54 protein-coding genes and 1 riboswitch (1 of these 55 running past the window's edge) are annotated in these 55873 nt (G+C 60.3%); of the genes, 28 read left to right on the forward strand and 26 right to left on the reverse strand.

The features are described from left to right. Positions 1-11: 11 nt before the first annotated feature. From metK to miaB, 7 genes are all read right to left on the reverse strand, one after another. The gene (metK, locus tag ACR0KJ_RS12770; protein WP_480626847.1) at positions 12-1193 is read right to left on the reverse strand and encodes a methionine adenosyltransferase; all 1182 of its coding nucleotides are present in this window, start codon (positions 1191-1193) and stop codon (positions 12-14) included. A 5-nt stretch (positions 1194-1198) separates the two neighbouring features. Continuing rightward, positions 1199-1247: riboswitch (SAM-SAH riboswitch) on the reverse strand. Between the two features lie 21 nt (positions 1248-1268). Continuing rightward, positions 1269-2792, reverse strand: a complete 1524-nt coding sequence (gene lnt / locus ACR0KJ_RS12775; RefSeq protein WP_480626848.1) for an apolipoprotein N-acyltransferase — start codon at positions 2790-2792, stop codon at positions 1269-1271. Beyond that, positions 2789-3676, reverse strand: coding sequence for a hemolysin family protein (locus ACR0KJ_RS12780; RefSeq protein WP_170454429.1), 888 nt, complete (start codon positions 3674-3676; stop codon positions 2789-2791). The genes lnt and ACR0KJ_RS12780 overlap by 4 nt, the downstream gene beginning before the upstream one ends. A 36-nt stretch (positions 3677-3712) precedes the next feature. Next, complete coding sequence (ybeY, locus tag ACR0KJ_RS12785; RefSeq protein WP_480626849.1) at positions 3713-4207, reverse strand: rRNA maturation RNase YbeY; 495 nt, start codon at positions 4205-4207, stop codon at positions 3713-3715. Between the two features lie 35 nt (positions 4208-4242). Next, positions 4243-5265, reverse strand: a complete 1023-nt coding sequence (locus ACR0KJ_RS12790) for a PhoH family protein (protein ID WP_170520443.1) — start codon at positions 5263-5265, stop codon at positions 4243-4245. 136 nt (positions 5266-5401) lie between these two features. Beyond that, the gene (locus tag ACR0KJ_RS12795; protein ID WP_480626850.1) at positions 5402-6166 is read right to left on the reverse strand and encodes an outer membrane protein; all 765 of its coding nucleotides are present in this window, start codon (positions 6164-6166) and stop codon (positions 5402-5404) included. 184 nt (positions 6167-6350) lie between these two features. Continuing rightward, a complete protein-coding gene (gene miaB / locus ACR0KJ_RS12800) occupies positions 6351-7670 on the reverse strand; it encodes a tRNA (N6-isopentenyl adenosine(37)-C2)-methylthiotransferase MiaB (protein ID WP_170454444.1) in 1320 nt (439 codons plus the stop codon). A gap of 122 nt (positions 7671-7792) precedes the next feature. Between miaB and ACR0KJ_RS12805 the strand changes: the two genes are divergently transcribed. Continuing rightward, positions 7793-8656, forward strand: coding sequence for a glycosyltransferase family 2 protein (locus ACR0KJ_RS12805; RefSeq protein WP_170454446.1), 864 nt, complete (start codon positions 7793-7795; stop codon positions 8654-8656). 70 nt (positions 8657-8726) lie between these two features. Here the strand turns inward: ACR0KJ_RS12805 and ACR0KJ_RS12810 are convergent, their stop codons facing one another. Next, positions 8727-9524 (reverse strand): phytanoyl-CoA dioxygenase family protein, encoded by a 798-nt coding sequence (locus tag ACR0KJ_RS12810; protein ID WP_170454454.1) that lies wholly within the window; start codon positions 9522-9524, stop codon positions 8727-8729. An 84-nt stretch (positions 9525-9608) separates the two neighbouring features. On the opposite strand from ACR0KJ_RS12810, the gene ACR0KJ_RS12815 reads away from it, so the two are divergent. Further along, entirely contained in the window at positions 9609-10505 is an 897-nt protein-coding gene (locus ACR0KJ_RS12815) for a LysR family transcriptional regulator (protein WP_480626851.1), read from the forward strand. A gap of 1 nt (position 10506) precedes the next feature. On the opposite strand, the gene irrA is transcribed toward ACR0KJ_RS12815, so the two are convergent. Beyond that, entirely contained in the window at positions 10507-10926 is a 420-nt protein-coding gene (gene irrA / locus ACR0KJ_RS12820; protein ID WP_170454458.1) for an iron response transcriptional regulator IrrA, read from the reverse strand. 211 nt (positions 10927-11137) lie between these two features. Here irrA and fabA point away from each other — a divergent pair, with 211 nt between their 5' ends. The 4 genes from fabA to ACR0KJ_RS12840 are packed head-to-tail and all read left to right on the forward strand — an operon-like array spanning position 11138 to position 13939. After that, the gene (gene fabA / locus ACR0KJ_RS12825) at positions 11138-11647 is read left to right on the forward strand and encodes a bifunctional 3-hydroxydecanoyl-ACP dehydratase/trans-2-decenoyl-ACP isomerase (RefSeq protein WP_480626852.1); all 510 of its coding nucleotides are present in this window, start codon (positions 11138-11140) and stop codon (positions 11645-11647) included. 32 nt (positions 11648-11679) lie between these two features. Continuing rightward, positions 11680-12909 (forward strand): beta-ketoacyl-ACP synthase I, encoded by a 1230-nt coding sequence (gene fabB / locus ACR0KJ_RS12830; RefSeq protein ID WP_170454460.1) that lies wholly within the window; start codon positions 11680-11682, stop codon positions 12907-12909. Positions 12910-12914: 5 nt separating this feature from the next. Beyond that, positions 12915-13706 carry an enoyl-ACP reductase FabI gene (locus tag ACR0KJ_RS12835; protein WP_170454462.1) on the forward strand — a complete coding sequence of 264 codons (792 nt, stop codon included), beginning with the start codon at positions 12915-12917 and terminating at the stop codon, positions 13704-13706. A 59-nt stretch (positions 13707-13765) separates the two neighbouring features. Beyond that, complete coding sequence (locus ACR0KJ_RS12840) at positions 13766-13939, forward strand: hypothetical protein (protein ID WP_170454464.1); 174 nt, start codon at positions 13766-13768, stop codon at positions 13937-13939. A gap of 8 nt (positions 13940-13947) precedes the next feature. Here ACR0KJ_RS12840 and ACR0KJ_RS12845 read toward each other — a convergent pair whose 3' ends face one another. After that, positions 13948-14376, reverse strand: coding sequence for an FKBP-type peptidyl-prolyl cis-trans isomerase (locus tag ACR0KJ_RS12845; protein ID WP_170623842.1), 429 nt, complete (start codon positions 14374-14376; stop codon positions 13948-13950). Positions 14377-14502: 126 nt separating this feature from the next. Here ACR0KJ_RS12845 and ACR0KJ_RS12850 point away from each other — a divergent pair, with 126 nt between their 5' ends. The 8 genes from ACR0KJ_RS12850 to ACR0KJ_RS12885 all read left to right on the forward strand — a co-directional run bounded on the left by ACR0KJ_RS12850 (position 14503) and on the right by ACR0KJ_RS12885 (position 21594). Next, a complete protein-coding gene (locus ACR0KJ_RS12850) occupies positions 14503-15189 on the forward strand; it encodes a haloacid dehalogenase type II (protein ID WP_170454468.1) in 687 nt (228 codons plus the stop codon). After that, entirely contained in the window at positions 15189-16016 is an 828-nt protein-coding gene (locus ACR0KJ_RS12855; protein ID WP_170454470.1) for an alpha/beta fold hydrolase, read from the forward strand. Before ACR0KJ_RS12850 ends, ACR0KJ_RS12855 begins: the two co-directional genes overlap by 1 nt. After that, positions 16013-16987, forward strand: a complete 975-nt coding sequence (locus ACR0KJ_RS12860; protein WP_170454472.1) for a threonine/serine dehydratase family protein — start codon at positions 16013-16015, stop codon at positions 16985-16987. The genes ACR0KJ_RS12855 and ACR0KJ_RS12860 overlap by 4 nt, the downstream gene beginning before the upstream one ends. A gap of 52 nt (positions 16988-17039) precedes the next feature. Continuing rightward, entirely contained in the window at positions 17040-17828 is a 789-nt protein-coding gene (gene pcaD, locus ACR0KJ_RS12865; protein WP_170454473.1) for a 3-oxoadipate enol-lactonase, read from the forward strand. Positions 17829-17840: 12 nt separating this feature from the next. Next, on the forward strand, positions 17841-18569 hold the full coding sequence (locus ACR0KJ_RS12870) for an alpha/beta fold hydrolase (RefSeq protein ID WP_170632772.1): 729 nt from the start codon (positions 17841-17843) through the stop codon (positions 18567-18569). Between the two features lie 75 nt (positions 18570-18644). Continuing rightward, positions 18645-19862, forward strand: a complete 1218-nt coding sequence (locus ACR0KJ_RS12875; protein ID WP_170454478.1) for a TCR/Tet family MFS transporter — start codon at positions 18645-18647, stop codon at positions 19860-19862. 105 nt (positions 19863-19967) lie between these two features. Beyond that, positions 19968-21200, forward strand: coding sequence for a mandelate racemase/muconate lactonizing enzyme family protein (locus ACR0KJ_RS12880; RefSeq protein WP_480626853.1), 1233 nt, complete (start codon positions 19968-19970; stop codon positions 21198-21200). Between the two features lie 106 nt (positions 21201-21306). Next, a complete protein-coding gene (locus ACR0KJ_RS12885; protein WP_170623909.1) occupies positions 21307-21594 on the forward strand; it encodes a metalloregulator ArsR/SmtB family transcription factor in 288 nt (95 codons plus the stop codon). Between the two features lie 3 nt (positions 21595-21597). Here the strand turns inward: ACR0KJ_RS12885 and ACR0KJ_RS12890 are convergent, their stop codons facing one another. Continuing rightward, on the reverse strand, positions 21598-24594 hold the full coding sequence (locus ACR0KJ_RS12890; RefSeq protein ID WP_480626873.1) for an ABC transporter transmembrane domain-containing protein: 2997 nt from the start codon (positions 24592-24594) through the stop codon (positions 21598-21600). Positions 24595-24838: 244 nt separating this feature from the next. Here ACR0KJ_RS12890 and ACR0KJ_RS12895 point away from each other — a divergent pair, with 244 nt between their 5' ends. Continuing rightward, positions 24839-25198, forward strand: a complete 360-nt coding sequence (locus tag ACR0KJ_RS12895) for a DUF3307 domain-containing protein (RefSeq protein WP_170520733.1) — start codon at positions 24839-24841, stop codon at positions 25196-25198. 107 nt (positions 25199-25305) lie between these two features. On the opposite strand, the gene ACR0KJ_RS12900 is transcribed toward ACR0KJ_RS12895, so the two are convergent. The 6 genes from ACR0KJ_RS12900 to ACR0KJ_RS12925 form a co-directional block, all read right to left on the reverse strand. Continuing rightward, complete coding sequence (locus tag ACR0KJ_RS12900; RefSeq protein WP_480626854.1) at positions 25306-26610, reverse strand: NAD(P)/FAD-dependent oxidoreductase; 1305 nt, start codon at positions 26608-26610, stop codon at positions 25306-25308. Next, entirely contained in the window at positions 26607-27281 is a 675-nt protein-coding gene (locus ACR0KJ_RS12905) for a TetR/AcrR family transcriptional regulator (RefSeq protein WP_170454484.1), read from the reverse strand. Before ACR0KJ_RS12905 ends, ACR0KJ_RS12900 begins: the two co-directional genes overlap by 4 nt. After that, positions 27282-28832, reverse strand: coding sequence for a trimethylamine methyltransferase family protein (locus ACR0KJ_RS12910; protein ID WP_170454486.1), 1551 nt, complete (start codon positions 28830-28832; stop codon positions 27282-27284). Positions 28833-28834: 2 nt separating this feature from the next. Beyond that, positions 28835-31237 (reverse strand): GcvT family protein, encoded by a 2403-nt coding sequence (locus ACR0KJ_RS12915; protein ID WP_480626855.1) that lies wholly within the window; start codon positions 31235-31237, stop codon positions 28835-28837. Positions 31238-31350: 113 nt separating this feature from the next. Then, positions 31351-31980, reverse strand: a complete 630-nt coding sequence (locus ACR0KJ_RS12920; protein WP_170623861.1) for a glutathione S-transferase — start codon at positions 31978-31980, stop codon at positions 31351-31353. A gap of 19 nt (positions 31981-31999) precedes the next feature. Continuing rightward, on the reverse strand, positions 32000-32497 hold the full coding sequence (locus ACR0KJ_RS12925; protein ID WP_170623863.1) for a class I SAM-dependent methyltransferase: 498 nt from the start codon (positions 32495-32497) through the stop codon (positions 32000-32002). A gap of 233 nt (positions 32498-32730) precedes the next feature. Between ACR0KJ_RS12925 and ACR0KJ_RS12930 the strand changes: the two genes are divergently transcribed. Genes ACR0KJ_RS12930 through ACR0KJ_RS12950 form a run of 5 tightly spaced genes read left to right on the forward strand, consistent with a single transcriptional unit; the run spans position 32731 to position 39951 of the window. Beyond that, the gene (locus ACR0KJ_RS12930) at positions 32731-34503 is read left to right on the forward strand and encodes an ABC transporter ATP-binding protein (RefSeq protein WP_480626856.1); all 1773 of its coding nucleotides are present in this window, start codon (positions 32731-32733) and stop codon (positions 34501-34503) included. After that, on the forward strand, positions 34496-36406 hold the full coding sequence (locus tag ACR0KJ_RS12935) for an ABC transporter substrate-binding protein (protein ID WP_480626857.1): 1911 nt from the start codon (positions 34496-34498) through the stop codon (positions 36404-36406). The genes ACR0KJ_RS12930 and ACR0KJ_RS12935 overlap by 8 nt, the downstream gene beginning before the upstream one ends. A 13-nt stretch (positions 36407-36419) precedes the next feature. Further along, the gene (locus tag ACR0KJ_RS12940; protein WP_170454498.1) at positions 36420-37448 is read left to right on the forward strand and encodes an ABC transporter permease; all 1029 of its coding nucleotides are present in this window, start codon (positions 36420-36422) and stop codon (positions 37446-37448) included. Further along, the gene (locus ACR0KJ_RS12945) at positions 37445-38599 is read left to right on the forward strand and encodes an ABC transporter permease (protein ID WP_170454501.1); all 1155 of its coding nucleotides are present in this window, start codon (positions 37445-37447) and stop codon (positions 38597-38599) included. Before ACR0KJ_RS12940 ends, ACR0KJ_RS12945 begins: the two co-directional genes overlap by 4 nt. Further along, positions 38596-39951 carry a CoA transferase gene (locus ACR0KJ_RS12950; RefSeq protein WP_480626858.1) on the forward strand — a complete coding sequence of 452 codons (1356 nt, stop codon included), beginning with the start codon at positions 38596-38598 and terminating at the stop codon, positions 39949-39951. The genes ACR0KJ_RS12945 and ACR0KJ_RS12950 overlap by 4 nt, the downstream gene beginning before the upstream one ends. Before the next feature lie 87 nt (positions 39952-40038). Here the strand turns inward: ACR0KJ_RS12950 and ACR0KJ_RS12955 are convergent, their stop codons facing one another. Continuing rightward, positions 40039-42411, reverse strand: coding sequence for a mechanosensitive ion channel domain-containing protein (locus ACR0KJ_RS12955; RefSeq protein ID WP_170454505.1), 2373 nt, complete (start codon positions 42409-42411; stop codon positions 40039-40041). Positions 42412-42801: 390 nt separating this feature from the next. Here ACR0KJ_RS12955 and ACR0KJ_RS12960 point away from each other — a divergent pair, with 390 nt between their 5' ends. Genes ACR0KJ_RS12960 through ACR0KJ_RS12990 form a run of 7 tightly spaced genes read left to right on the forward strand, consistent with a single transcriptional unit; the run spans position 42802 to position 49299 of the window. Beyond that, positions 42802-44016 (forward strand): glycosyltransferase, encoded by a 1215-nt coding sequence (locus ACR0KJ_RS12960; RefSeq protein WP_170520394.1) that lies wholly within the window; start codon positions 42802-42804, stop codon positions 44014-44016. Beyond that, complete coding sequence (locus tag ACR0KJ_RS12965; RefSeq protein WP_480626859.1) at positions 44013-45260, forward strand: glycosyltransferase family 4 protein; 1248 nt, start codon at positions 44013-44015, stop codon at positions 45258-45260. Before ACR0KJ_RS12960 ends, ACR0KJ_RS12965 begins: the two co-directional genes overlap by 4 nt. After that, entirely contained in the window at positions 45260-46336 is a 1077-nt protein-coding gene (locus ACR0KJ_RS12970; protein WP_480626860.1) for a glycosyltransferase family 4 protein, read from the forward strand. Before ACR0KJ_RS12965 ends, ACR0KJ_RS12970 begins: the two co-directional genes overlap by 1 nt. After that, positions 46333-46917 carry a histidine phosphatase family protein gene (locus tag ACR0KJ_RS12975; protein WP_170454515.1) on the forward strand — a complete coding sequence of 195 codons (585 nt, stop codon included), beginning with the start codon at positions 46333-46335 and terminating at the stop codon, positions 46915-46917. Before ACR0KJ_RS12970 ends, ACR0KJ_RS12975 begins: the two co-directional genes overlap by 4 nt. Next, on the forward strand, positions 46914-48056 hold the full coding sequence (locus ACR0KJ_RS12980) for a glycosyltransferase family protein (RefSeq protein WP_480626861.1): 1143 nt from the start codon (positions 46914-46916) through the stop codon (positions 48054-48056). The genes ACR0KJ_RS12975 and ACR0KJ_RS12980 overlap by 4 nt, the downstream gene beginning before the upstream one ends. Then, positions 48053-48805 (forward strand): polysaccharide deacetylase family protein, encoded by a 753-nt coding sequence (locus ACR0KJ_RS12985; protein WP_480626862.1) that lies wholly within the window; start codon positions 48053-48055, stop codon positions 48803-48805. Before ACR0KJ_RS12980 ends, ACR0KJ_RS12985 begins: the two co-directional genes overlap by 4 nt. 17 nt (positions 48806-48822) lie before the next feature. After that, a complete protein-coding gene (locus ACR0KJ_RS12990; protein WP_170623880.1) occupies positions 48823-49299 on the forward strand; it encodes a class I SAM-dependent methyltransferase in 477 nt (158 codons plus the stop codon). On the opposite strand, the gene ACR0KJ_RS12995 is transcribed toward ACR0KJ_RS12990, so the two are convergent. Next, positions 49300-50442 carry an alpha-D-ribose 1-methylphosphonate 5-triphosphate diphosphatase gene (locus tag ACR0KJ_RS12995; RefSeq protein ID WP_170454523.1) on the reverse strand — a complete coding sequence of 381 codons (1143 nt, stop codon included), beginning with the start codon at positions 50440-50442 and terminating at the stop codon, positions 49300-49302. A 53-nt stretch (positions 50443-50495) separates the two neighbouring features. On the opposite strand from ACR0KJ_RS12995, the gene ACR0KJ_RS13000 reads away from it, so the two are divergent. After that, the gene (locus tag ACR0KJ_RS13000) at positions 50496-51179 is read left to right on the forward strand and encodes a DUF1045 domain-containing protein (protein ID WP_170454525.1); all 684 of its coding nucleotides are present in this window, start codon (positions 50496-50498) and stop codon (positions 51177-51179) included. On the opposite strand, the gene ACR0KJ_RS13005 is transcribed toward ACR0KJ_RS13000, so the two are convergent. The 7 genes in view from ACR0KJ_RS13005 to ACR0KJ_RS13035 are tightly spaced (at most 22 nt apart) and all read right to left on the reverse strand, a layout consistent with a single transcriptional unit that may run on beyond the window. Beyond that, positions 51161-51709 (reverse strand): AAA family ATPase, encoded by a 549-nt coding sequence (locus tag ACR0KJ_RS13005; RefSeq protein WP_170454527.1) that lies wholly within the window; start codon positions 51707-51709, stop codon positions 51161-51163. The two genes, ACR0KJ_RS13000 and ACR0KJ_RS13005, sit on opposite strands and share 19 nt — an antisense overlap. Then, positions 51706-52389: a phosphonate C-P lyase system protein PhnL gene (gene phnL, locus ACR0KJ_RS13010; protein WP_170454529.1), complete on the reverse strand. Its 684-nt coding sequence runs from the start codon at positions 52387-52389 to the stop codon at positions 51706-51708. Before phnL ends, ACR0KJ_RS13005 begins: the two co-directional genes overlap by 4 nt. Positions 52390-52411: 22 nt before the next feature. Then, positions 52412-53191, reverse strand: coding sequence for a phosphonate C-P lyase system protein PhnK (phnK, locus tag ACR0KJ_RS13015; RefSeq protein WP_480626874.1), 780 nt, complete (start codon positions 53189-53191; stop codon positions 52412-52414). Next, a complete protein-coding gene (locus ACR0KJ_RS13020; protein ID WP_480626863.1) occupies positions 53191-53589 on the reverse strand; it encodes a VOC family protein in 399 nt (132 codons plus the stop codon). The genes phnK and ACR0KJ_RS13020 overlap by 1 nt, the downstream gene beginning before the upstream one ends. Continuing rightward, complete coding sequence (locus ACR0KJ_RS13025) at positions 53586-54464, reverse strand: alpha-D-ribose 1-methylphosphonate 5-phosphate C-P-lyase PhnJ (protein WP_170623882.1); 879 nt, start codon at positions 54462-54464, stop codon at positions 53586-53588. Before ACR0KJ_RS13025 ends, ACR0KJ_RS13020 begins: the two co-directional genes overlap by 4 nt. Further along, positions 54461-55057 carry an HAD family hydrolase gene (locus tag ACR0KJ_RS13030; protein WP_480626864.1) on the reverse strand — a complete coding sequence of 199 codons (597 nt, stop codon included), beginning with the start codon at positions 55055-55057 and terminating at the stop codon, positions 54461-54463. Before ACR0KJ_RS13030 ends, ACR0KJ_RS13025 begins: the two co-directional genes overlap by 4 nt. Continuing rightward, positions 55054-55873 carry the 3' portion of a carbon-phosphorus lyase complex subunit PhnI gene (locus tag ACR0KJ_RS13035; RefSeq protein WP_170623884.1) on the reverse strand. It continues 272 nt past the right edge of the window, so only the last 820 of its 1092 coding nucleotides appear in the window; its start codon lies beyond the right edge, outside the window; the stop codon is at positions 55054-55056. The genes ACR0KJ_RS13030 and ACR0KJ_RS13035 overlap by 4 nt, the downstream gene beginning before the upstream one ends.

A 55873-nucleotide genomic window follows, 5' to 3' on the forward strand; every position in this document is an offset into this window, starting at 1 on the left:
TCGCAGGACGGTCAGACCGCCGCTTTCAGCGCATCCGTCAGGTCGGTCCGTTCCCAGCTGAAACCACCATCAGCATCAGGTGTGCGCCCGAAATGGCCATAGGCTGCGGTGCGCTGGTAGATCGGCTTGTTCAGTTGCAGATGCTGGCGAATACCGCGTGGGGTCAGGTCCATGACCTGCCCGACGGCCTGCTCAATCTCGGCATCCGAGATTTCCCCTGTACCATGCGTGTCCGCGTAGATCGACAACGGCTTGGAAACGCCAATCGCATAGCTGAGCTGAATGGTGCAGCGTTCGGCCATACCCGCGGCAACTACGTTCTTCGCCAGATAACGGGCCGCATATGCAGCCGAGCGGTCCACTTTGGTCGGGTCTTTGCCCGAGAACGCGCCGCCGCCATGCGGGGCCGCGCCGCCATAGGTGTCCACGATGATCTTGCGCCCGGTCAAACCGGCATCGCCATCGGGGCCGCCGATCACGAACTTACCCGTGGGGTTCACGTGCCATTCGGTTTCGTTGGTCAACCAGCCTTCGGGCAGAGTTTCGCGAATGTAAGGCTCAACAATAGCGCGGATGTCGGCAGAACTTAGCGCCTCGTCCAGATGCTGTGTCGACAGCACGATCGAGCTGACGCCAACCGGTTTACCGTCGCGATACACAACCGACAGCTGCGATTTGGCGTCGGGGCCCAGCGCAGGCTCGGACCCGTTCTTGCGCACCTCGGCCAGACGCCGCAGGATCGCGTGCGAATACTGGATCGGCGCGGGCATCAGCGCGGGCGTTTCGGTGGTTGCGTAACCGAACATGATGCCCTGATCACCGGCACCTTCGTCCTTATCGCCCGAGGCATCCACGCCCTGCGCGATATGGGCCGATTGTTCGTGCAGCAGGTTCGTCACCTCGACCGTCTCGTGGTGGAATTTGTCCTGCTCGTAGCCGATATCCTTGATACAGGCGCGCGCGATCTCGTCGATACGGCCCATATAGTCGTGCAGCTTTTCCTGATCAGACAGACCTACTTCGCCACCAATCACGACACGATCCGTGGTCGCAAAGGTTTCGCACGCCACTCGTGCTTCGGGTTCTTCATTCAGAAATGCGTCAAGGACGGCATCCGAGATCCGGTCGCAAACCTTATCCGGGTGCCCTTCGGAAACCGATTCCGAAGTAAATGTATAGTTCTGTCTGGACATAAAAGTGCTCCATTAAGATTTCTCTGTCACGCCAGGAAGCCGTTGTGACAGGCTTTTGCGGGGATACGCGCCTTGTTAAACCGGGTCAATCGGTAATTCAGATCGCCCCCTTCGGGCAAAGGCCAAGACACCGGCGAAAAGCAACAATAGCGCGACAAAGACAGCTTTATCCCCGATTTGGGAATAAATGGTCCGAGCCTGCGGTTGTGGCAAAACGGCATCGACATAGCCCGCCTCACCCAAGGGCAAGGACGCGGTAACCCGACCCAGCGGATCGATCATCGCCGACACTCCGGTATTGGCGGCGCGCATCAGGGGCAGGCCTTGTTCAATGGCGCGCATACGGGCCTGCACCAAATGCTGGTAGGGGCCGGACCGGGTGCCGAACCACGCATCATTTGTGATCTGCAACAGGAAATCCGCCCGCCCCGGCGCGCCGCTGACGTCCTGCGGGAACACGGCCTCGTAACAGATCAGCGGCACGGCACGGCCCAAGGCGCCAATGTCCAACAGCTCTGGCCCCGGACCGGCGCTGAAGCCGTGGCCCGTCGTTGCAGCCAGACCGTGAATGCCGAACTGGCCGAGCAGATCGCCAAACGGGATGTATTCCCCAAACGGGGCAAGATGGTGCTTGTCATAGAGCCCTGTCCGCGCGCCAACCTCATCCAGATAGATCATCGAGTTATAGATCCGCGGGCCGTCTCCGCGCTGAATGCCCAGCACAACGGGCGTGCCCTGCGCCGCATCGGCAATGGCTTCGAGATATGGATCGGCGCTGCTGAGCCATGCGGGAACCGCGGTTTCCGGCCAAACGATCAGATCGGGCCGCGGCTCGGCCGCGGTGAACTCGATCTGCCGCATGAAGAACAAGGGCGCATAGGCCGGGTCCCATTTCTGGTGCTGAGGCGCGTTTGGCTGGACCAGCCGCACTGTGTTTTCGGTGTTCAGAACAGATGGCCTTGAACCGGCATAGCCCAGTGTCAACGCAACGCTTGCCACAACAAAAACGGCGGGTACAAGAAACCCACGCCCGGTTCGCTGGCCCGTCAGCGCCGCACCAACAGGAAGCGTCACCATCAGCATCAGCGCCCCCAGACCGTAAGGCCCAATCAAGGACAAAAGCTGCGCTGCAGGCGTATCGATCCAGACCTGAGCCAGTCCAGCCCAAGGAAATCCGGTCAGCACATATCCCCGCGCAAACTCGGCAAGCGACAGGGCCAAAGCCAAAAACAGGGCCTGTCGCATTGCGGTCCCGCGCCCGTGCGAGACCCAGAACGCCGCCGCCCAAAACAGCGCCAACCCACCCGCCATGAAGACAAGGGCGAAAGGGGCCATCCAGGCGTGGCGTTCTGCATCTACCTGAAATGGCTCGATAATCCAGCTTAGAGCATGGGCGAAATATCCGGTCGCAAAAGCCCAGCCCAACCAAGCCGCACGAGCACGGGTTTCAGATGACAGGAACAGCGGAGCTATCAGCACAAAAGCCAGCAGAGTGGCGACCCAGTACCCGAAAGGGGCCAGACCAAATGCGCCCAGCGCCCCCAACGCGGCGGCTGCAACAAATCTCAGGCTGAAGGGCCAGCCCCGGACAGGGGTCATGCAGTCACGTCCGGCAGCATGACACGCAGGCGTTTGATGCGCCGGGGATCGGCGTCCAGAACCTCGAACTCGGGGCCTTCTGGGTGCAGGACGACCTCGCCCCGCGCAGGCACGCGACCCGACAGCAGGAACACAAGACCGCCCAAAGTGTCGATTTCTTCCTCGTCCACATCCTCGTGGCTGGTCAGGGACCGGCCGATCTCGGCCTCGAAATCCTCAAGCGGCACGCGGGCCTGAACGATGTAGCAGCCAGGCTTTTCCTGAACCCATAGCTGATCTTCGTCGGCGTCATGCTCGTCGGCGATCTCACCCACGACCTGTTCGATCAGATCCTCGATGGTGACCAGACCATCGACGCCGCCATATTCATCGATCACAAGCGCCATGTGGCGGCGCTCGGTTTGCATCTTGGTCATCAGCACACCGATCGGCATCGACGGCGGCACAAAAAGCAAGGTGCGCAGCATTGACACCAGATCGAACTCGGCCGATCCGCCGTTGAACCCATGCGTCAGCGCGAAATCCTTGAGGTGAACAAACCCAAGCGGCGTGTCCAACGTCCCTTCATAGACCGGTATGCGTGACAGGCCGCTTTCGCGGAACAGCTGCGCCAACTCGTCCTTGGTGGTTGTCGAGGGAACCGAGATGATCTCGGCCGTGGGGATCGCAACGTCTTCGACCCGCATCCGGCGCAGGTTGATCATGCCTCGGGGCTGATGGGCCGCGACCTGCTGGCCGTTGACAGAACTTTCCTGATCTTCGTCCTGACCGGTAAACGCGTCAAAAATCCGAGAAAAGAAACCGCTTCTCTCAGCTATTTCCGTGGTGCTGTCCTGTGGTTGCGCGCTGTGCGCCGCCCTAGAACTGCCGTCTGTGTCGCCCATTTTCCTGTTCCAATTGTCCGGGTGAAAGTACCCGCTTCATCCATTATATGGGTTATCGATACCCAGTTTGCCAAGTATCTCGACCTCAACAGCCTCCATCAAGGTGGCATCCGGGTCACGAATGTGATCATAGCCCAGCAAATGCAACATTCCGTGAATGATCAGATGTGTCACGTGATCACCTGTGGATTTCCCCGCCTCGGCAGCCTCGCGCGCGCAGGTGTCATATGAGATCGCGATGTCGCCCAACGCAATTTCGCCCGTGAAATCCGACTCGGGCCGGTCGGGTTTGCCGCCCGGCTCCTCGGCGGCAAGATCCTCGGCAGGCCAGCTGAGCACATTCGTGGGCGTGGGTTTGCCCCGGAACTCAGCGTTGAGCTGGGCGATGCGGTCGTCATCGCAGCCCAGGACGCTGATCTCGCAGATTTCGGCGTCTAACGCGCAATACTCCAGAACCGTCGCAATGGCTGGCTTGGTCAACGCCTCCAGCCCCTGCCAACGCGGGTCTTCGATTGTTATTTCCAGGTTCATATTGTCAGCCCAAAGCCCCGTCTCGGGGCCATGGATCAACCTGTCTCACGGCCCGCATCGGCCTCATACGCTTCGATAATGGCAGCGACAAGCGGGTGACGCACCACATCCTTGGATGTGAAATAGTTGAAACTGATATTCGGGATGGTCTTCAGCAGCCGTTCGGCATCGGCCAGCCCCGATTGCACGCCGCGCGGCAGATCGACCTGCGACCGGTCGCCGGTGATGACCATGCGGCTGCCCTCGCCCAATCGCGTCAGGAACATCTTCATCTGCATGGTCGTGGCGTTCTGCGCCTCATCCAGCACCACAAACGCATTGGCCAGCGTGCGACCGCGCATGAACGCCAGCGGAGCGATCTCGATTCGCTTTTCCTCGATCAGTTTCGCCAGCTGCTTGCCCGGCAGGAAGTCGTTCAGCGCGTCATAAAGCGGCTGCATATAGGGATCGACCTTGTCCTTCATATCGCCGGGCAGATAGCCCAGCTTTTCGCCCGCCTCGACGGCAGGGCGGCTGAGGATGATGCGATCCACGTGTCCCCCAAGGAACATCGACACGCCAACGGCCACGGCCAGATAGGTCTTGCCGGTCCCCGCCGGCCCGATGCCAAAGGCCAATTCGTTGTTGAACAGCGATTGCACATAGGCTTTTTGCGCATCCGTGCGCGGCTCGACCAGTTTCTTGCGCGTCTTGATCTCAACCGCGCCGCCCTTGAACATCTCAAGCTGATCGCCGTCGCGACTGCCCGTGCCCTGTTCGGAATTGCCCATGCGCAATTCGCGGTCCACATCGGCGGCTTCGACGTCGCGGCCACCCTCCAGACGGGCATAAAGCGACTGCAAAACCTCAATCGCCTGCTTCTGAGCATCCTCTTCGCCCATCACAACCAACTGGTTGCCACGACGCACGATCTGCACGGAAAGCTTGTGTTCGATGTCCGTCAGATTGCGGTCATATTCGCCGCAAAGATCAATCAACAAACGGTTATCGGGAAACTCTACAAACGCCTCGCGCTGGGGCATTTCATCTTGCGGTGGGGTCAGGGCACCGATGGCCAATCCGTTCTCCTGTCTTGGCGTTTCACCCCAAGCGTAGACAACAAATCTTGGTGGGCGCAAGCCACAGATTCAAAAATTCCGATTCGGATGACAAAACCGCCAACCGGCCAGCACGAAAGGACATCAAGGACCCGTGTCAGAACGTATAGTTGAGGCCAAATTTCAGCCCCTGATATCCGGGCGTGGATTTGGTGGAAAAGTCGGATCCGAGATCCACATCGCGCGAGTCGAAGCGGATATATTCATACTCTCCGGTGATCGACCAATTGTCGTTCAACTTATGCTCGGCCCCGATACTGGCCGAGAATCCTCCACGGCGGTCCGAGTCTTCAAACGACTGGCTGGCGAATTCGGACGAGATACTGCTGGTGGTTTCGATATCGCCCCAGACATATCCAACGCTCACGAAATACAGGATACCTCCGCTTTTGTTGGTCAGGCCATTTCGCAGGCGCACGGACAGCACATTCGAAATCTCAGTTCCGCCGCGCACCGTATCGCTGCCGATCTGCGTTGAGACAGTATCGTCCAACGAGCCGAAATTGTAGCCAACCTCGAACCCGTAGACATAGTCTCGACCCAGGCTTGTCGGGACAACGCCCCGCCAACCGCCGCGGATTTCACCGTAAGATCCGCTAACGTCCTGTTCGCCAATCGCAAAAACATCGGTACTGGTCCTCAGGCCAAAGCGATCATCGCCGCCCGATCCGTAACCTGCCCCCAATCCAAGGTAGAACGCTTGGACATCGCTGCTGTAACGCAACGGGCTGACCACATCCGGTTCGGTGATATCCCCGATCACATCCCCCGCCATGGTCGCACTGGCCAGAATGGTCACGACCGAGGCCACCGGCAAAACACGCCAGGGACCCGGTATTTTCAATGCCCTAAGAACTTCCACTCGTACCCTCCATCACACGTCGACAAGGCCTGTGATTCGACGCCCAACGACAATTGAAAGACGCTTCCATATTCGTCTGTCAAAAATCTGACCTTCGTCGGAACATAGTTCCAAGCAATAAATCAAGGGTAAATTTTGGAAACAAACACCACAATTGGCCATTCATCGACGGATAATCGTCAACCTAAAGCAGTTCACCCGCCAGCGAATTTGCCCCCGATTCGGTGATGCGAACGTCGCGCAGATCTCCAACCGCTATTTCAGGGCCCTTGACGTGAACCGAATGCAGATACTCGGATTTACCCACCATCTGCCCGTCAAGACGCCCGGATTTTTCGAACAGGACACGCACCGTCCGGCCCACCATCGCATCCTGAATTTCGCGTTGATGGCGCGTGATCAAGGCCTGCAAGCGCTGTAAACGATCATCGGCCGCATCCGGATCCACCTGCGCCCGCTCTGCCGCCGGAGTACCCGGTCGGGTCGAGTATTTGAACGAATAGGCATAGCCGTATTTGACCTGCTCAACCAAATCCAGCGTCGCCTGAAAATCCTCTTCGGTTTCTTCCGGGAATCCGACGATGAAGTCACCCGACATAACGATATCGGGACGCGCCGCCCGGATACGCTCGATCAGGCGCAGATAGCTTTCAGCCGTGTGGCTGCGGTTCATCCGTTTCAATATCCGGTCGGAGCCCGACTGAACCGGCAAATGCAGATACGGCATCAGTTTCTCGCAGGTGCCATGTGCCTCGATCAGATCATCCGCCATGTCGTTGGGGTGCGAGGTGGTAAAGCGGATACGCTTCAGCCCATCAACCTTGTTCAACTCCCAGATCAAACCCGCCAGCGTCATGTCGCCATTTTGGCCCGCCCCGTGATAGGCGTTGACGTTTTGACCCAGCAGGGTGATTTCGCGGACCCCACGTTCCACCAGATCCTGCGCTTCGCGGATGATACGATCCGCCGGGCGGCTGACCTCGGCCCCGCGGGTATAGGGCACGACGCAAAAGGCACAGAACTTGTCGCAGCCTTCCTGCACTGTCAAAAACGCCGTCGGGCCGCGCTTGGCCTTGGGGCGGTTCTTCAGCTTCTCGAACTTGTCCTCTTCGGGGAAATCCGTGTCCAGCGCCTTGGCCCCGGTACGCGTCTTGGCCTCCATCTCGGGCAAGCGGTGGTAGCTTTGCGGGCCAACCACCAGATCGACCAGCGGTTGACGGCGCATGATCTCTTCGCCCTCGGCCTGCGCTACGCACCCGGCAACGCCGATCTTCAGATCGGGTTTCTCGGCCTTCAGGCCCTTGAACCGACCCAGTTCGGAATACACTTTCTCGGCCGCCTTTTCCCGGATGTGACAGGTGTTCAGCAGAATCATATCCGCATCATCCGCCGACTTGGTCTCGACATAACCCTGCCCGCCCAGCGTCTCGGCCATGCGCTCGCTGTCATAGACGTTCATCTGACAGCCATAGGTCTTGATAAACAGCTTTTTCGGTTCGGACATGGATCGGGCCTTTGCAGTCGCTGGATCGGCGTCATCTATATGCTTCGAACGCCGCTTGCAATGCGGGCGCAATTACCCGAATTTGGCGGAACTTTCCAGCAAGGCGCGAACGAAAACAGGCGATGCAGTACGAATCCCTCGATACCTTTCTGAAATCGGGTCAGTCCGCCCTGCGCAAAGGCCCCGTCGCGCTTGTCTTCGCCGAGGATGAGGTCGAGGTCGAAAGCACGCTGCACCACCATCTGAGCCTGGGGTTCAAATCCGTGATCGCCTTCATGCCCGCCGAGTTCGATCTGAGCGCGGCCATCAGCGAACAGGTGCACCGCGTTACGTTGAAATGCGCCCCGGGGTCCGTTGTCTTCGACACGGTCAACCGCATCACAAAGGCCGCGCCGGGTATCTGGCTGTATTACTGCTACAATGCCGAATACCTGTTCTACCCGTTCTGCGAAACCCGCAGCATTGGCGAGATGCTGGCCTTCCATACCGAGGAACGCCGCGCGTCGATGCTGTGTCACGTGATCGACCTGTACGCGGATGATCTGACGCAATTCCCCAATGGCGTCGCCCCGAACAGCGCCATGCTCGACAGTACCGGTTACTATGCCCACACCCGCCACGACGCCACGGGGCAACCGCTCGACCGTCAACTCGACATGTCCGGCGGTCTGCGCTGGCGGTTCGAGGACCATATCCCCTATGAACGACGCCGCATCGACAGAATCGCCCTGTTCAAGGCCGAAGAAGAGCTAACGCTTCAACCGGACCACACATTCAACCAGCCCGAACACAACACCTATTCCTGCCCCTGGCATCACAACCTGACGGCCGCGATCTGCTCGTTCCGCGCTGCAAAAGCCCTGAAAAGCAATGCGGGCTCCACCTTCGACATCCCCAGCTTCCGCTGGCGTAACTCAGTACCGTTCCAATGGCGGTCAGATCAGTTGATGGAGCTGGGTCTGATGGAACCCGGCCAGTGGTTCTGATCCGCTCTTCATCTGGCAAAAAATATCCCGGGGGAGTCGCGGCTTGCCGCGGCGGGGGCAGAGCCCCCTATCAGCGTTGCAGCAAAACCGGGAACCAATCCTCGCGCAGGCGCTGACCCGGAACCATGTCATGCCCCGGAAATGGGGGTGAGGTCCGGCCTGGACGGTCCACATACCGCGCGTCGTCCCCAACCAACCGCAATGAGAACGCCCTGCGGCGGCTGTCCGAATGATTGCCCCGCGCACCGTGCAGCGTGCGATAGTTGAAGGCAACGGCGTCGCCCGGCTCCATCTCAAACTCAACAATCTTCATGCCCTCGGCATCCGGATCGGGAACAGGAATGTACTGGCCTTCATCCGGAAAGAAGCCCTCTTCACTGACCCAGCGGGTCGGCAGAACCTCTTTCTCCCAGCGATGCGAACCGGCAACACAACGCAATGTGGCCTGTTTCACCGGGTCCAGCGGTGACCAGAAGCTGATGGTCTGCTGCCCTTCGACAAAGTAATACGGCCCGTCCTGATGCCAGGGCGTCGCCATCGAGGTTCCGGGCTCTTTGACCAGCACATGATCGTGGAACATCTGCACGCTGTTCGACTGCATCAGATCAGCAGCCACTTCGGCCGCCGGAGAATTCTCAATCACCTCGCGAAACTGCGGAATTCGGGTCCAGTTGCAGTAATCGTCAAAGAACAGGCCGGTCTGACCCTCTTTCCTGTTCTCCGAGGCATAGGGCCCAGGCTCTGCCATGTTTGCCGCCACGCCGTCGCGCAATTGATCCACGTGATCGGCGAACAGTCCCTTGATCAGGACAACGCCGTCGGTCTGGTAAGTGTCGATCATCTCTTTGGATACGAGGGGATGTGGCATGGCGACCTCCTTGATGTTTGCATCGGTTAAATGCCAACCATGCCTTCTGTTCAAATCATATCTTTGGAAGTTATAAATAACCTGATGTTATATATTTCCTTGCGCCAGTACGACTATGTCTGTGCCATCGGGCGCCATGGCAGCCTGTCTGCGGCGGCTCAGGCCCTCAATGTCTCGCAACCGGCGCTGTCCACCGCGCTGACGCGGGTCGAATCGCATCTTGGCTATCCTCTGTTCACCCGCAGGCGCGGGGCGGCCATGGCTTTGACGCCGCAGGGCCGCCGGTTCATCGAACAGGCACAAGGGCTGGTAAGCGCGGCGGCGGCGATCGAAGGCCCCTCGCCCGTGTCGCAGGGCTCATCCCAGTTGAGGTTGGGCTGTTTCGTCGATCTGGCACCCTTCCATCTGGCCTCGGCGTTGCAGGGCCTGAAGGCGGTCATGCCGGATGTATCTGTGTCCTACCGGGTTGAAAGCTTCGAGGGATTGCAGGACTGCCTCATCGACGGACAGATCGACATTGCCATCACCTATGATCTGGGCATGGATGCGGGTTTTGTCCGGCAAAAGCTGTTCGACTCTGTGCCTTGCGCCCTTGTCCCCCCGGATCATCCCTTGGCGTCGGCTGGGACTGTGTCGCTGGCAGGGTTGGCAAACGACCCCCTTATTCTGTCCAAGGAAGGCCTGTCCGCGCAGCATGTGCTGACCCTGTTCCGGCAAAACGGGCTGAACCCAACGGTCGCGCACAGGGCCGCAACGCTAGAGATTCAACGCAGCCTTGCCGCACATGGCGAGGGGATCGCGATTAGCTATGCCAGCCCTTCGAATGCGCTTAGCTACGACGCCAAGCCCTTGGTCAGCCTTCCGATTACAGACAATGATGCGCCCGAGGCTGTCGTATTGGCCCGGCACGGGACAGGTCCGGTCGATGCAACAGTCGCTCTGGCCGAGCGAACCCTGCTGGACAGACTAACTGCGTTTTAGGTTACTGCTTTTTGCGCAAGCGGATAACCACGTCGACCGAGGCGATCTCGACCCCTTCCGGAGCTTCGGGCAGGCGTTGAATGACCAGTTGCTCTGATGGCGCATCGCTCAGGCGACCTTCATCTTCCCAGAAGAAATGCGGGTGGTCATGCGTGTTGGTGTCGAAATAGCTTTTCGATCCGTCCACCGTGATTTCCTGCAAAACACCGGCATCGCAAAATGCGCGCAGGGTGTTGTAGACCGTTGCCAGCGACACTGCGTCGCCATTGGACTTGGCCGAGTCAAACAGGCTTTCGGCCGTCACGTGACGATGACGCCCGTCCCCAACCAGCAATTCGGCCAATGCCACACGCTGACGCGTCGGGCGCAAACCCGCGCCTTCCAACCAATTTGTCGCTATGTTCCGGCTCTGAGGTGTCATAAATCCGATACCCGTTCTTGCTGGTTATATATATAGGGTCGCTTGGTCGGGAATTTCAAATGAAATTCATTCGCAAAAACCTTGCGGGTGCAGGGAAAAGAGTGTCGCTGGAACACCATGACGTGGCCTGCCGCTCTTGCAGGACCTTGCATACGGGTGTTAGACGAGGCCAGATATAACGAACTGACCCCTGGCAGGAGAGGCGGCAAGAATGGCCCAATTCCCGAGCAGCTTTGACAAAGACGATCTGCTGAAATGCGCCCGAGGCGAGCTTTTTGGCCCCGGCAACGCGCAATTGCCCGCCCCGCCGATGCTGATGATGGACCGGATCACCGATATTTCGGCTGACGGGGGTGCGCATGGCAAAGGCCATGTTCTGGCAGAGTTCAACATTACGCCAGACCTGTGGTTCTTTGACTGTCACTTCCCCGGCAACCCGATCATGCCCGGCTGCCTTGGTCTGGACGGCCTGTGGCAGCTGACCGGCTTCAACCTGGGCTGGCGCGGCTGGCAGGGGCGCGGGATGGCGGTCGGCGTGGGCGAGGTCAAGCTGACCGGAATGGTGCGCCCGGACCGCAAGATGCTGACGTATAAAATTGATTTCAAGAAGGCGATCCAGACCCGCCGCCTGACCATGGGCGTCGCGGATGGTATCGTCGAAGCGGACGGTGAAATGATTTACGACGTCAAAGACATGAAAGTCGTTCTGTCCGAAGCCTGAGCCTGACCGGCCCGAATGTAAGGAGCACGCACATGCGTCGAGTAGTTGTCACCGGTCTGGGGATCGTCTCCTCTATCGGCAACAATGCCCAAGAGGTTCTGGCCTCGCTGAAAGCTGGCAAATCCGGCATCGAAGCCAACGAACAGATGGTCGAACATGGCTTTCGCAGCCAGATCGCCGGAACGCTGAAAATCGACGTGGCCGAGCATGTGGACAAGCGCACCCTGCGGTTTATGGGCCCCGGCGCAGCCTATGCCCATATCGCCATGAGCCAGGCGATTGCCGATTCCGGGTTGGGCGAAGACCAGGTGATCAACCCGCGCACGGGTCTGGTGGCCGGTTCCGGCGGGCCATCCACAAGCGCCATGCTGACGGCGCATCAGACGGTTCTGAAAACCGGCGCAACCAAGCGGATCGGGCCCTTTGCGGTTCCCAAATGCATGTGTTCGACGATTTCCGCCAACCTCGCGACTGCGTTCAAGATCAAGGGTATCAACTACTCTATCACCTCGGCCTGCTCGACGTCGCTGCACTGCATTGGCAACGCGGCGGAACAGATCATGCTGGGCAAGCAGGACGTAATGTTCGCAGGCGGTGGCGAAGAACTGGACTGGACCCTGTCCTGCCTGTTCGACGCGATGGGCGCGATGTCCTCGAAATACAATGACACGCCCGAAAAAGCCTCACGCGCGTTTGATGAACACCGCGACGGATTCGTGATCTCGGGCGGCGGCGGCATCGTCGTGCTGGAAGAGCTGGAACATGCGCTGGCGCGCGGTGCCAAGATCTATGCCGAGGTCACGGGCTATGCCGCCACCTCGGACGGTCACGACATGGTGGCCCCATCCGGAGAAGGCGGAGAGCGCGCCATGCGACTGGCGCTGGATACGCTGCCCGAAGGCCGCAAGGTGGGCTACATCAACGCACACGGCACCTCGACCCCGGTCGGTGACGTGGGTGAGGTCGAAGCCGTCCGCCGCATCTTTGGCGAAGGCAACGTACCGCCGATTTCCTCGACCAAGTCGATGACCGGCCACGCGCAGGGCGCGGCTGGCGCGCTTGAGGCGATCTTCTGCCTGCTGATGCTGGACAACGACTTTATTACTCCGTCGATCAATGTCGACACACTTGCCGAAGGCATCCTGCCCGGTGAAATTGCAACGAAAACAGTTGAAAACGCAGGACTGGACAGTGTCATGACCAACAGCTTCGGCTTTGGCGGCACCAACGGATCCATGATTCTGTCAAAGTATAACGGGTGAATGTGATGTCGGAACTTCTAAAGGGTAAGCGCGGCCTGATCATGGGCGTCGCCAATGACCGCTCGATTGCGTGGGGCATCGCCAAGGCCATGCACGAAGCCGGTGCAGAGCTGGCATTCACCTATCAGGGCGAGGCATTCGGCAAGCGGTTGGCGCCGCTGGCCGAAAGTCTTGGCAGCGATTTCATGGTGGATGCGGATGTCACCGATGACGCCTCGCTGGATCGTGCCTTCGCAGAATTGGCCGCGCGTTGGCCCACGATTGATTTTCTGGTTCACGCAATTGCCTATTCCGACAAGTCGGAACTGGCGGGCCGGTTCCTGGACACCACACGGGCGAACTTCAAGCACTCGATGGACGTTTCGGCCTATTCCTTTGTCGAGGTCGCACGCCGCGCCTATCCAATGATGAAGGACAATGGCGGCTCGCTGCTGACACTGACTTACCAGGGGTCGAACCGCGTTGTTCCAAACTACAACGTCATGGGCGTCGCCAAGGCCGCGCTGGAGTCGGCAACGCGCTATCTGGCCAATGATCTGGGCCCCGAAGGCATCCGCGTGAACGCCATTTCACCCGGCCCGATGAAAACGCTTGCGGGTGCGGCCATCGGCGGCGCGCGCAAGACCTACAAGTTCTGCGACCAGAACGCACCGATGCGTTCGAACGCCACGCTGGAGGCTGTTGGCGGGACAGCGGTTTACCTGACATCTGACGCGGGTGCCTGCACATCGGGCGAGATTATCCGCGTCGATGGCGGTTTTCACGTGCTCGGAATGCCACAGCCCGATTTCATGTGACCATATCTTTCCCTGCCGCCGCCAAGATTTAACCATCTTTCAGCGGCAGGGATTGCAGCATGAGCAAATTTGACCAGATCATCGCAAGCAATGCCCGGACGGCCCGACGCAAATCGGGCTTCCTGAGCCAACGCGCCCGCGTGCTGTTGCTGACCCTGACCACTCTGCTGGTGCTGTTCGTGTTCTTTACGCAGCCGCAGGTGCGCGGCGCGATCGAAGCCCTACTGGGATAGCCCCACGATCAGTTGACCGAGACGACCTCGATCTCGAAGATCAGGTCCTGCCCGGCCAATGGATGGTTGGCATCCAGTGTCACGGTCGCCTCATTCGCCTCGACCACCATAACCGGCAGCGCCTGACCGTCCGGGGTTTGCATCTGCAACTGCGTACCGGGTTCAAGCGGAATGTCATCCGGAATGCCTTCCCGAGGAATAACCTGCCGCATCGCCGGGTTAATCGGGCCATAAGCGTCAACGCAGGCAATCTCGACCCGCTTTTTGTCCCCGACCGCCAGCCCCGGCATGGCGCTGTCCAGACCGGGGATGATCTGGCCCGAGCCCACGACAAACTCCAGCGGATCGCGCCCGTCCGAGCTGTCAAAGACGTTTCCGTCCAGCAGCGTCCCGGTGTAGTGGATGCGAACCGTGTCGCCTTGTTTGATGTCGGTCATTGGGGCCTCCGGGCCGTTTGGGAACTGAACGGCCAACCCTAGGGGCTTACACAATGATGTAAACCCTTCGCCCTTTAACGCCCTGCCCTTGTGTGCCAACCTGCGCCCGAATGTGGAGGGGAGCAGATGGCAATCACAACTTGTATCTTCGATGCCTATGGCACGTTGTTCGACGTGGCCGCAGCCGCCCGTCAGGCCGCATCCGAGCCCGGCTTTGAGGCATTGCGCGACACCTGGCCCGAGGTTGCAGGGCATTGGCGTCTGAAACAGTTGCAATACACCTGGTTGCGGGCCGTGGCCGATGCCCATGCCGATTTCTGGGATGTGACGCAGGACGGTCTGGACTGGGCGCTGGAAGCCGCCGGTTTGCAAGGGGATGCCAAACTGCGGCAGCGTTTGCTGGACCTGTACTGGGAACTGCAAGCCTACCCCGAAGTTCCGGCCATGCTGAAGGCGCTCAAGGATGGCGGCCTGCAATCGGCGATCTTGTCCAACGGCTCGCCCCCGATGCTGGAAGGCGCGGTGAAATCGGCCGGGATCGAGGGCGTTCTGGACGACGTGCTTTCGGTCGAAAGTGTTGGTGTCTTCAAGCCGCATGTCCGAGTCTACGATCTGGTGCAGGGCAGGTTCGGCTGCGCCCGCGACGAGGTCTTGTTCGTCAGTTCGAACGGCTGGGACGCTGCCGGGGCAAGCGGATACGGCTTTGTCACCGCATGGGTCAACCGCGCCGGGGAACCGATGGACCGGCTGCCCTGGACACCCGCACATGTGCTGTCCGACCTGACCTCGATCCCCGAACTGGCGGGGCTTTGATGCCTGATTTCACGACCTCAGACGGCAGGCGGCTTCATTTTGAGGATACAGGCTCCGGTCAACCGGTGCTGTGTCTGGCGGGATTGACGCGCAACAGCCGCGATTTTTCTTTTATGCAGCCGCACCTTGGCGACAAACGCCTGATCATGATGGACTACCGGGGGCGCGGGCAGTCCGATTACGATCCGGATTTCATGAACTACAACATCTTTCGCGAATCCCACGACGCGATCGAATTGCTGGATCATCTGGATGTGCCGAAAGCTGCGATTCTGGGCACGTCACGCGGTGGATTGATCGCCATGGCCCTTGCCGCCAGCCACCCTGAACGCTTGACGCATGTGATCCTGAACGATGTGGGCCCCGTGATCGAACCTGCGGGCATCGCCAAGATCATGGATTACGTCGGCAAGACCCCGGTTTCGAAAACCTATGACGAAGCCGCCAAGTCCCTGCAATCCGTGATGGAGCCGCAATTCCCGGGCGTTCCATACGAACGCTGGCGTGCGCAGGCCGAGATCCAGTACGCGGCAACCTCTGACGGCCTGAGCCTGCGCTACGATCCTGCCTTGCGCACGGCTTTGCTGGAACAGGCGGCTACCGGCGCGATCCCGGATATGTGGATGTTCTTCGACGCCCTGCGCGACATTCCAACAGGCGTGCTGAGGGGCGCAAATTCGGATGTTCTGGGTGCCGAGACGCTGACCGAGATGCACAACCGCCACCCCGGCTTGATTTCGGCCGAGATTCCGAATCGCGGGCACGTCCCGTTTCTGGATGAACCCGAATCCTTAGACATCATTCGCAGGGTCCTGAGTGTGACATGAGTACGATTGAACTGATCGAAGCCGCCGCTGAACGGCTGCATGGACATGCTCGGGAAACCCCGATTCTGACCTCGCCCTTTCTGGACCAGATCGCGGGTCGACGTGTTCTGGTGAAGCCCGAGTGCCTGCAACACACCGGCAGTTTCAAATTTCGCGGCGCGTGGTCGGCCATCTCGGCGCTGAAACCGGATCAACGGCAGCGCGGGGTGATCGCTTATTCCTCGGGCAACCATGCGCAGGGCATTGCCATGGCTGCGTCGAAACATGGCGTGGCGTCAGTGATCGTCATGCCCTCGGACGCGCCGCAGTTGAAGATCGACAACACACGTGCTTTGGGGGGCGAGGTGGTATTGTATGACCGCGCGAGCGAGAGCCGTGAAGAGATTGGCGAGGCTTTGGCCTCGGATCGCGGGCTGACCCTGATCCGCCCCTATGACGAACCTCAGGTCATCGCCGGCCAAGGCACGGTGGGCCTTGAGATCGCACGTCAGGCCAAAGCGTTGGGCGTTACTCAGGCTGATGTGCTGGTATGTTGCGGCGGTGGCGGTCTGACCTCGGGCATCGCGCTGGCGCTGGAGAAACACGCCCCCGACCTGCGCCCCCGCCCGTGTGAGCCCGAGGGGTTCGATGACATAAAACGCTCTTTGGCAACGGGGCAGATCCAGAAGAACGCGGCGACCTCGGGCAATATTTGCGATGCGATTCTGACCCCGCAGCCGGGTGAAATTACCTTCCCGATTCTCAAACGCCTTTGCGGCCCCGGCCTGTCGATCACCGAGGACGAGGCGCTGCGTGCCATGGCCTTGGCCTTCCTACGCCTGAAAGTCGTGCTGGAACCAGGCGGGGCCGTGGCGCTGGCTTCGGCCCTGTTCCGGACAGACGAGATCGAAGGTGACGCCGTGATCGTGGTGGCATCCGGTGGAAACGCCGACCCGGAAGTATTTGCAAAGGCGTTGGAATTCCTGACCTGACAATCGCCACAGTTCTGTGCAAAACATCGACACGGACAGAAGGATCAAACGCATGACCTGCGCGGATTTTGGCGATGTAAAGCTGCATTACCGGATCGATGGCGCCCCGGATGGCACCCCTATTGTCTTTGCCAATTCGCTGGGCACCGATCTGCATCTTTGGGACGCAATGCTGCCCCATCTGCCCGCCGGGCTGCGGATCATTCGGTATGACAAACGCGGGCATGGGCAATCCTCAGTCCCGCGTGGCCCTTATTCCATGGGTGCCCTGATTCGGGATGTCGAACGGTTGCTGGATCACCTTGAGGTGCGCGACTGTGTCTTTGTCGGTCTGTCCATCGGTGGTATGATTGCGCAAGGTCTGGCCGTCAAACGCATGGATCAGGTCCGCGCGCTGGTCTTGTCGAACACCGCAGCCAAGATCGGCAACCCGCCAATTTGGCAGGATCGGATACAGGCCGTGCAACAGGGCGGTATCGAAGCATTGGCCGATGCCACGATGGAGCGCTGGTTCTCCCGGGATTTCCGGGCAGCGCAGAAACATCTGCCGTGGCGAGATATGATGGTTGGGCAGCCGGTCGAAGGCTATCTTGGATGCTGCGCGGCCATTGCGGGCACGGATTTTTATACGCCCACCAGCGGCTTGCGGCTGCCTACCTTGGGCATCGCCGGCAGCGAGGACGGCTCGACCCCACCGGATTTGGTGCGCGAGACGGTCGAGTTGATCCCGGGCGCAGATTTTAAACTGATGCGCAGGGCGGGCCATCTGCCCTGCGTGGAAAAACCTGAAGACTACGCAGCTTTGCTGAACGAATTCTTGACCGGTATCGGGCATATTTGAAGGAGCCAATACATGGCTGATTTCCTTTTGGTCCACGGGTCTTGCCACGGCGCGTGGTGTTGGCGCGACCTGATTCCCGTGCTGGAATCCCTCGGCCACTCGGTCCGCGCTATCGACATGCCCAGCCATGGCGCTGATCCAACCCCCATCGCAGATGTCACGCTGGATGGGTGCAGGGATTCTATCCTGTCGGCGACAACCCCGGAAACGATCATCGTGGGCCATTCGTGGGGCGGGTATCCCATCAGCGCCGCGGCCGAGGCGCAGCCGGATGCCATGCGCGCGCTGATCTACCTCAGCGCCTATGTCCCGCAGGACGGTCTGTCGATGGTCGAAATGCGCCGCCGCGGACCCAGCCAGACGATTGCCGACGCGGTGGAAAAATCCGCCGACGGGCTGTCCTATACCGTCCGTCCGGACTGCGTGAGAGAGCTGTTCTACCACGACTGCGACCCGGACATCACGCCCTACGCCTTTGGCCGCTTGTGTCCTCAGGCCATTCGTCCGCAAGATACGCCCTTGCATCTTGGCGCGCGCTACCAAAAGGTCCCGCGCGCCTATATCGCCACCAGCGATGACCACACAGTACCGTTTGAGTATCAGTGCAAGATGAGTGAGGGCATCCCGCCCGCGTTCCGACGCACCATCCACTCGGGGCATTCGGCCTTCTTTTCGCACCCGGATCAACTGGCCAACATCCTGTCTGATCTGAAACAGCAATTGTCGCATGACGAAACATAGATGACCTCGGGCAACTCTTTCCTAACGTAGTAACCCCGCCTAGGGTGCGAGGGTTGAAACGACGAGACGGTTCTGATGCGCCTGCCTTTTGTCTTTGTTCTTTCCATCGTCATGATCGACGCAATGGGCATAGGGTTGGTCATGCCGATCATGCCCCAACTGATTGTCGAGGTTCAGGGCGGTACGCTGGCCAATGCGGCGGTGTGGGGTGGCATCCTCAGCACCGCCTTTGCCGCGATGCAGTTCGTGTTCGGGCCGATTCTGGGTAATTTGTCCGATGCTTACGGACGCCGATCCGTTCTGCTGGTATCCCTGTTTGTCATGGCGTTGGACTATGTGGTCATGGCGCTGGCGGGCAGTATATGGCTGCTTCTGGCGGGCCGTATCGTCGGCGGGATCACGGCGGCCACGCATTCAACGGCGGCCGCCTTCATGGCCGACGTCTCGAAACCGCAGGACAAGGCGGCGAATTTCGGGCTGTTGGGCGCGGCTTTTGGCGTCGGTTTTGTGCTGGGCCCTGTCGTGGGCGGGTTGCTGAGCGAATACGGCACCCGCGCGCCTTTTTGGGCGGCTGCGGCCCTGTCTGCACTGACCTTTGCCATTGGCTTGTTCGTGATGCCGGAAACGGTAACGGACAAGACCCGCCGGGCCTTCAGTCTGAGGCGCGCGAACCCGATCAATTCGTTGAAGGCTATTGCCGCCCTGCCCGGCATTCGCCCCTTGCTGTGGGTCTATTTCCTCTACTCGGTGTCGATCTATGTCTATCCGGCCATCTGGGCCTATTTCACGACCGAGCGGTTCGGATGGTCCCCGCAGATGATCGGCGTGTCATTGGGCGTGTACGGCCTTGCTATGGCAGCCGTTCAGGGCGGGTTGATCCGCCCTGCCACCCGCTATCTGGGTGAACGGGTGACAATCATATACGGGATGGTTTTCGAAATCGTCAGCTTTGGCATTCTGGGTTTTCTGACCAACGGCCTGATCGCCCTGATGCTGATCCCGATCACCGCCATCGGGGCCGTCATTACTCCTGCACTGCAGGCAATGATGTCGCGCGCCACGCCGGATTCGCAACAGGGGGAATTGCAGGGTGTCCTGACTTCGCTGCATGCCTTGTCGATGGTCATCTCACCCCTGCTGATGACCAGCATCTTCGCGCAGTTCATCAGACCCGACACACTTATATACCTGCCTGGCGCACCGTTCCTTCTGGCGCTGGTTCTGATGCTGGCAGGTTGTGTGCTGTTTTTGCGCGCCCGCCCGGTCCAGGGCGTAACAGCGACATCAAACTGACGATTTCCGCCTTGCGGCCTGCATCTTCCCGCGCCACCGTGGCTGAAACAGTTCGGTGCAGCGCACGCGTCGACACGTCAAACCCACAGGGCCGGAGGGCACGGGATGAAACTGCAGGACCTCGATATCATTGTCACAGCGCCACCCGCACCGGGATGGGGCGGGCGCTATTGGATACTGGTCAAAGTGTCCACCGACACAGGCATTACCGGTTGGGGCGAATGCTATGCCTCATCCATCGGCCCCGAGGCCATGCGCCACGTGATCCGCGATGTGTTCGAACGGCACATGCTGGGCGAAAACCCCGAGAATATCGAGTTGATGTTCCGCCGCGCCTATTCCAGCGGTTTCACCCAGCGCCCGGACCTGACCGTCATGGGCGCGTTCTCGGGGCTCGAGATCGCCTGCTGGGACATTCTGGGCAAGGATCGGGACCGGCCTGTCTATGCCTTGCTGGGCGGGCTGATGAACGAACGCATCCGCTCTTACACCTACTTGTATCCCCTGCCCCAGCATAACCTGAATGATTTCTGGACCGCTCCGGATCAGGCCGGGGAATGCGCCGCTGAAATGGTCCGGCGCGGCTATACCGCGGTCAAGTTCGACCCGGCTGGCCCTTATACGATCCGGGGTGGGCATATGCCCGCGATGTCCGACATCTCAATGTCCGTGGCGTTCTGCAAAGCGATCCGTGAAGCGGTTGGAGACAAAGCCGACCTGTTGTTCGGCACCCATGGTCAGTTCAACACGGCGGGCGCAATCCGGTTGGGGCAGGCGTTGGAACCCTATTCGCCGCTGTGGTTCGAAGAACCCACCCCGCCGGACAATATCGAGGATATGGCCCGCGTCGCCCGCAACGTGCGCATCCCGGTCGCAACCGGCGAGCGCATGACCACCAAGGCCGAATTCGGTGCAGTTTTGCGCGCCGGTGCCGCCGAGATTCTGCAACCCGCCCTGGGCCGCGCTGGCGGGATATGGGAGATGAAGAAGGTCGCCGCCATGGCCGAGGTCTTCAACGCGCAGATGGCCCCGCATCTTTATGCCGGTCCGGTGGAGTGGGCCGCGAATACGCATCTGGCCGCATCAATTCCGAATCTTCTGTTGCTGGAAACCATCGAAACACCGTTCCATGATCAGTTGATCAATGGCGCAATCCGGGTCGAAGACGGCTTTGTCACGCCACCAAGCGCGCCCGGTCTGGGGATCGAAGTCAACGAAGATCTGGCCCGCGCGCACCCGTACACCGGGGACGGGTTGCACCTGCAAATGCAGGAAGACCCCTGCGATTATGCCAACGGCAACGCCTTTCAGGGCGGAGCCCCCGCCACCGAGGGGTGACAAGCCCGTATGGGTTGGGGCATATTGCGCCAACCCCAATCGGACAAGTGGCCTACCCGTGACCCTGAATGAACTAACCGACGAAACCCCTGATACGTCGGCAAATATGAAAGAAAACGCGGCAAGCGCCGCGGCCTATCTCAAGACACTGGCCCATGAAGGGCGTCTAATGATCCTGTGCCATTTGGGCGACGGGGAAAAATCGGTTGGGCAGTTGGAAGACCTGCTGCAAATCCGGCAGGCGGCCGTCAGCCAGATGCTGGCGCGGCTGCGCGAGGAAAATCTGGTGTCCACCCGCCGCGATGGCAAGACCATCTATTATTCGCTGGCAGATGGGAACACACGGCAGGTGATCGGGTTGCTGTACGAACTCTTCTGCAAGCCCGACGGTTAGCGGTCAGTTCGATACGTAACCGGCAATCACCTGCATCAGCTTGAAGGCGGTCGCAGCGTCGTTTTCGACCACAGCCAGGAATTCCTCCTCACCAATGCGCAGGCAGGACATCTTGGTCTCGGCCACCATGCTCAGCGCGCGGGGTTCCTTGCGGATCAGGCCCAACTCGCCCACCAGCTCACCCGGTCCCACCTTGGTAATCAGTTGATCGGGGCCGTCCGGTTGCGGAAGGAACAGGCCCGCCTCACCTTCCAGAACCACATAGGCCCCATCGGTCGGCTGATCGTCCTTCAGGAACACGACCTGCCCCGGGATCGCCTCGAACCAACGCGCACCAAAGGCCAGCAGACGCAATTGTCTGCGATCCAGGCCGGAAAACAGAGGTGTTTGTTCCAGGGCGCGCAGCTTGCGCGCAAGGTCAGCCGAGGCGGCGCTGTCTTCTTCCACGTCCGCAGGTCCTTCGTCCGTGACCACACGACCTTGCCGGATTTCGACATACATGTCGAATACGTCCGGATTCTCGAACTGATCGTTCAAATAGACGACCGTGGTGTCCGGCATCAGTTCGCGCAGGTTTTTGTAGACCGCTACCTGCGTCTGCATGTCATAGCTGGCCAGCGCGTTTTCCAGAATCAGGATGTCGGGTTTCTTGATCGTCGCGCGGGTGAAGGCCAGCGGCTCGGCAAACACGGCGGGCAGGTTCTGACCGCCCAGCGCAACCGGAACGTCATAGATCAACTCGACAACCAAAAGCCGCGCGCCGTTTTCGGCCAGCACATCGACGATCAGCTTGCGGGCCTCATCGGATCGCGCGCCACCGATCTGGCTGACTTTGCCGAACAGCGCGTTCTCCATCACCGTCAGACCGGGGGCGAACTGATCCGGGTCCAGTGAAACGAATACATCTTGCAACCGCGCTAAAAGCTTGTCGGAATGGCTGTGCCGCAGTTCGAGAATGCGGTTCTTCAGCTCATCCGTGAAGGCCGGGCCGATTTGTTCCGCGGAAATCACCAATGGCACGGCCAGCAGGTTGGCCAATTGCTCGTCGTCCAGACCCGAGGCACCCTCTTTCCGTGTCCGCTCAACCAGTTCGACAGCAGTCTCGTAGGTTGCGGCCTCAAGCCCCAGTTTGCGGAACAGCGGGTGATCGGTGCCATCAAGACCAAAGATCTGCCGCAACATATCGATCACGTCGCGCGTCAAGGCGATCAGCGTCTCATCCAGACCCAACTCTCGCAACTGGCCCAGGAAGACGGTCTGTTTGGCCAGCAAATCCTGCGTCACCGGAACGCGTGGGGTGGCGAACAACAGGTTTTCGGCCACCGGCAACGCGGGGTTATAGCTTTGGCGATCAAAGATCAGCGCCTGCTGCGTCAGGCCCGCTTTTTGAACAGCCTCCTGAACCTTTGGGCGAAGATCGATCAATTTGCGCGCAAGCTCCGGATGGGTGTCCGGATCAAAGACCTGCTCGGCCCCGCGTTGGAACAAGGCGGCACCCGATCCCATTCCATCGATCAGCTTCAACCACCACTCCCGCAACTCGCTGGCGTCCTGCAAACCGGCAAGGGACGGGTCCAGCCATTCGGTCTGGAACGGATCGTCGCTGTTGCCCGCCCGCAAGGTTTCGGCAAAATCCGGATCATCCGTCTGATCGGACAAGGGCTTGAACCGCATCGGCATCATGACATTGTCACCCAGCGTGCCCTGAAACATGACTGGCCGGGACGAGGCATAGCCGATCCGCGCCGCCACCACACCCTGATGAAGCTCGGACAGATTATGTTCACCGATTGCCACCTTGCCCGCGCTGGGCAGAATCTCGCGCGTCAGCAATTCGCTTACGGCGCGCCGATCTTCTTCGCTTGGGGCCGCGATGCCGATGATCTTGCCGCCCGGGAACGTCAGGTTCAGATCGTCCAGCACCTGATTGCCGTCCATATCGCGGACCGAGACGTGATCCAGAACGATGTCGCCGTTCAGATGCGGGCGTGCCTGTGGCTCACCCTCGAATAGTCTCTCATCCTGCATTCCCGAAGGCGCGAAGCGTTCGATCACAACGTCCCAGCGCAGCGACATATCCTGCGTCTGGTTGTAATAGGTCAGCAGTTCCTTCCACGGCGAGCTCAGGTCTTTATACGCTGCCAAAGCCGCCACAAGTGCCCCGAGCGAGACCGAACCCTGCAGCACCAGCAAGCCGCCAACCAGATAGAACATGAACGGCGTCAGTTGCGAGATGAAGTTGTTTATAAACTTCATAAAGAACTTCTTCTGATAGATCTCGAACCGGATCCCGAACAACCGCCCCAACTGATCCGAGATCATCGCGCGACGATAGCGCCAGCCACCATTGGCGCGCAGGGTCGAGGCACCGGCGGCGTTCTCGCCAATCTGGGCGGCCAGCACGCGCACCTCTTGTATGCGTTTTTTGTTCAACAGGTTGATCTGGCGCTGCAATTTCGGAATCAACCAGGCCTGCAAGGGGATCAGAGCCACCGCCGCCAGACCGAACCAGACGCTTTGCAGGAACAGGAAGGACAGGATGGTAATCATCTGCCCCGCCTGCAGAACCGGCTGGCTGATCGCATCCCCCATCAGCCCGCCCATCGGCTCGCTTTCGGCGGTGATCATCGACACCATCTCGCCCTGACTGACCCGCTCGAAATAGGGCTGCGGGAAACGCAAGGCACGGCTGATCAACTGATAGCGAAAGCGCCGCAGCATCCGTTCGCTCAGCACCCCTTTCATGGTGTTGATGCGCATCTTCATCAGGCCATGGGCCAGAACCGCCGCAAGAAAGGCAAAACACAGGATGATCAGGAAATTGGTCTGCGGCAGGCTGTATCCCCAGACATCCACAATATCGCTGCTGGCACCGATGGCATCGTTGATGATGCGTTTGGGCAGTTCCAACGTCAGGTACAGCAAGGGAAACAGCGTCGAGGTCACGGCCAGCAGGATCAGCTGGTCGCGTTTGGAATACTTCCAGATAAAACGAAAGATCGTGCGCTCTATGGAACCTGCCCCTGCTTGTACTCAAAACTCATGATTGGCGATATGCCGGAAAACTGAACAGTATAAATCTACACAATCCCAGCAAAATTTCGCAAACACGTTTTCGAGCCTCAGATTTCTTTGCCAAATGTGAACTACTTCATTTACCAATTGACGCATTCACGCCTAGTATCCGCTGAAGGACGATTTCGGGAGGGAACTTTTGACTGCCAGTTTTGGCGCAGTGTTTGTCATGCTCTGCTTGTTGCAGATCAAACATATGTTCGCTGACTATTACTTACAAACACCGAAAATGTTGTCCGGTCGGGGTGAATATCTTCACATGGGCCGTGCGCAGCATGCCGCTGTGCATGTTGTTGGCTCGATCATTGTCTTTCTGATTTTTGGCACGCCGTTGGCCTTTATCCTGATCATCGGCGCGCTTGAGTGGTTTATTCACTTCAATATCGACTACGCCAAAGCCAGCTATTCCGACAAAAAACGGCTAGAGCCCAACCAGCCCGCATTCTGGCGCGCGGCAGGTCTGGACCAGTTGATGCACAATCTGACCTACATCGCCATGGCCTGGGCCTGGGTTGCTTTCGCACACTGACGGGGACCGCGTCGTGTTTCCATCGCGCGGCAATGACCAGCATATTGACCAAGGTGTGACCCGCTAGAAATCGGGCCACCAGTCATTCAGAACATTTGGTCGCCTTTCTAGCCCAGAACCGAGAAACTACTTTCCTCGTTGATCGGGCGTTTGCGCGAATAAAAGCCGACATCGATCATGCGTTTGATGTAGGGCAGTTCAAACTGAAGCGGTTCGGCGTCGTGGTCCGCTCCGCCCTCGCAATAATCGATCAGGGCGGTCATCATCTTCCCGGCGATCGGAGCGTTCTTGTACTGGTTCCCGCTGGTGCCGCAGGCCATATAGAATCCCGGAAGGCTGGACTTGTCATAGATCGGAATCCAGTCGGTCGAGGCGTCATACAGGTCAACCACGCCACGGGTCTTGGACGGAATGCCAAGGCTGGGCACACGCTGAGCGTAGCGCATGGCCTGCGTGGTCCACTGGTCGGTGAAATCGCGGTTGTAGTGGATGTCATCCTCGCACCACTGATGCGGATCGCATTCCGGGTCTTCTGAGCCGACAAGGATGTGGTTGCCATGCTCGGGGCGGCAATAACAAGCGATGTCGCTGTCCGAGACGATGGTGCCGTCGTTTTCGAAATCGAACCCCTCGGGGGCGGGCACATGCACCACCTCTTGCCGCAGGGGGCGGGTTTCGATGGTCATATCGTCCAGCACTTTCGCCAGTTTGTTGATGATGGCCGATCCCGGCCCCGCCACGTTCACCACCACTTTGGCGCGGATTTCCTCGCCCGAGGCCAGCTTGACCCCGGCCACACGACCGCCGTCGGTCAGGATTTCGACCACCTCGGCCCCAGTGCGAACCTCGGCCCCATGTTGTTTGGCCGCGTCCATCAGGTTCTGCGCCGACAGTGCCGGGTCGGTCACGTACCCCGCTTGTGGCCAGTACACACCGCCCTGCATCTTGCGGCCATTGGGTTGGCCGAACTCAGGGTCGTCCATGCGGCGCGCGGGCGCGAAACTGTCCAGCGAATAGACCGGCAGGCGCTCAACAACCTTGTCGGGCGACCATTCCTCGAACGGGCAATCCAGATCGGCGCTGTTCTTCATGTGCTTTTCCAGCATGCCATTGGCATCGGTTTTCATCACCAGACAGCCCGTTTCACGGAACTGCGCCAGATTGGCATCTGACGGCAGGCCCAGATATTCGGCCCAATCGCGCCAGTAGTGATAGCCCTCCCACGCAAAGGCCGTGCCATCGAAGGTCGAATAATGCATCCGAATGATCGCACAAGACCCTGCGGTCGAGCCGTGCCCGACCTGCGCATTGCGATCCAGCGACAGGGTCTTCCATCCAGCCTTGGCCATCTCAAACGCGATGGCGGCACCGATCACTCCGGTCCCTATGATGATTGCATCCGGTTGGCTCATTCTGTGTCTCCTTCCCAATAGCGCTTGGAATAGGCGCTGAATTCTTCCACTTCTTCTGGGCGCGGCTCGACACCCGTGAATACGTACAGGTAATGCGAAACCATCGACAGCCGCGTCTCCATCGGCTCGTTCAGCTGCGCCAGATCGTATCCGATCTGCATGTAATACAGCACGCGGGCGCGGGTCTCGGATTCGATCTCGGAATAGCCAAAACGCGCGAACATGGCGTGAAGCGCCTGCAATCGTCGGGCATCCGATTGATCCAATGCGCGGCGCACCTTGCCGGATTTGCGCGCCCAGTCGCGCACCGCAAAGTCCAGCGCCGTATCGAACAGGTCAGTGTTCACCACGCATCGATGCACATTGCACACCGCTGCCGTGATCGTCCTAGCCGGTGCCTCTGCCTGCGCGACCAACGCAGCCGTGTTGGTGGCCTGCCAGCGCGACAGCAGCGCGTCCAGAAGCTCCTGCCGGGATTTGAAATACCAATAGAAGGACGAGCGCGAGACTGCCATGCGCTCGGCCAGGTTCAGGACCTTGATCTGGTCCACACCGTCCGAGATCAGCACGTCCATGGCCACATTCAGCCAGTCGTCGCGCGTGACCTTGATGTTGCCGACCAAGGGTTCAGCCAGTGGATCATCCCGATGCAGAATTGGTTTGGTGTTCATTCAACTCTCCGGCGGTGCGCCGCCCTCGGCGGTCCGGCGCGCGATGAAATCATGTAAGGCACCCAGCCGGTCGCTGTCGCCAGCAGGGGCTTTGAAATCGTTCAGGATTGCCTTCCAGACACCGGTCGCGCGATGGTTGGCATCAACGCCCCCCCGCTCGGTCCAGGTGCCAAAATTGGCGTAGTCGTGAACGTGGGGCTGGTAGAATTCGGTGTTGTAGCGCTCCATCGTTTGACTTGAGGCGAAGAAGTGGCCGCTGGGCTCGACCTCGGCCAGTGCTGTGTCAAAGCCGATCTCGGCAGTCCCGGCCTGCGCCCCGGCACAAAGCTCCGCGACCATGTTCAGGACCTCGGCATCGCAGATCATCTTTTCAAAGGACACCGTCAACCCGCCCTCAAGCCACCCGGCAGAGTGGATGATCACCGTCGCACCAGCCATCAGACAACCCCAAAGGCCGAACTGGTTTTCATTGGCGGCCTGCACATCGTTGATATTCGATGCCGACCCTGCCGCCGACCGCCATGGCAGACCCAGATGCCGCGCTAGTTGCCCTGCCGCAAGCGAGGCTTGGAAGTGCGAAGGCGTGCCAAAGGCGGGCGCACCCGATTTCATGTCCACATTGCTGGTGAAGGTGCCGTAACAAACCGGCGCTCCGGGACCCGCCAGTTGGGTCAGGGTCAGCGCCGCCAGTGCCTCGGCATGGGACAGCGTGATTGCGCCTGCCACGGTGATCGGGGCCATCGCGCCCATCAGGGTGAACGGGGTGATGATCGACATCTGCCCATGCCGCGCAAAGTCGATCAGGCCTTGCGCCATTGGAATGTCCAGCGTGCGTGGACTGTTGGTGTTGATAATCGTGTAGCAGTGCGGGTTGGCCCGGAACTCCGCATCCGTCAGACCGCGCGCGGTAGAGAGCATTTCAAAGCAATCCATCACCTGCGGCGTCCCGCGCGAGAAGAAGAAGGGGAACTTGTCCGTCAACTCCATCTGCGCCTTGGTCGTGAAGTAATGGCGTAAATGGGTCGGCATGTCCTGCGGCTCGACCTGGGGCGAGATCATCTGGAACACGTCGAAATGATGGGTGAGTTTCAGGAACTCCAGATAGTCTTGCCCGGTCGCGGGGCGTCGCCCGCGTTCCAGATCGGTGGCGTTGGGTGCGCCAGCACCGGGCTGAAACACCAGCGAACCCAGTTCCAAAGTAAAATCCCTGCGCCGTGCCCCGGCGCGGCACGCGATCGATTTGGGGGCCGAGGCCACAGCTGCCTCGACCATATCGCGCCCGATGAAGACCATTTCGCTGTCTTCATCCACCTTTGCGCCACCTGCCGCAAACAGGCGTCGCGCCTCGGGCAAAAGGACTTTGACGCCCAGCTCTTCCAACGTGCGCAAGGCCGTTTCGTGCATGTCGGCGATCTGATCGGCGGGGAACACCTCCATTTGCGGGAACGGGTTCCGCAATTGGCGGTAATTTACGTCGCGACTGGGTGCGGGCGCGGCCTCGGCCCCACGTCCGCGCCGTCGCCTGCCACGCTCAGGGGTTTGCGAGATCATCCTCAGCCCCTCATCGCCTTGCCCTGGGGATCATACGGCGATGGGGCGATCACCCGCGCGGGTCGTTCGACCCCCACCACATGCACGGTCAGTTCCGTACCCGGCGCGGCCTTGTCGCGGTTGACCAAGGCCATTGCCAGCGACTTGCCAGTGTAATGGCCATAGCCGCCCGAGGTGACGAAACCAACGCGGTCCTCGCCCGACCAGATGGGTTCATAGCCGCTGGCATCGGCATCCAAAGCGTCCACCTCCAGCGTCACCTGCACCTGCGCCGGGCCGTTGCCATCGCGCTCGGCCAAGGCAGCGTCTTTGCCGACAAAGTTCTTATCCCAGTCGATCCAGCGATCCATACCGGTCATGCCGGGGGTATAGGCCTGGGTGAACTCGGCGGACCAAATGCCAAAGCTTTTCTCAAGCCGAGTCGACAGCATTGCGTTGAAACCGCACTCGCGAATACCGTCCTCGGCCCCGGCCTCCAGCAACATGCGCCTCAGTTTGATGTGATCGCCATAGCGGCAGTTGATCTCGTACCCCTTCTCGCCCGTCACCGACATGCGGGCCACGCGGGCGCGGACCAAACCGATGTCGAAATCTCCACACCCCATGAATTTCAGGCCCGAGATATCCTGTTCCGCCAGTTTCTCGACCACTGCCTGCGATTTCGGGCCAACCACGGCGAACCCGCAGTATTCTTCGCCCAGATCGCGGACCTCAACCCCGTCGATCATGTGATCGTCGAACCAGCGCATGTGCCAGGCGCGCAGATAGTAGCTGCCCATGATCCACCAGGTGCCATCACCCCAGTTCAAGACGGTCAGATCACCTTTGAGGCGTCCGTTCTCGCCCAGCATCGGGGCCAGCTTGGCCCGACCCGGCGCGGGCAGTTTCGAGGCCATGAGTTTGTCCAGCCAGATCTCTGCATTCGGCCCGGTGACCTCGAACCGGGAAAAGCCCGAGATGTCCATCAGGCCCACACCCTCACGGATCACCTTGCATTCCTCGGCCACGATGTCATGCGCGTTCGAGCGTTTCAGCGTCGGCGTCTCTTCGAACCCTTTCGGCGCAAAATACAGCGGCACCTCAAGGTCCCAGCTGACGCCCCATTTGCAGCCCGCCTCGGTCATCGCATCATGGGCCGGGGCCATTTTCAACGGACGGCCCGCAGGAAGCTGTTCGTTCGGATAGGTCATCACAAAACGGCGGGAATAGAACTGGCCTGTCGTCTCGCGGATGTAGCGTTTGTTTTGCGCAAAGTCTCCGTAACGGGCCACGTCCATCGGCCATGCGTCGGCCTCGGGTTCGCCATGGATCATCCACTCGGCCAGCGTCTTGCCAACGCCGCCACCCTGAAGGAACCCGGCCATCACCGCGCAGGCCGACCAATAGCCCCGCTTGCTCGGCACCGGCCCGACCAGAGGGTTACCGTCGGGCGAGAAGGTAAACGCGCCGTTTACCCATGTCTTGATGCCCACGTTCTGGATCGAGGGATAGCGTTCAAAACCCAGCGTCAACTCGTTCTCGATCCGGTCGAGCTGCTCCTGAAACAGTTCCTCGCCATAGTTCCACGGCGCGCCATCCATGGCCCAGTGTTCGTGATCGACCTCATAAATGCCAACCAGAACACCCTTCTGGTCCTGCCGCATATAGGTGAACCCTTCGAGGTCCACGGTCATCGGCATCTCAAACTCTGCCTGCGCCACCTCGGGTACGGTGTCGGTGATCAGATAGTGGTGCTTCAGGGGCGAAACCGGCAGTTCGACCCCGGCCATCCGGCCCACCTGCTTGGCCCAGAGGCCAGCGGCGTTGACCACGTGTTCGCAGGTAATCGTGCCCTTATCTGTCACCACTTCCCAACCATCCGCTGTCTGCGTCAGGCTTTCGACCTTGGTTTCCTCGTAGTATTCGGCCCCGCGTTTCTTGGCAGCCGTCGCATAAGCCTGAACGGTGCCGGTGGTGTCGATATACCCCTCGCGATCCGCCCACATTGCGCCCAGAACGCCTTCGGTGGACATGATCGGGCAGCGTTTCTGTGCCTCTTGCGGGGTCAGCAACTCGCAGTCATCGATCCCGATAGACTGGAAGATACGGTAATTGGCCTGCAACCACTCCCACCGTTCGGGCGTGCCAGCCAGCGTCAGGCCGCCGGTCATGTGCAACCCGATATTCTGGCCCGATTCCTTTTCAATCTCGCTGAGCAGGTCGATGGTATAGGCCTGTAGCGAGGCCATATTCGGATCCGCGTTCAGCGCATGGATGCCACCCGCCGCGTGCCAGGACGAGCCCGAGGCGAGCCGCCGCCGTTCCAGCATCACAACATCCGACCAGCCGAATTTGGCCAGATGATACAGAACCGAGGCGCCAACAACGCCGCCCCCGATGACCACGACACGGTATTGGGATTTCATCCCGACCTCCCCTAATCAGAACCTGGAAAGACGCTAGTGGCACTGTTCACTTCTGTCTAGACATTTCTGTACAGTAATCGACCCAATCAGACACCCGCCTGTTTTGGCTGCTTTCAAAGACTGGCGCTGGGCCTGGATTGAACCGTGTGAAACCACGTTTGCGTGGCGGTATTGCCCTCGGGTATCCGCATTTTGATCACGCGCGCGAAATCGACGAAAACGAAGGTCGAGATATCGGCGAGGCTGAAGGTATCCCCGGCGACAAAGGGGCTCTCGGCCAATCTGCCCTCAAGCAAGTCAAAAAACGCCCCGACACGTGCCGCACCACGTTCCGCCAGTTGAGGGATCTGGGCGTAATCGACCGGCCCCGGAATGGCGCGATCCTTGAAGGCCGGATGCGTGTTGCGCAGCGCATCGGCAATCGGGGCCCCGCCCTGTTGTTCGACAAGGGCGTGCCACATTAACACCTGGCCTTTTTCGTCAGGTGTACGCCCCATCAGGGGCGGTTCGGGAAAGCTCGCCTCAAGATAGGCCGCGATTCCCAGGTTTTCCGTCAGGACCGCGCCCTCGTCCGTCACAAGAACCGGCAGGGTCGCGCGCGGGTTCACCGCCAGAAACGCATCCTCCAGCTGCTCACCCTTGGCAATCGAGACCTCGCGCGTTTCGATGTCGATCCCCTTTTCGGCGATAAACATGCGGGCCCGGCGGGGGTTTGGCGCTGTTGAACAATCATAGAAGATCATCGGCTGGGTCCTTCTTGGATCATCGGCGATAGACGAAACAGCGCCCTACGACGGCCTCGCCGGGCAAAGGCAGTTCAGTCAGCGTTTCGAAATACATTCGGTCACTCGACACCATCAGCCCGCCCTCGGCCAGCAGCGGCTCGATCAGCGGGGAAACAAGGCGCGCGAAGGCATCGTTCTTCTCGCGATTATGCCCGCCAAGATCCGCGTGGATCAGGCTGGCAGACGCGCCGAAACGCGCGACCGAGGCGGGCAGCGTCTCGCGCACATCGCCCAGAATGACCCGATCCTCGGGCGGGGTGCTGTCCGGGTGCGAGGCCACCGCGCGTTCGAACACGTAAACCGGGCGGTCCTGAATGTGCCGGATCATGTGATGATAAGTCCGGCCATTGCCCAGACCCAGTTCGAATACCGGCCCCTCCATCCCTGCGGTCTGCGCTATCGCAAAATCCAGACAGGCGCGCTGCGACACCATGCGGTCGATGAACAGATCCAGACGGCTTTGATTCTCGGACACGGGGAAATCTCTCCTTGATACCGCTCACCAGCATAGACGCAGGCGGCTGTGCACTAGATGACAAAAACTCAAGAGTTTGTGTAGCAGCGAAGACATAACTTTCATATTCCCGAGACATTTCAGTCTAAGAACGGGTTTGACTAGACGGGCGGAACCGCGCGACACTGACTAAAAAATCACGGGGAGTTGATACAGCCGATGCTACCGTACGGCCAACGGGGTGGAAAACCCGAATGAGCGCGTTGTTGTCCGTCAGAGACCTCAGCATTGGTTTTGGCGTGGGTGATCCTGTGGTCACAGACGTGAATTTCGACGTTGAGGCCGGTCAGACGCTTGCCCTTGTGGGCGAGTCCGGGTCGGGCAAGACTATTTCCTGCCGGGCAGCGCTGCGCATCCTTCCCCGAACCGCACAGATTCGCAGCGGCTCGATCATTCTGAACGATTCCAAGGGCACCGCTGATCTTGTGAAGATCGGCGAGCGTGAGATGCGCGGCATTCGCGGCAATCGGATTTCGATGATTTTTCAGGAGCCCATGCGCTCGCTGTCGCCGCTGCACAAGATCGGCAATCAGGTGAGCGAGGTTCTCTGGCTGCATCGCGGCGCGTCCGAGGCGCAGGCCCGCAAAGAGGTGCTGACGCAGTTCGAACGTGTCGGTTTCCCCGATCCTCAGCGCGCCTATGACTCGTACCCGTTCGAACTGTCCGGCGGTATGCGTCAACGCGCGATGATCGCGATGGCGATGGTGGCCAAGCCCGAACTGATGATCGCGGATGAGCCGACAACGGCGCTGGACGTGACGACGCAGGCGCAGGTGCTTGGGCTGATCAAGGAATTGCAACGCGAAACCGGGATGGCCCTGATCCTTGTGACTCATGACCTTGGCGTGGTTGCCAACATGGCCGAGCAGGTCGTGGTCATGCACAAGGGACGCGTGATGGAGGCGGGTCCCGCCGCGCCCATCCTAACTGCGCCTGCACATCCCTATACCAAGCAGTTGTTCGATGCGGCCCCCGAAATCCCAGATCAGGATGCTGTGGGCATCCCCATGCCCGACGAAGACCTGATCCTGCAGATGAAAGGGGTTTCCAAGACCTACACGATGCGGGCCAGCAAGGGCTGGCAGGCAGATAAGGAAATTCATGCCTGTCGCGGCGTCGATCTGAAACTTGCGCGCGGCAAGACGCTGGCCATCGTAGGTGAAAGCGGCTCGGGCAAGACCACCGCGGCCCGGATCGCCCTTGGTGCGGAACTGCCCGATCCGGGCGGAGAGGTGCTGTTCCGCACCTCCGCAACCGAAGACCCGATCCCTGTTCACAAAATGAGCCGCGCCCAGCGCACCGCCTTTCAGCGCAAGGCGCAGATGGTGTTTCAGGACCCCTATAGCTCGCTCAGCCCCCGCATGCGGATTCAGGATGCGATGACTGAGCCGTTGGAGATTCACCGGATCGGCTCGACTTCGGAACAGCGGGACAAGGCCGCCGAGATGTTGCAGCGTGTTGGTCTGAACGCCGACATGCTGAAACGCTACCCGCACGCCTTTTCCGGCGGTCAACGCCAGCGCCTGTCCATCGCCCGCGCCATGATGCTGGACCCGCAGTTGATCGTGTGTGACGAGCCGACCTCGGCGCTGGACGTGTCGGTACAGGAACAAATCCTGACACTGCTGGAGAACCTGCAGGACAGTCTGAACCTGTCCTACTTCTTCATCTCTCACGATCTTGCGGTCGTGGCGCGCATTGCTGATGAGGTCGCCGTGATGCGCCGAGGGCTGATCGTTGAACAAGCCCCACCCGAAACCCTTTTCTACAATCCGCGCCACCCCTACACCAAGGCGTTGATTGCCGCTCAACCAGAACCCGACATCAACCGCCCGATCGACCTGAAAATGGTTTCGTTGGGTGCCGGCGCGCCGGACAGTTGGGATGAAGCCTTTCGTTTCTCTGACACCGTGATACCTTCACTTGTGGAATTGGAGCCGGGCCATAAGGTACGTTGTCATGTTTAAGACCACTCGCCATTTGTTTTTTGCCGCATCGCTGGCCTTTTCTTCGACCTTGGCCGCCGCAGCCGAAACACCAACCCCGCAAGAGGCCGAATACTGGGCCGCAAAGGTTGATGCCGGAGACTTGCCACCGGTTACCGAACGCTTGCCGAAAGAGCCTTTGGTCGTCGATCTGGCCGCCAAGGGGCGCGAGTTCGGAACGCCGGGCGGGACCCTGCGCACCATGGTGACCCGCTCCAAGGATATCCGTCAGATGGTCGTCTACGGATATGCCCGCCTGGTCGGCTTTGACGAGAATTACGAGATTGTCCCCGACCTGCTGGCCTCGTTCGAAAACGAAGACAATCGCAAGTTCACCCTGAAACTGCGCGAAGGTCATAAGTGGTCCGACGGCTCGCCCTTCACGTCCGAGGATTTCCGCTATTGGTGGGAAGATGTTGCCAATAACGAATTACTCAGCCCCTCGGGCCCGCCGGACTTTCTGATCGTCGAAGGCAAAACACCCACTGTTTCATTCCCGGATGAGACAACCGTGATCTTCGAATGGGATGACCCCAACCCGGATTTCCTGCAATCGCTGGCGCAGGCCCGTCCGCCCTTCATCTACCGGCCAGCCGCTTTCCTGAAGCAATATCATGAGAAATTTGCGGACCCGGAAGAGCTGGCGTTTCAGGTCGAAGATGCTCGCGTCAAAAGCTGGGCGGCGCTGCATAACAAGCTGGATAACCTGTATAAATTCGACAATAGTGACTTGCCGACCCTACAGCCATGGTTGAATGCCAGCTCGGGCAAGAAGATCCGGCACAGCTTTATCCGCAACCCATATTATCACCGCGTCGACTCGAACGGTGTGCAACTGCCCTATATCGACGTGGTCGAGATGGAGATTGTTGCCCCCGGCTTGGTTGCAGCCAAGACCAACGCAGGCGAAAGCGATTTGCAGGGCCGTGGTCTGGCATTCCGCGATGCCTCGATCCTGAAAAAGGGGGAAGAGGTTGGCAACTACAAGACATTGCTGTGGAAAACCGGCGTGGCCTCGCAGATCGCGATCTATCCCAACCTGAACTACTCGGACGAAGCTTGGCGCAATGTGCTGCGCGACGTGCGTGTACGCCGTGCACTGTCGCTGGCAATTGATCGCAACACGATCAATCAGGCGCTTTATTTTAAGCTGGCAAAGCCGATGGCGATGTCGGTTCTGCCCGCCTCGCCTTTCTACAGTGAGGAAAACGCCAAGGCCTGGGCCGACTTCGATGTCGATCAGGCAAATGCCCTGCTGGACGAGGCCGGGCTGGATCAGCGCGACAAGAATGGCATCCGCCTGCTGCCCGATGGCCGCCCCATGGAACTGGTGATTGAAACCGCCGGTGAGCGACAAGAGGTTGAAAACGCATTGCAAATCGTCACCGACACGTGGCGCGAGATTGGCGTCAAACTGGTGATGCGCCCGCTGGACCGCGACATCCTGCGCAACCGTGTCTTTGCCGGGAACACCATGGCCTCGGTCTGGTTTGGGTGGGATGACGGGTTGCCGCAGGCCCATACGTCGCCGTCTTATCTGGCACCGACCGATCAGGTCTTTTTGGCCTGGCCGAAATGGGGCCAGTATTATCAGACCGGTGGCGAGGTTGGCGAAGCCCCCGATATGCCCGAGGCCGAACGCCTGATGGAACTGGCCCATGAATGGGAGATCGCCACCACGGATGAAGAGCGTGAGGCCGCCTGGACCGAAATGCTGAATATCCACGCCGATCAGCTGTATGCCATTGGCATCCTGAACGGCGCACCGCAGCCCATCGTCGTCTCGAACCGTCTGCGCAATGTCCCGGAACAGGCCATGTGGGCGTGGGAGCCCGGCGCGCATTTCGGCGTTCACCGCCCGGATGAGTTCTTCTTCGCCGACTGACAGGAGCAGCTAAATGGTCATGCTGCGCTATGCGGTGTATCGCTTTTTCACGATGCTGCTGACCCTGTTGGTGGTCTCGGTCCTGATTTTCGTGATCATCAACCTGCCGCCCGGCGACTATCTGAGCAATCAGATCGCCGAACTTCAGGCTTCGGGTCAATCGGCAGGCGTGGCCAAGGCCGAGTTCCTGCGCACGGAATACGCGCTGGACCGCCCGATGTGGGAGCAATACCTGATCTGGATGGGGTTCTGGCCCGGCCCGCACGGCTTTTCGGGCATGTTGCAGGGCAACTGGGGCTGGTCCTTTGAATTCGACCGCCCGGTGTCCGAGATCGTTGGCGATACGTTGTGGCTGACCGTTGTCGTGAACCTTGCCGCGATCCTGTTTGTCTATGCGGTCGCCCTGCCCCTTGGCGTGATTGCCGCCGCGCGGTCGCGGACATGGATCGACTATACCTCGGCCTTTGTGGGCTATCTGGGTCTGGCGACGCCGAACTTCCTGCTTGCGCTGATCCTGTTTTATTACGGCCACCAGTATTTCAACTTGCCCATCGGTGGGCTTATGGACCCCAAATTCGAAGGCCAGCCGATGAGTTGGGATAAACTCAAATCCATCCTGATCCACCTGATCGTGCCAACCTTCGTCATCGGCACATCCGGAGCCTCGGCCATGATGCAACGCCTGCGGGCGAATATGCTGGACGAGTTGGGCAAACCTTATGTGGAAACAGCCATCGCCAAGGGCATGGCCCCGTCCCGAATGCTGACCAAATACCCCCTGCGCGTGGCCTTTAACCCGTTCGTGGCCGATATCGGCAACCTGCTACCCTCGATGGTGTCGGGCTCGGTTCTGGTCTCGGTCGTTCTGGGCCTGCAGACCATCGGCCCGACCCTGCTGACGGCACTCAAGACGCAGGATCAGTTCCTGTCGGCCTTCATCCTGATGTTCGTGGCACTGCTGACGCTGATCGGCACCATGATCTCGGACATTCTGCTGGTGATGCTCGATCCACGCATTCGGTATGAGGGGCGCGAAGCATGACCGACCGCCCCGATGATCGCTTTGTCGATGACGCCCCATTCGACCCGCAAGCCTCGGTCCAGCAGCTGGAACGTGCCGATCTGGACGCGCCAAACTGGGTGCTGGTCTGGCGGAAATTCAGAACCCACAAGCTGGGCCTGATTTCGGGCATCTTCCTGTTGCTGTGTTACCTGATGTTGCCCTTCGCCGGGTTCATCGCACCCTATGGCCCAAATGACCGGAACGGCGAACACCTTTATGCTCCGCCTCAATCGATCAACTGGTTCCACGAAGGGGAATTCAAAGGCCCGTTCATCTATCCCATCGTGGCCGAGGCGGATCTGGAGACGTTCCAGTGGAAATTCGTTCCCGATACCGAAGACCCGCGCCCGATCCGCTTCTTCTGCGAAGGGTCGGAATACCGGCTGGCCGGCCTGATCAAATCCGACACCCACCTGTTCTGCGCCCCGGACGGCGCTACCCTGTTCCTGTGGGGTTCGGATCGGCTGGGCCGTGATGTGTTCAGCCGCATCCTTTACGGCGCGCAACTGTCCTTGACGGTGGGCCTGATCGGCATTTCGGTCTCATTTTTCCTTGGCATCCTGTTCGGATCCATGGCCGGGTATTTCGGCGGGCGCATCGACTGGACGATCAACCGGGTCATCGAAGTCCTGCGCTCTCTACCCGAGCTTCCCTTGTGGCTGGCCCTGTCCGCCGCCGTGCCATCGAACTGGAGCCCGGTTGCGGTGTTCTTCATCATCTCGATCATTCTTGGCATCCTCGACTGGCCCGGCCTCGCCCGATCCGTCCGGGCCAAATTCCTGTCGCTGCGGGAAGAGGAATATGTCCGCGCGGCCGAGATGATGGGCGCAAGCTCGGGCCGGGTGATCCGCAAACACCTATTGCCCAACTTCATGTCCCACCTGATCGCCTCGGCCACGCTGTCGATCCCTGCGATGATCCTTGGGGAAACGGCACTATCCTTCCTGGGCCTCGGCCTGCGCGCACCGGCGGTCAGTTGGGGCGTGATGCTGAATGACGCGCAGAACCTGGCCTCGATCGAGATCTACCCGTGGACCGCCATCCCGATGCTGCCAATCATCGTCGTCGTACTGGCCTTCAACTTCCTTGGTGACGGATTGCGCGACAGCCTTGATCCCTATCAGCAATGAGTCTGCTTGCCGCACTGCCTGCATCTGACGGCTATCGCACCACCGGATCCGGGGCATTGCCCAGCGCCTTCGCGGTCTCTGAGCTTGCAACTGCCAGCCTTGCTGCCGTGGGTCAGGAGGTATCGCGCCTGATGGTGGCGCTCAACCTGACGCCCACAGCGCCCGACATCGAGGTCAACCAACGTCTGGCCTCGCTCTGGTTTCGCTATTCCTTCAAGCCCGATGGGTGGCAGATGCCCAGCCTGTGGGACGCCATCGCAGGGGATTACCGCGCCGCAGATGGCTGGATTCGGCTGCACACCAACCTGCCGCACCACCGGGCCGCCGCGCTGAAGGTCCTGGGCACCGAGGCCGACCGGGATGCGGTCACGCAGGCCCTCAGGTCGTGGTCCATTGGTGATCTGGAAAACGCCATCGTCGCGGAAGGCGGCGTTGCCGCTGCAATGCGCAGCCGGGTCGAGTGGCAGGACCACCCCCAAGGTCGTGCAGTCGCCCGAGACCCGCTGATCGGATGGCACAGCCCCAGACATATCACGCTGCGTGATCGGCCCCAGGCCACCGCTGAACGCCCGCTGGCAGGGTTGCGCGTGCTGGACCTGACGCGGGTTCTGGCGGGTCCGGTCTCGACCCGTACGCTCGCCGGGCTTGGGGCCGACGTGTTGCGCATTGATCCACCGGATTGGGATGAACCCGGCGTGATCCCCGATATTTCTCTGGGCAAGCACTGCGCTTATCTGGACCTGAAATCAACTGATGGGCTGGCGCGACTGCAGGCTCTGCTGGCCGAGGCGGATGTCTTTGTCCATGGCTACCGTCCCGGTGCTTTGGACGCCTTGGGCCTGACCAATTCCAAGCGGGACGAACTGGCCCCGAACCGGGTCGAGGTCACGTTGGATGCCTATGGCTGGCAAGGCCCCTGGGCCGGGCGGCGCGGGTTCGACAGTCTGGTGCAGATGAGCGCCGGAATTGCACATACCGGCATGGGCTGGGCGCAGGCGGACAGACCAACCCCGTTGCCGGTTCAGGCATTGGATCATGCAACCGGATACCTGATGGCAGCCGCCGTCCTGTCTGCACTGGCCGAGGCGGCGCAAAGCAACTCGGTCATGCATGCGCAACTGTCCCTTGCCCGCACGGCCGAGCTTCTTGCCGTTTTGGGCAAGACCGACGCAGCGGACGAAATCGGGGAAGTCACAAAAAGCGACTATTCCAAAACCATGGAAAATTCAGGCTGGGGCCCCGGATACCGGCTGAAATCGCCCCTTACCGTGGGCGGGACCGAACTGCGCTGGCCCCGTCCCGCCAACAAACTGGGCACATCTGATCCTGTCTGGCCGACGCCGGCCCCCTGACACACCCGCCGCGCGGCACGCGCGGCCCGGCCCAACGCTTTGGGTGGCGTCTCGTCAGAGACGCAGACCAAAGGGGCGGGAGAACCCCTAGCGGTCGTCGCCGCCGGGGCCGATATCGTCCAGATAATCCTCGTCAATCGCGGCCTGCACAGCGCCGGTTACCGCCTCGCGCTGTTTTGGCGTCAGGTCTTCGGCGTTCTTGTCATCTGCCAGCCGCACAGTGACTTCGCGGTGGGCAAAACGGATACCTTCGCGGGCAAACAATTCGCGAATTTCCTGATACACCTTCTTGCGCACCAGCCACTGATCGCCCGGTTTGGTCATGAACTTGACCCGGATGATCATCGCGGAATCCTGCATCTCGATCACGCCCTGCGATTTCAGCGGCTGGATAAAGTTCTCGCCGATCACCGGATCGCTCAGCAATTGCTGGCCCAGCTTCTTGATCAGTTTGCGCACCTTTTCCACATCGGTGTCATAGGTGACACGCAGGGGCAGCTTCATGATCACCCAGTCGCGGGAATAGTTGGTCAGAACCTTGATCTCACCAAAGGGAATGGTGTTCAGCGCGCCCAGATGGTGGCGCAACTGGAACGACCGGACCGAGATCTTTTCGACCGTCCCTTTCACATCCCCAATGTCGATATACTCCCCCTTGCGGAACGCATCATCCAACAGGAAGAACGCGCCCGAGAATATGTCGCGGACCAGCGTTTGCGAGCCGAACCCAACGGCCAGACCAACCACACCAGCACCGGCGAACAGCGGGCTGACATTGATGCCCAGTTCCATCAGCACGATCAGCACAATCGTGACCACGACAACGGCCAGAATCGCCCCCCGGAACAGCGGCAACAGAGTCGCCAACCGACTTTGACCGCCTTCGCCACCTTCATCACCCAGTTCGGCCTCGGTTCCGTCATCGGATTCTTCGGCGATTTTACTGTCGATCCAGATGCGGAAGAAGTTGAACAGGATGTAGCCGATGAACAGGATCACCATGACATCCAACGCGCGCCCGACGGGCAGGTCCTCGCTCCAACTGGCCTCGGGGTTCCAGATCACGACCAGCGCGTACATACCGACCACAAAGGCCAGAATACCGGCGACACGGCGGGCAAGGTCTTCGTAGGTCAGGATCGTGTGCTTTCGTTGCGTGGCCTCTGGCGTGTCCGAAACGAGTTCGCCCTCCAGAGGTTCGTCCGCCGTGGCATTCTTTTCTTCGATCTGGCGGTTACGGTTGAAATAGCGTTCCAGCAGATAGTTCATCGCACCATAGGCCACGACGACGGACATGAAGATCGCGTAGCTGCTGGCCACAATCGGGACCGAGTTTTCATTCTCCAGCACCAGATCCACTGCCAGCTTGAACCAGCTGAATACCATGTAAATGATCAGCACCGGGGCCCAGGCGAATGAGATGAACCGCAAGATCCACGACACCTGACCGGGCGCGCGCCCACCCCGGATCGCATTGGAAATGGCACCTGCATTGAACAGGATCATCAGGATATTGCCCAAGGCCCCCACCATGGTCAGGCCACCATAGACCATGGCATAGACATTGTAGTTCAGCCCGAAATCCGCCACCCAGGTCGAGAACATAACGACCGAGATGTCATAGGTGGCCAGTGCCGACGCCCAGATATACAGCCGCTTCGCGTTGCGGTCGGAAAAGGGCGGCAGGCGATATTGGCTCAGATACGGCGACAGCACCATCCGCCACAGGTCGGACACCGTGCGTGACAGGAAAAAGGCCGTGAAGATGGCCGTTACCGTGAATTGGATCGAGATATCCTCGGCCTCGCCAAAAAACAGATACCCGACGATCAGGGCCATCAGCATCGCAAATATGGTTCCGCCGATTCCCATCAGGAAGCGGAACACAAGGAACGGCATTTTTTCGCGATAGCCTTGGGGGTTTTCTTTGCTTCGGGCCACGACCCAGCGTTTGGCAAAGCGTTTGCCGTATATTTCCGTCGACAGCCATCGGCCTAACAACAGGAACAGGACGTTCCAAACCAGAACCTCGACATAGGTCTGAATGCGCCCATCGGGGCTGGTTTGGCGCAGGACGTACTGAACCTCGAATACCGAATAGGGCAAGGCTTCCAGGCGCGAGGCGACCGACTCGCGGAACTTCGAAAACCGCTCTTGCGCCCGCATCAGTTGCGATCCGTCGGCCATTGGGTTTTCCGCCGAGTCCTCGGACGCAGCCCCTCCGCCGGAGGTCGAGGTCACAACCTGCCCCGCACTGTCGATCACGATGACGCTGGCACCAGCCTCGCTGGCGGCGCGGATCGCGGCGGCCAGATCGCCTTCGCTGGCTGTCTCGGTCTCTTCGGTTGATCCTGTCGGATAACCGGGGATCAGAGAGGTTTGCGCAGAAACTCCAGCGGGCAAGACCAGAAGAACAGTCAGCAACGCCAGGATCAATCCAGCCAGAAAGTTAGGTTTCATAGGGTCTTGCATCCTAAACTCAAGATGCCGCTCAGAATACAGAACCCTTACGCTCTGTTCAAACCATCACGGCCATCGAACTCAATATCGTGCCGGGGCGTGGTCCTGGCGCAATGGGTCACTGCGGGTATTTTCAACTTCGCAAAAATTGAATATGACCTGTATTGCGCTCAGGCGCTGCCCAACTGGCCGTTTTTTCGACCATTCCGCTAACAATGCCAAACCCCGGAGAAAAATGCCCGCGATACAACATTCTTCTGTTGCCAATTCGCAATGCCTCGCGCATTTGCGATTGGGCCTTTCCGCCTTTGGCAAGCAAGGCTTAACAATATAAGATAACTGGTGCGAACGCGCGGATCCTGCACCAAGACCAGAAAAACAGGCACCAATATGAGCCTCGGCACAAACACTCTTAAATCCGGTCGCGCGCCGCGCATCCTGTTTTACAGCCATGATACCTTTGGTTTGGGTCATCTGCGACGCTCGCGCGCATTGGCGGCGGCGGCAACGCAGGCAGACCCAACCGCATCGGCGCTGATCCTGACCGGCTCGCCCGTGGCCGGGCGGTTCACTTTTCCCCGCCGCGTCGACCATGTGCGCCTGCCCGGCGTGACCAAGCGCGCCGACGGATCTTATGCCGCGCGCACTATCGGCATGGGAATCGATGAAGTGACCGAGCTGCGCGCGGGTCTGATCCAGACAGCCGTGCAGCAATTCGATCCGGACATGCTGATCGTCGATAAGGAACCCACCGGGTTTCGCGGCGAATTGTTGCCGACGCTGGAATATCTGGAAAACAACTGCGGCACCAAGCTGGTCCTTGGTCTGCGCGATGTGCTGGACGAGCCCGAGGTGCTGGCCGCCGAATGGGACCGGAAAGACGCCGTTACCGCGACCGAGCGGTTTTATGACGAGATCTGGGTTTATGGCCTGCGCTCGATCTACGACCCGACCGCTGGGTTGCCTCTGAACCCTGCAACGCAGTCCCGCATTCATTGGACCGGCTATCTGCGGCGTGACCTTGGCCCTGTCGGTGAACCGCCTGAACAGCCCTATATCCTGATCACCCCCGGTGGGGGCGGCGATGGCAAGGCCATGGTCAATCTGGTTCTGTCTGCCTACGAACAAGACCCCAATCTGTCGCCCCGTGCCGTTCTGGTCTATGGGCCATTCCTGTCCGGCGAACTGCGCGAGGATTTTGAAGCCCGCGTGGCGGCGCTGAATGGTCGGGTGACGGCTGTGGGTTTCGAATCCCAGATCGAAACCCTGTTTGCCGGTGCTGCCGGTGTGGTCTGCATGGGGGGCTACAACACCTTTTGCGAGGTTCTGTCCTTCGACAAGCGCGCCGTCATTGTTCCGCGTACCACACCGCGTCTGGAACAGTGGATCCGCGCCTCGCAGGCCGAGGGGTTGGGTCTTGTCCGAATGCTGGACGAAACCCGCGATGGCCTGACGCCTGATGCAATGATTCAGGCCATTCGTGCACTGCCGCAACAGCCGTTGCCGTCTGAGACGATCCAGGCTGGCCTGCTTGACGGTCTGGATTACGTGACCGACCGGATCGAAACCCTGCTGACCGGCGAACAGGAACGGGCCACCGGATGAGTGCAAATACGCCGAAGCTGGCGGTGCTGGTCAAAGGCTGGCCGCGCCTGTCCGAGACGTTCATCGCGCAGGAACTGGTCGCCCTTCAGGACGCGGGCCACACGTTTGACATCTGGTCACTGCGCCACCCGACGGACACCAAACGCCATCCGCTGCATGACCGCTTTACCGGTCGCGTGCACTACCTGCCCGAATATCTGTATCAGGAACCCCAGCGGGTCTGGTCCGCACGCGCGATTGCACAAAGCCTTCCGGGCTATGCCGAGGCATACCGGGTATGGCGGCAAGACCTGCGTCGTGATCCCACCCACAACCGCATCCGCCGCTTTGGGCAGGCCTGCGTTCTGGCTGCGGAACTGCCCGGCGACACACGGGCGCTTTATGCGCATTTCATGCACACGCCATCCTCGGTCGCGCGCTATGCGGCCATCATGCGCGGCGTTCCATGGAGCTTTTCCGCCCACGCCAAGGATATCTGGACCTCGCCGGACTGGGAGAAACGCGAAAAGTTGCAGGCGGCGACACATGGCGCAACCTTCGGGGCCACCTGCACCGCCATCGGGGCGCAACACCTGCGCGGTTTGGCGGATACGCCGGATCGGGTCGATCTGATTTACCACGGGCTGGACCTTGGCCGCTTTCCATCCCCGCCCGAGCGCGCGTTGCGCGATGCGAATGGGCCGTTTCACATGATCTCGGTCGGGCGGCTGGTCGAGAAAAAGGGCTTTGACCGTCTGATCGCGGCCTTCGCCCTGCTGCCCAAGACACTGGACTGGCATTGGACACATATCGGCGGCGGTGGTATGGGGCAGGCGCTGCAGGAACAGGCAAAGGCTGCGGGTGTTGCCCACCGCATCACCTGGAAAGGCGCATGTGATCAGCCCGAGGTGATTGCGGCGATGCGGGATGCGGACCTGTTCGTGCTGCCCAGCCGAATTGCCGATGACGGAGACCGGGACGGGTTGCCGAATGTGCTGATGGAGGCAGCGTCGCAAAAACTGCCGATCCTTTCGACGCCCGTTTCCGCCATTCCCGAATTCATCGAGACCGGAACGCATGGCGTTCTGTCCCAGGACGACCCGGCGGCTTTGGCCGAGGCGATGGCCCAGATGGCGGCGCAGCCAGCGAAAACTGCCAAGATGGCCCAAGCCGCTTATGATCGTTTGCTTGCCGAATTCCGGATGGACCCGGGCATCGCTCAATTGTCGGCCCGGCTGAGCGCTTTGTGCACGGACGCCGCCTGATGGCGCGCGTCGCGTTCTATGCGCCGATGAAGTCCCCCGACAGCCCAAAACCTTCGGGCGACCGGGAAATGGCCCGCAACCTGATGCAGGCCATTTCGGCGCAAGGGGACCGGGTCGATCTGATCTCGAACCTGCGCATCTATGACAAAACCGGAGACGCGGCACATCAGCAATCGCTGCGTTTGGCGGCTGAGGCCGAGGCGCAGCGGTTGATCTCTCAGATGCCAGCGGACGTCGATCTTTGGGTGACCTATCACAACTACTACAAAGCCCCCGATCTGTTGGGCCCTGTGGTATCAAAGGCGCGCGGTATTCCTTATGTTCAGTTGGAAAGCACCCGCGCCTCCAGCCGCCTGACCGGCCCCTGGTCGGGCTTCGCCCGGGCGGCGCACGCGGCCTGCGATGCGGCGCAGGTGATTTTCTATCACACGGCAAATGACCTGATCACCCTGCAGCGCGACCGCTGCAACAATCAGGCTTTGGTCGAGTTGCCACCCTTCTTACCGATCTCCGACCTGCCACCAAGCGGCACCGCGGACGGCCCGATGCTGAGCGTCGGGATGATGCGCCACGGGGACAAGCTGGCCTCGTACACCATTCTCGCCGAAGCCTTGGCGCATCTGACTGGTGACTGGCGCCTCAACATCGCAGGGGACGGCCCCGCCCGCCCCGAGGTCGAGGCCCTGATGGCACCCTTTGCGGAACGCGTCACCTTCTTGGGTCAACTGGACCGGGACGCTCTGCAAGCTGCCTACCAAACTGCCAGCCTGTTCGTCTGGCCCGGCGTGAATGAGGCCTATGGGATGGTCTACCTCGAAGCGCAGGCAGCCGGCCTGCCCGTTGTGGCGCAGGATCGGCCGGGGGTTCGGGATGTTCTCTGTCCGTCGGATTACCCATCCGTGGACGCCGGAGTACCGGGGTTTGCCATGCATCTTCAGGCGCTGCTGGATGACCCCGCCAGACGCCGAACCCTTGGTGCCGACGCGCGGGCGCATGTGGCGGCGCATCACCTGATGCCGCGCGCAACCGAAACCTTCTGGGCGGCGGTGCGCCCGTTGGTGGAGGCATCGGCATGACCAGACTGGCCCTCTTGCGACACGGGCACACAAGCTGGAACCGCGCCGGTCAGATACAAGGGCGCAGCGATATTCCCCTTGATGATGACGCGCGGGCTGAACTGGCGGGCTACGATCTTCCACCCGGATGGGAGCAGGCTGACATCTGGTCCAGCCCATTGGCCCGCGCGCACGAAACGGCGCAGTTGGTATCGGGTCGCACTCCGCAGACATCTGCGGCCCTGACCGAGATGAACTGGGGCGAATGGGAGGGGCTGCGCGGCGTCGATCTGATTGAAGACCCTAAAAGCGGCTATCGCCATATCGAAGACTGGGGCTGGGATTACCGCCCGCCCAATGGCGAAAGCCCCGCCGAGGTCTGGCGTCGCTTGCAACCATGGCTGTCCGGGTTGCAGCGGGACACGGTCGCGATCTGCCATATCGGCATCATGCGGGTGATCCTCGCCCGCGCCTGGGGTTGGAATTTTGAAGGCCCCGCGCCTTTCAAGATCAAACGCAATCGGCTTTATGTCGTTGAGATGCCTGACCTGACCGCCGAACCTGACCCTGTGCGCCTGATCCCTCGCGGAGCCACACAATGAGAGTGATGATCGTCGTCACCCATCTGCTGGGCACGGGCCATCTGAGCCGCGCGCTGACATTGGGCCGCGCCTTTGTGGACGATGGGCAGCAGGTGTTGGTTGTGTCGGGCGGCATGCCCGCGCCGCAATTGAACACGGACGGCATGACCCTGCTTGGCCTGCCGCCGTTGCGCTCGGACGGGACGAATTTCACACGCCTTCTGACAGAGACCGGCGAGGTCGCCGATGCAGGGTATCTGACTGCGCGGAGCACCGCTTTGGTTCAGGCGATACACAGCTTTCAGCCCCAGGTTCTGATCACCGAGCTTTTCCCCTTTGGCCGCCGTGTGCTGGCCGCCGAGTTCGAAGCGGGTCTGGAAGCCGCACACGCACTGGAATCGCGCCCCATCATTCTTTGTTCGATCCGCGACATTCTGGCGCCGCCCTCGAAGCCCGCGAAGGCCGAACGCGCCGATGACATCGTGCAGCGTTATTATGACGGTGTGCTTGTGCATTCTGATGAAAACATCACCCCGCTTTCGATCAGTTGGCCGGTGTCGGAACACCTTGCGAAACGGCTGCATTATACGGGGTTTGTCGCACCAGAGGCTCCACGCCCGCATCCAGAAGCCGTGGGACGGGACGAAGTTTTGGTCAGCACGGGCGGCGGATCTGTCGGCCAGCCGATCTTTCGCGCGGCCATCGAGGCCGCCCGAAAGATGTCCAACAGGCGCTGGCGCCTGTTGGTGGGCGGGCGGGACGCAAAGGGCCGCATTGCCGAGTTGTCCGGGTACGTTGATGGGGCACCGGTGACACTGGAACCCGTGCGCCCGGATTTCAGGCAGATGCTGCCCCATGCCGCGGCCTCGGTCAGCATGTGCGGCTACAACACCGCTTTGGATATCCTGCAATGTGGAACGCCTGCGGTGTTTGTGCCCTTTGACGATGGCAAGGAAGTCGAACAGGGGCTGCGCGGTCAGAGTCTGTCGGGTTTGCCCGCGATCGAGCTGCTGCACAGTCAGGACCTGACCGGGTCTGCGTTGGCCCAGCGGGTTGAACGTGTGATTTCCGACGGGCGGCGAAAGCCCGAACGCGCAGGGTTTGACGGCGCACAGCACAGCGTTGAGATCGCCAAACACTTGTGGGAGCAACGGCCATGAACCCCGACTGGAGCCCATTGGACGCCGAACTGGCCCTGTGGCGCATGGGCGACCTGTCCCTGCCCCTGTGGTGGCGGGACGATGATGCGACGACGCTTACACCGCAATTGGACAGGCTAACCGAACTCTCCGAGCGGTTGGGCTTGCCTGTCCATCTGGCTGTGATCCCCCGTGATGCGGATGCAAAACTTGCGGGATATGTCGACCAGCATCCGGTTTTGATCCCCGTTGTCCATGGATGGGCGCATCAGAATCACGCACCCGAAGGTGAAAAGAAGTCCGAGTTTAGGGCGCATCGACCACTGGATGCGGTTATCGCCGATGCAAAAGCGGGGCTTACCCGTATGACAGAGATGTTCGGTGATCGGCTGCGACCGATGTTTGTCCCACCTTGGAACAGGATCGGCGATGAAGCCGTCGCGCAACTGCCCGCGCTGGGCTTTCGCATCCTGTCCACGGCAACGCCGCGCAAGGCCGCGATGGCCGCCCCGGGGCTGGAGCAGATCAACACCCATCTCGATCCCATTGACTGGCGTGGAACACGCGGGCTGGTTGCTCCGGATGTTTTGATCTTGCAGGTCGTGGACTTTCTCAAGGATCGCCGCAATGGACGGGCAGAGAATGCTGAACCGTTCGGAGTGCTGACCCACCACCTTGTCCACGACCCGAACATCTGGGCCTTCACCGAGGCCCTGCTGACGAAACTACTGGACGGCCCCGCACAGGCGTGGACCGCCCCCAAGACCTGAAGAACGGAGTTCCCCTGATGAGCCGATTGGATTCCATGCTGCGTCGCCTGACTGCCCAGCGCGACGGGCTGAACTGGGCCGCATCCCGGATCGCGGATAAGGACGGCGATGTGCTGGACATGGGACTGGGCAACGGGCGCACCTATGACCACCTGCGAGAGATCCTGCCCAACCGGCGCATCTGGGTGATGGACCGGGTGTTGCAATGCCACCCCGACAGCACCCCGCCCGAACAGGATTTCCTGCAAGGCGAGGCCGAGCCGATGCTGGAAAGGCTGGCCCGTGAAGGCCACAAGATGGCCATGGCGCATTATGATTTCGGACGTGGGATCAAGGAAGAGGACGTGGCCGAAGCTGCCCGCCTCAGCCCGTTGATCGCGCAGGTGATGCAGCCCGGAGGGTTGCTGATCTCGGGCCAGCCATTGGTGGGCTTCGATCAGATCAAAGGGCCCGAAACCATCGCACCGGACCGGTACTTGTTTTACCTTGCCTGATCAGGCCACGCGCTGCCCACGCGACCAGACCGCCTTCAAGGCCGGAACATCGCCCCGCATCTGAAACCGGATCAGGTCGGCACGCGCGCCGCTGCGCAGCTCTCCCCGGTCGTGCAACCCTGCGGCTTGCGCCGGGGCCAGAGTGACGGTCCTGAGACCGCGTGCCATGTCGCCCCACATCTCACCCAGACGCACTGCCGACAGCAACAGGGCCGACGGCACATAATCCGACGACATGATGTCCAGATGACCCAGCCGGGCCAGTTCCTCGGCCGCCACATTCCCGGAATGAGAGCCGCCACGTATGATGTTCGGCGCCCCCATCATCACCTTGATGTTGTGGTCATGACAGGCGCGCGCGGCCTCGACCGTTGTCGGGAATTCGGCCAGACAAATGCCGTGGCCTGCAGAAACCTTCACCTGATCTTCGGTCGTGTCATCATGGCTGGCGATCACCGCCCCGAACCGTTGCGCGGCCTTCACGGTTTCGACCTCGTGTGTGTCACCGTGTTGGTCGCGCAGGCCCTTCAACTGCGCCACGTGCTGCAAAAACGTATCGTCGTCCATCGCGTATTTGCCCTTCATATAGGCCTCGAACTTTGACAGATCGCGAAACTGCCGCTGGCCCGGCGTATGGTCCATGATCGACACCAGCCCAACCCGGTCCTCGGGGCCGAACTCATTCAGTTCTTCGACCAGCGTTTCCGAGCACACCTCGGCCCGCAGATGCAGGAAATGGCTGATCTTCAGCGCATCCTGTTCCCGCAGGTCCCAAAGCTCCTGCGACAGGCCACGGGCGTATTTCCCGTATCGCGCGGCCCCAGACGGGATCGAGCCCACGCGCATGGCATCGAAGACAGTGGTGATCCCGGTGCTGGCCAACTCGGCATCGTGGGCAAGGATCGCGGCGGCATGCGGCCAGTCCACTCGGGGGCGCGGCTGGATATGGCGTTCCAGATTGTCCGTGTGCAACTCCACCAATCCGGGGCAGACATAGTCGCCGCCGCAATCGATCGCCCCCGTCGGAACCGAGGTGCCTGTGTCCATCTCCGCAATGGTGCCACCGACGATCCGAACGCTGCCGGTCACGGTCTCTTCGGGCAACACAAGCGTGGCATTGGCAAGGATCATTTCTTCTGTCATCTGAACTTCACGCAGTTTGAGATATTGAACGGCCACGTAGCTAGGAGGCCAATGTGACATTCACGCGATACGCGATCTATTTTGCCCCGCCCGTTGACGCGGAATGGACGAGATTTGCCACCCGTTGGCTGGGCTGGGACATGGAGGCCGGAACGCAGGTTACGCACCCGGTTGTCGACGGCATCGACGTGGCCACCGTCACCGAGGTTCCGCGCAAATACGGGCTGCACGCAACGATGAAGCCCCCCTTTCGCTTGCGCGACGGCCAAACCGTGGACGCGCTGCACGATGCCTGCGCCGCGCTGGCCGCGCGTCACGCGCCGGTCACGCTGGACGGGCTCGAGATCGCGCGTCTGGGCCGGTTTCTGGCCTTGCGCCCCGTTGGGAACACCGATGCCCTGAACGCTCTGGCCGCTGGCTGCGTGCAGGATCTGGATACGTTTCGCGCGCCCGCGTCCGAGGCGGAACTGGCCCGCCGCCGGGCGGCAAAGCTGACCCCGGAACAGGACGCCAATCTTGTTCAGTGGGGCTATCCCTATGTGCTGGACGCGTTCCGATTTCACATCACGCTCAGCGGGCGATTGGACAAAACCACGCTGACAGACGTTGAAAGCGCACTGGCCGATCATCTGGCCCCGCTGCTGCCGTCGCCCTTTCAGATCAACGATCTGGCCCTGATGGGCGAGGCTCAGGACGGTCGCTTTCACCTGATCCATCGCTACGCCCTTTCCGACTGAAGCTGCGCAAGGATTTCGCTGACCGTGTCATCCAAAGCGCCCGAATTGTCGATCTTGATCACCCGGTTCAGCCCGTCCGGCAGGGGCGTTTTGGCCCGGCCCAGACGCTTGGCCTGATCCGCCGCGCTTTCGCGATCCCGCGCGGCCAGACGCTGTGCAAGCACCTCGGCATCAGCGGTCAGAGAGATCACGATCAGATCGCCAAACACCTTCTGCGCCTGCACCAGCACAGCGCGCGAGAAATTGACCAGCACTGCCTGACAGTTCTGTCGCTGTTCGGCGATCCCGGCTGGTACGCCATACAGCAACCCATGCGCAGGCCAGTGCATGGCAAAGGCACCGTCCAGCACCATCTGCTCGAACACCTCGACCGAGACACGGTCGAACTCCTCGCCCTCTTCCCCTTCGGGCCGGGTGATCACCCGCCGCAATCGCTGAATACCCGGCGCGCGCGCCTCCAGCGCCGCCATGACGCTGTCCTTGCCAACGCCTGATGGACCCACAACCGCTATGACCGGGGCGAGTGTCATGCCGCCTGTCCGGGCGTGAATGTGGACACATCCACCGCGCGGTCGCAGACCCGATCACGCGCATCAACGTCGTGGAATATCCCAACAATCGCCGCGCCACGCGCCTTGGCCTCATCGATCAAGGACAGAACGGTTTCCCGGTTCTGTGCATCCAGACTGGCGGTCGGTTCGTCCAACAACATCGCCGGATACTCATGCGCGAAGCCGCGCGCGATGTTCACACGTTGTTGTTCGCCCCCGGAAAAGGTCGTCGGGCTCAGGGACCACAGCCGTTCCGGTATGTTCAGCCGCGCCAACAATCCCGCTGCCTTGTCCAACGCCATCTGCCGATCGCATCCAATCGCCAGTAACGGCTCGGCCACTACCTCCAACGTCGGCACGCGCGGCACAACCCGCAGGAACTGGCTGACATAGCCAAGCGTGTCCCGCCGCAGAGCCAGAATCTCGCGCGGTTCGGCTTGCGCAACATCCAACCCAGCAACCTGTACCGAACCGGACGCGGCCAGATAGTTCCCATAGATCACCCGCATCAGCGTGGACTTCCCTGCACCGGACGCCCCGGTCAGGGCAACACATTCGCCCGGCGCCACCGTCAGCGAAGCCCCCTCCATCACCGGGATCACCGCACTGCCCTGATTGTGCAGGGTAAAGCTCTTGCTGACGTCCTTCAGCTCAATCATCACTTCATCTTTTCCCAAATACTCAAACCTGCAGGACGCTGGACACAAGCAACTGCGTATAGGCATGTTGCGGATCGTCCAGCACCTGATCGGTCAACCCGGCCTCGACCACGTGCCCGTCCTTCATCACTATCAATCGATCCGCCAGCAGGCGCACCACGGCCAGATCATGGGTCACAATGATCGCGCTCAGGCCCATTTCGCGGACCAACCCGCGCAACAGGTCCAGCAGACGCGCCTGAACCGAGACGTCCAGCCCCCCGGTCGGCTCATCCATGAACACCAGTCGAGGGCCCGTGACCAGATTGCGCGCAATCTGCAACCGCTGCTGCATCCCGCCGGAAAACGCTGTCGGGCGGTCATCGACCCGGGATGCTGCGATCTCGACCCGGCCCAGCCAGTCAATCGCCTTGTCGCGGATTTCGCCATAGTGCCGGTCGCCTACGGCCATCAGCCGTTCACCAATGTTGCCTCCGGCACTGACCGACATGCGCAACCCGTCGCGCGCGTGCTGGTGCACAAAGGCCCAATCGGTGCGGCCCAGCATCCGGCGCGCAGGTTCCGACATGGTGACCGTATCCACCGGTCCATCTGCGCGAGTGTCAAAGATCACCTGCCCCGCATCCGGTTCCAGATGACCGGCCAGACAGTTCAGCAGGGTGGATTTCCCCGACCCGCTTTCGCCAACGATCCCCATCACCTCGCCGGGGTAGAGATCGAAGCTGACATCCGCACAGCCGATCCGCGTGCCATAGCGTTTCTCGATGCCCTTGACGCTCAACAATGGCACGTTTTGCCCCATCATTCCGCGCCCCAATCCGGAGCAACCGTCTGAGGCTGATAGCTGCCAAACGACCACTCATGCCCTTCTGAATCGCGCGCCCGATAACGGCGCGTTCCAAATTCAGTATCCTCGGGCGGGTAAACAATTTCGGCGCCAGCCGCCTTTGCGGTTTCGAAATGGGCGTCCACATCCTCGACGACCAGATAAACGCCGGGGCTCTGCACCTGCACGGCATCGTCGACCGTGCCCATCGTGATGACGCCGTTGCCATATCGCATCTCGCCATGCATCAGCCGACCGTCCTCGCCATCAAAGGCCTGAACAACCTCCAACCCAAACGCACGCTGCAAAAACTCAACCGCAGCCTTTGCATCGACATAGCTGAAATAGGGAACAATCGAAGGCCTTCCTGTCATCTCATCTCTCCTTGCAATTCCGGCTGTGTTTCGCCCAATCGCCCCAAATGGCCCGCCGCGCGGCGCGAGCGGCAGTAATCGGTATCCGAGCATACGAACATCCGGCCACCCGCATCATCCATGATGACCTCGTCCAGATAGCTGTCTTCGGCCCCGCACAGATCGCAGGCGTGATCGGCCTTGGTGGCCTCAAACGGATAATCCTCGAAATCGAGGCTGACGACCTTGGTGTGCGGCGGCACCGCGTAAATCCGCTGCTCGCGGCCTGCGCCAAACAGTTGGATCGCGTCCATTTCCAGCTTGGGGTTGTCGAATTTCGGAATCGGCGATGGGTCCATCACATAGCGGTCGGACACTTTCACCGGGTAAGCGTATGAGGTCGAAATCGCCCCGTGCTGGCTGATGTCTTCATAGAGTTTCACATGCATCAGCCCGTATTCTTCAAGGCTGTGCATCTTCCGCGTTTCGGTCTCTCGCGGCTCCAGAAAGCGCAAAGGTTCCGGGATCGGCACCTGATAGACCAGGATCTGATCCTCGGTCAGCTTGGCTTCGGGGATGCGGTGGCGGGTCTGGATGACGGTCGCCTTCTCGGTCTGTTCGGTGGTTGCGACGCCTGCCGTGTTTTCAAAGAACTTGCGGATCGAAACGGCATTGGTGGTGTCATCCGCCCCCTGATCGATCACTTTGAACGTATCATCCGGCGTCAGCGTCGCGGCCGAGACCTGCACCCCGCCCGTGCCCCAGCCATAGGGCATCGGCATCTCGCGGCTGGCAAAGGGCACCTGATAGCCCGGAACGGCCAAACCCTTGAGAATGGCACGGCGGATCATCCGCTTGGTCTGCTCGTCCAGATAGGCGAAATTATACTCGCTCATAGGAACCCTCTTTCAGTTAGAGCGATCTCCAGCGCCTGCTGTGTCGTGAAATGGATACCATCCATTCCGACCGCCCGAGCGCCTTCGACATTGTGCAATCCGTCATCAATAAAAACGCAGCCCTCGGGCGCAATTCCCGCCCGTTCACACAGCAGATGGAATATCCGCGCGTCCGGCTTCTTCATCCCTTCTTCGCCAGACACAACCAGAGTTCCGAACACCTCACCCAGACGTGGGTGTACTTTTAACCCCTCGGGCCAGGTTTCAACGGACCAGTTGGTGATGGCATGCACCGGTGTTCCCTGCGCCTTGAGCCTGTCCAGCACGTCCCAGGTCCCGTGGATCGCATTTTCAACCGTTCGGGCGTAAAGATCGACATATCCGGCGAACAACTCCCGGTCCTGCGGGTCCTCCAGCTCCTGCGCCAGATCAGCAAAGCACTCGCCATTGTCCCCGCGCGCGTTTTTTTCCCGAAAACCTGTCCGCTCAATAAACGCATGGGCGGCGTCCTCGGAACCCAATGCCTCGACCCAGGCCAGATGCGGCTGCCAGTCGATCAGCACACCACCAATGTCAAAAACAACCGCCTTCATTCCGCAGCCTCCCTGGGCGTAATGCGTTCTTCCGCCTCGCGGCGCAGTTTGCGCACCAGTTCCAGTTCGGACTGAAAATCCACGTAATGCGGCAACTTGATGTGTTCGAGGAACCCTGTGGCCTGAATGTTATCCGCATGGCTCAGAACAAATTCTTCATCCTGCGCGGGGGCACCCAGATTTTCCTCTCCCAACTCCTCCCACCGCAGCGCCCGGTCGACCAGAGCCATCGAGATCGATTTGCGTTCGGATTGACCAAAGACCAGCCCATAACCGCGCGTGAATTGCGGCGGTTCGGTTTTTGAGCCTTTGAACTGGTTTACCGTCTCGCATTCGGTCAGTTCGACCTCGCCAATGTCGATGGCAAAACCCAGTTCCGGGATGTCCATCTCAACCGTGACCTTGCCGATCCGCAACTCGCCGACAAAGGCGTGGTTGCGGGCATAGCCGCGCTGGGTCGAGTAGGCCATGCCCAGCACAAACCCTTCATCCCCGCGCGTCAGAGATTGCAGGCGCAGCGGGCGGTTCGAGGGAAACTCCATCGGTTCACGTGTCAGATCGCCCGGGGTTTCATCGCTAAGGGGTTCGTCTTGGATGATATCCTCGCCTTTGAGGAATTCGGTGATATGCGGCGTTGGTTCGGTACGCGCTGATCCTTCAGGGGTGGCAGGCACCTCGCCATCTGCGGCCAGTTTGAAATCCAGCAACCGGTGGGTGTAATCAAAAGTCGGGCCCAGAACTTGCCCGCCCGGTGCGTCCTTGAAGGTGGCCGAGATGCGACGGTCGCAAGCCATCTGCCCTGTCTCGACAGGGTTC

Source organism: Ruegeria sp. AD6, assembly GCF_056542325.1.

What these genes read in the sequence shown, in the direction of transcription:
- pcaD (WP_170454473.1), top strand. Translation starts at nt 17,040, where the DNA reads ATGACCTGCGCGGATTTTGGCGATGTAAAGCTGCATTACCGGATCGAT.
- ACR0KJ_RS12810 (WP_170454454.1), bottom strand. Translation starts at nt 9,524, where the DNA reads ATGCCACATCCCCTCGTATCCAAAGAGATGATCGACACTTACCAGACC.
- ACR0KJ_RS12980 (WP_480626861.1), top strand. Translation starts at nt 46,914, where the DNA reads ATGAGAGTGATGATCGTCGTCACCCATCTGCTGGGCACGGGCCATCTG.
- ACR0KJ_RS12895 (WP_170520733.1), top strand. Translation starts at nt 24,839, where the DNA reads ATGCTCTGCTTGTTGCAGATCAAACATATGTTCGCTGACTATTACTTA.
- ACR0KJ_RS12945 (WP_170454501.1), top strand. Translation starts at nt 37,445, where the DNA reads ATGACCGACCGCCCCGATGATCGCTTTGTCGATGACGCCCCATTCGAC.
- ACR0KJ_RS12930 (WP_480626856.1), top strand. Translation starts at nt 32,731, where the DNA reads ATGAGCGCGTTGTTGTCCGTCAGAGACCTCAGCATTGGTTTTGGCGTG.
- metK (WP_480626847.1), bottom strand. Translation starts at nt 1,193, where the DNA reads ATGTCCAGACAGAACTATACATTTACTTCGGAATCGGTTTCCGAAGGG.
- ACR0KJ_RS12805 (WP_170454446.1), top strand. Translation starts at nt 7,793, where the DNA reads ATGCAGTACGAATCCCTCGATACCTTTCTGAAATCGGGTCAGTCCGCC.
- ACR0KJ_RS12965 (WP_480626859.1), top strand. Translation starts at nt 44,013, where the DNA reads ATGAGTGCAAATACGCCGAAGCTGGCGGTGCTGGTCAAAGGCTGGCCG.
- ybeY (WP_480626849.1), bottom strand. Translation starts at nt 4,207, where the DNA reads ATGAACCTGGAAATAACAATCGAAGACCCGCGTTGGCAGGGGCTGGAG.
- ACR0KJ_RS13025 (WP_170623882.1), bottom strand. Translation starts at nt 54,464, where the DNA reads ATGAGCGAGTATAATTTCGCCTATCTGGACGAGCAGACCAAGCGGATG.
- ACR0KJ_RS12985 (WP_480626862.1), top strand. Translation starts at nt 48,053, where the DNA reads ATGAACCCCGACTGGAGCCCATTGGACGCCGAACTGGCCCTGTGGCGC.
- ACR0KJ_RS13020 (WP_480626863.1), bottom strand. Translation starts at nt 53,589, where the DNA reads ATGACAGGAAGGCCTTCGATTGTTCCCTATTTCAGCTATGTCGATGCA.
- ACR0KJ_RS12995 (WP_170454523.1), bottom strand. Translation starts at nt 50,442, where the DNA reads ATGACAGAAGAAATGATCCTTGCCAATGCCACGCTTGTGTTGCCCGAA.
- ACR0KJ_RS12860 (WP_170454472.1), top strand. Translation starts at nt 16,013, where the DNA reads ATGAGTACGATTGAACTGATCGAAGCCGCCGCTGAACGGCTGCATGGA.
- lnt (WP_480626848.1), bottom strand. Translation starts at nt 2,792, where the DNA reads ATGACCCCTGTCCGGGGCTGGCCCTTCAGCCTGAGATTTGTTGCAGCC.
- fabB (WP_170454460.1), top strand. Translation starts at nt 11,680, where the DNA reads ATGCGTCGAGTAGTTGTCACCGGTCTGGGGATCGTCTCCTCTATCGGC.
- ACR0KJ_RS12835 (WP_170454462.1), top strand. Translation starts at nt 12,915, where the DNA reads ATGTCGGAACTTCTAAAGGGTAAGCGCGGCCTGATCATGGGCGTCGCC.
- irrA (WP_170454458.1), bottom strand. Translation starts at nt 10,926, where the DNA reads ATGACACCTCAGAGCCGGAACATAGCGACAAATTGGTTGGAAGGCGCG.
- phnK (WP_480626874.1), bottom strand. Translation starts at nt 53,191, where the DNA reads ATGGGGCAAAACGTGCCATTGTTGAGCGTCAAGGGCATCGAGAAACGC.
- ACR0KJ_RS12900 (WP_480626854.1), bottom strand. Translation starts at nt 26,610, where the DNA reads ATGAGCCAACCGGATGCAATCATCATAGGGACCGGAGTGATCGGTGCC.
- ACR0KJ_RS12845 (WP_170623842.1), bottom strand. Translation starts at nt 14,376, where the DNA reads ATGACCGACATCAAACAAGGCGACACGGTTCGCATCCACTACACCGGG.
- ACR0KJ_RS12875 (WP_170454478.1), top strand. Translation starts at nt 18,645, where the DNA reads ATGCGCCTGCCTTTTGTCTTTGTTCTTTCCATCGTCATGATCGACGCA.
- ACR0KJ_RS13005 (WP_170454527.1), bottom strand. Translation starts at nt 51,709, where the DNA reads ATGACACTCGCCCCGGTCATAGCGGTTGTGGGTCCATCAGGCGTTGGC.
- ACR0KJ_RS12815 (WP_480626851.1), top strand. Translation starts at nt 9,609, where the DNA reads ATGTTATATATTTCCTTGCGCCAGTACGACTATGTCTGTGCCATCGGG.
- ACR0KJ_RS12960 (WP_170520394.1), top strand. Translation starts at nt 42,802, where the DNA reads ATGAGCCTCGGCACAAACACTCTTAAATCCGGTCGCGCGCCGCGCATC.
- ACR0KJ_RS12975 (WP_170454515.1), top strand. Translation starts at nt 46,333, where the DNA reads ATGACCAGACTGGCCCTCTTGCGACACGGGCACACAAGCTGGAACCGC.
- ACR0KJ_RS12885 (WP_170623909.1), top strand. Translation starts at nt 21,307, where the DNA reads ATGAAAGAAAACGCGGCAAGCGCCGCGGCCTATCTCAAGACACTGGCC.
- ACR0KJ_RS12840 (WP_170454464.1), top strand. Translation starts at nt 13,766, where the DNA reads ATGAGCAAATTTGACCAGATCATCGCAAGCAATGCCCGGACGGCCCGA.
- ACR0KJ_RS12780 (WP_170454429.1), bottom strand. Translation starts at nt 3,676, where the DNA reads ATGGGCGACACAGACGGCAGTTCTAGGGCGGCGCACAGCGCGCAACCA.
- ACR0KJ_RS12905 (WP_170454484.1), bottom strand. Translation starts at nt 27,281, where the DNA reads ATGAACACCAAACCAATTCTGCATCGGGATGATCCACTGGCTGAACCC.
- ACR0KJ_RS13030 (WP_480626864.1), bottom strand. Translation starts at nt 55,057, where the DNA reads ATGAAGGCGGTTGTTTTTGACATTGGTGGTGTGCTGATCGACTGGCAG.
- ACR0KJ_RS12990 (WP_170623880.1), top strand. Translation starts at nt 48,823, where the DNA reads ATGAGCCGATTGGATTCCATGCTGCGTCGCCTGACTGCCCAGCGCGAC.
- ACR0KJ_RS12910 (WP_170454486.1), bottom strand. Translation starts at nt 28,832, where the DNA reads ATGATCTCGCAAACCCCTGAGCGTGGCAGGCGACGGCGCGGACGTGGG.
- ACR0KJ_RS12850 (WP_170454468.1), top strand. Translation starts at nt 14,503, where the DNA reads ATGGCAATCACAACTTGTATCTTCGATGCCTATGGCACGTTGTTCGAC.
- phnL (WP_170454529.1), bottom strand. Translation starts at nt 52,389, where the DNA reads ATGATTGAGCTGAAGGACGTCAGCAAGAGCTTTACCCTGCACAATCAG.
- ACR0KJ_RS12915 (WP_480626855.1), bottom strand. Translation starts at nt 31,237, where the DNA reads ATGAAATCCCAATACCGTGTCGTGGTCATCGGGGGCGGCGTTGTTGGC.
- fabA (WP_480626852.1), top strand. Translation starts at nt 11,138, where the DNA reads ATGGCCCAATTCCCGAGCAGCTTTGACAAAGACGATCTGCTGAAATGC.
- ACR0KJ_RS12920 (WP_170623861.1), bottom strand. Translation starts at nt 31,980, where the DNA reads ATGATCTTCTATGATTGTTCAACAGCGCCAAACCCCCGCCGGGCCCGC.
- miaB (WP_170454444.1), bottom strand. Translation starts at nt 7,670, where the DNA reads ATGTCCGAACCGAAAAAGCTGTTTATCAAGACCTATGGCTGTCAGATG.
- ACR0KJ_RS12955 (WP_170454505.1), bottom strand. Translation starts at nt 42,411, where the DNA reads ATGAAACCTAACTTTCTGGCTGGATTGATCCTGGCGTTGCTGACTGTT.
- ACR0KJ_RS12880 (WP_480626853.1), top strand. Translation starts at nt 19,968, where the DNA reads ATGAAACTGCAGGACCTCGATATCATTGTCACAGCGCCACCCGCACCG.
- ACR0KJ_RS12855 (WP_170454470.1), top strand. Translation starts at nt 15,189, where the DNA reads ATGCCTGATTTCACGACCTCAGACGGCAGGCGGCTTCATTTTGAGGAT.
- ACR0KJ_RS12940 (WP_170454498.1), top strand. Translation starts at nt 36,420, where the DNA reads ATGGTCATGCTGCGCTATGCGGTGTATCGCTTTTTCACGATGCTGCTG.
- ACR0KJ_RS12935 (WP_480626857.1), top strand. Translation starts at nt 34,496, where the DNA reads ATGTTTAAGACCACTCGCCATTTGTTTTTTGCCGCATCGCTGGCCTTT.
- ACR0KJ_RS12870 (WP_170632772.1), top strand. Translation starts at nt 17,841, where the DNA reads ATGGCTGATTTCCTTTTGGTCCACGGGTCTTGCCACGGCGCGTGGTGT.
- ACR0KJ_RS12970 (WP_480626860.1), top strand. Translation starts at nt 45,260, where the DNA reads ATGGCGCGCGTCGCGTTCTATGCGCCGATGAAGTCCCCCGACAGCCCA.
- ACR0KJ_RS12950 (WP_480626858.1), top strand. Translation starts at nt 38,596, where the DNA reads ATGAGTCTGCTTGCCGCACTGCCTGCATCTGACGGCTATCGCACCACC.